The organism is Alcaligenes sp. 13f, assembly GCF_020496585.1.
GTDB lineage: Bacteria > Pseudomonadota > Gammaproteobacteria > Burkholderiales > Burkholderiaceae_B > Alcaligenes > Alcaligenes phenolicus.
This window is the reverse complement of the sequence record NZ_JAHKKC010000005.1, coordinates 1-57,671: the sequence shown is the minus strand read 5'-3', so window position 1 is coordinate 57,671 and position 57,671 is coordinate 1. Positions and strand designations below refer to the sequence as shown.

47 protein-coding genes, 4 tRNA genes and 1 pseudogene (1 of these 52 running past the window's edge) are annotated in these 57,671 nt (G+C 57.0%); 26 read left to right on the top strand and 26 right to left on the bottom strand.

The features are described 5' to 3' along the window. A protein-coding gene (locus KOE80_RS05455; RefSeq protein WP_226348578.1) for an acyltransferase domain-containing protein crosses the window boundary here: on the top strand, nucleotides 1-109 show its 3' end. It extends 821 nt beyond the left edge of the window; the window shows 109 of its 930 coding nt (coding positions 822-930); the start codon falls outside the window, past its left edge; its stop codon occupies nucleotides 107-109. Nucleotides 110-139: 30 nt separating this feature from the next. Here the strand turns inward: KOE80_RS05455 and KOE80_RS05450 are convergent, their stop codons facing one another. The 3 genes from KOE80_RS05450 to KOE80_RS05440 all read right to left on the bottom strand — a co-directional run bounded on the left by KOE80_RS05450 (nucleotide 140) and on the right by KOE80_RS05440 (nucleotide 3,234). Then, on the bottom strand, nucleotides 140-1,075 hold the full coding sequence (locus KOE80_RS05450; RefSeq protein WP_026484233.1) for a LysR substrate-binding domain-containing protein: 936 nt from the start codon (nucleotides 1,073-1,075) through the stop codon (nucleotides 140-142). 208 nt (nucleotides 1,076-1,283) lie between these two features. Next, the gene (locus tag KOE80_RS05445; RefSeq protein WP_035271438.1) at nucleotides 1,284-2,096 is read right to left on the bottom strand and encodes a mechanosensitive ion channel family protein; all 813 of its coding nucleotides are present in this window, start codon (nucleotides 2,094-2,096) and stop codon (nucleotides 1,284-1,286) included. A 529-nt stretch (nucleotides 2,097-2,625) separates the two neighbouring features. Further along, on the bottom strand, nucleotides 2,626-3,234 hold the full coding sequence (locus KOE80_RS05440; protein WP_226348577.1) for a class I SAM-dependent DNA methyltransferase: 609 nt from the start codon (nucleotides 3,232-3,234) through the stop codon (nucleotides 2,626-2,628). Nucleotides 3,235-3,322: 88 nt separating this feature from the next. On the opposite strand from KOE80_RS05440, the gene KOE80_RS05435 reads away from it, so the two are divergent. The 6 genes from KOE80_RS05435 to KOE80_RS05410 all read left to right on the top strand — a co-directional run bounded on the left by KOE80_RS05435 (nucleotide 3,323) and on the right by KOE80_RS05410 (nucleotide 11,110). Beyond that, entirely contained in the window at nucleotides 3,323-4,321 is a 999-nt protein-coding gene (locus KOE80_RS05435; protein ID WP_026484230.1) for an LLM class flavin-dependent oxidoreductase, read from the top strand. Further along, nucleotides 4,318-5,244 carry a LysR substrate-binding domain-containing protein gene (locus KOE80_RS05430; protein WP_026484229.1) on the top strand — a complete coding sequence of 309 codons (927 nt, stop codon included), beginning with the start codon at nucleotides 4,318-4,320 and terminating at the stop codon, nucleotides 5,242-5,244. Before KOE80_RS05435 ends, KOE80_RS05430 begins: the two co-directional genes overlap by 4 nt. Nucleotides 5,245-5,319: 75 nt before the next feature. Then, a complete protein-coding gene (locus KOE80_RS05425) occupies nucleotides 5,320-6,348 on the top strand; it encodes a Bug family tripartite tricarboxylate transporter substrate binding protein (RefSeq protein WP_088450907.1) in 1,029 nt (342 codons plus the stop codon). Further along, complete coding sequence (locus tag KOE80_RS05420) at nucleotides 6,345-7,952, top strand: gamma-glutamyltransferase family protein (protein ID WP_088450909.1); 1,608 nt, start codon at nucleotides 6,345-6,347, stop codon at nucleotides 7,950-7,952. The genes KOE80_RS05425 and KOE80_RS05420 overlap by 4 nt, the downstream gene beginning before the upstream one ends. Before the next feature lie 416 nt (nucleotides 7,953-8,368). Further along, entirely contained in the window at nucleotides 8,369-10,213 is a 1,845-nt protein-coding gene (locus KOE80_RS05415) for an ABC transporter ATP-binding protein (RefSeq protein WP_009457855.1), read from the top strand. Nucleotides 10,214-10,345: 132 nt separating this feature from the next. Next, complete coding sequence (locus KOE80_RS05410; RefSeq protein ID WP_226348576.1) at nucleotides 10,346-11,110, top strand: glucosamine-6-phosphate deaminase; 765 nt, start codon at nucleotides 10,346-10,348, stop codon at nucleotides 11,108-11,110. On the opposite strand, the gene KOE80_RS05405 is transcribed toward KOE80_RS05410, so the two are convergent. From KOE80_RS05405 to KOE80_RS05385, 5 genes and pseudogenes are all read right to left on the bottom strand, one after another. Next, entirely contained in the window at nucleotides 11,063-12,463 is a 1,401-nt protein-coding gene (locus KOE80_RS05405; protein WP_226348575.1) for an efflux transporter outer membrane subunit, read from the bottom strand. The two genes, KOE80_RS05410 and KOE80_RS05405, sit on opposite strands and share 48 nt — an antisense overlap. A gap of 32 nt (nucleotides 12,464-12,495) precedes the next feature. Next, nucleotides 12,496-14,454 (bottom strand): ABC transporter permease, encoded by a 1,959-nt coding sequence (locus KOE80_RS05400; RefSeq protein ID WP_226348574.1) that lies wholly within the window; start codon nucleotides 14,452-14,454, stop codon nucleotides 12,496-12,498. Continuing rightward, on the bottom strand, nucleotides 14,448-15,626 hold the full coding sequence (locus KOE80_RS05395; RefSeq protein ID WP_035270918.1) for an efflux RND transporter periplasmic adaptor subunit: 1,179 nt from the start codon (nucleotides 15,624-15,626) through the stop codon (nucleotides 14,448-14,450). Before KOE80_RS05395 ends, KOE80_RS05400 begins: the two co-directional genes overlap by 7 nt. A 340-nt stretch (nucleotides 15,627-15,966) precedes the next feature. Next, nucleotides 15,967-18,164, bottom strand: a pseudogene (locus KOE80_RS05390) (TonB-dependent receptor). Between the two features lie 12 nt (nucleotides 18,165-18,176). Further along, nucleotides 18,177-19,289, bottom strand: coding sequence for a YncE family protein (locus KOE80_RS05385; RefSeq protein WP_226348573.1), 1,113 nt, complete (start codon nucleotides 19,287-19,289; stop codon nucleotides 18,177-18,179). Nucleotides 19,290-19,506: 217 nt separating this feature from the next. Here KOE80_RS05385 and mutS point away from each other — a divergent pair, with 217 nt between their 5' ends. From mutS to bioD, 7 genes are all read left to right on the top strand, one after another. Next, nucleotides 19,507-22,143, top strand: a complete 2,637-nt coding sequence (mutS, locus tag KOE80_RS05380) for a DNA mismatch repair protein MutS (RefSeq protein ID WP_060185671.1) — start codon at nucleotides 19,507-19,509, stop codon at nucleotides 22,141-22,143. A gap of 237 nt (nucleotides 22,144-22,380) precedes the next feature. Then, complete coding sequence (locus KOE80_RS05375) at nucleotides 22,381-23,571, top strand: JmjC domain-containing protein (RefSeq protein ID WP_226348572.1); 1,191 nt, start codon at nucleotides 22,381-22,383, stop codon at nucleotides 23,569-23,571. A 455-nt stretch (nucleotides 23,572-24,026) separates the two neighbouring features. Then, nucleotides 24,027-25,271 (top strand): benzoate/H(+) symporter BenE family transporter, encoded by a 1,245-nt coding sequence (locus KOE80_RS05370; RefSeq protein WP_115634127.1) that lies wholly within the window; start codon nucleotides 24,027-24,029, stop codon nucleotides 25,269-25,271. 269 nt (nucleotides 25,272-25,540) lie between these two features. Continuing rightward, nucleotides 25,541-26,737, top strand: coding sequence for a cytochrome P450 (locus KOE80_RS05365; protein WP_226348571.1), 1,197 nt, complete (start codon nucleotides 25,541-25,543; stop codon nucleotides 26,735-26,737). Beyond that, nucleotides 26,734-27,900 (top strand): aminotransferase class I/II-fold pyridoxal phosphate-dependent enzyme, encoded by a 1,167-nt coding sequence (locus tag KOE80_RS05360; protein WP_226348570.1) that lies wholly within the window; start codon nucleotides 26,734-26,736, stop codon nucleotides 27,898-27,900. The genes KOE80_RS05365 and KOE80_RS05360 overlap by 4 nt, the downstream gene beginning before the upstream one ends. A 6-nt stretch (nucleotides 27,901-27,906) precedes the next feature. Next, complete coding sequence (gene bioA / locus KOE80_RS05355) at nucleotides 27,907-29,247, top strand: adenosylmethionine--8-amino-7-oxononanoate transaminase (RefSeq protein ID WP_226348569.1); 1,341 nt, start codon at nucleotides 27,907-27,909, stop codon at nucleotides 29,245-29,247. Then, nucleotides 29,244-29,936 (top strand): dethiobiotin synthase, encoded by a 693-nt coding sequence (gene bioD, locus KOE80_RS05350; RefSeq protein ID WP_226348568.1) that lies wholly within the window; start codon nucleotides 29,244-29,246, stop codon nucleotides 29,934-29,936. The genes bioA and bioD overlap by 4 nt, the downstream gene beginning before the upstream one ends. 15 nt (nucleotides 29,937-29,951) lie before the next feature. Here the strand turns inward: bioD and KOE80_RS05345 are convergent, their stop codons facing one another. The 6 genes from KOE80_RS05345 to KOE80_RS05320 form a co-directional block, all read right to left on the bottom strand. Beyond that, nucleotides 29,952-30,326 carry a FecR/PupR family sigma factor regulator gene (locus tag KOE80_RS05345; protein WP_226348567.1) on the bottom strand — a complete coding sequence of 125 codons (375 nt, stop codon included), beginning with the start codon at nucleotides 30,324-30,326 and terminating at the stop codon, nucleotides 29,952-29,954. 10 nt (nucleotides 30,327-30,336) lie between these two features. Further along, nucleotides 30,337-30,657: a sigma factor-like helix-turn-helix DNA-binding protein gene (locus tag KOE80_RS05340; RefSeq protein ID WP_083054060.1), complete on the bottom strand. Its 321-nt coding sequence runs from the start codon at nucleotides 30,655-30,657 to the stop codon at nucleotides 30,337-30,339. Nucleotides 30,658-31,086: 429 nt separating this feature from the next. Beyond that, complete coding sequence (gene bamC / locus KOE80_RS05335; RefSeq protein ID WP_009457893.1) at nucleotides 31,087-32,220, bottom strand: outer membrane protein assembly factor BamC; 1,134 nt, start codon at nucleotides 32,218-32,220, stop codon at nucleotides 31,087-31,089. Then, nucleotides 32,217-33,122 (bottom strand): 4-hydroxy-tetrahydrodipicolinate synthase, encoded by a 906-nt coding sequence (gene dapA, locus KOE80_RS05330; protein WP_009457899.1) that lies wholly within the window; start codon nucleotides 33,120-33,122, stop codon nucleotides 32,217-32,219. Before dapA ends, bamC begins: the two co-directional genes overlap by 4 nt. 79 nt (nucleotides 33,123-33,201) lie before the next feature. Next, complete coding sequence (locus tag KOE80_RS05325; RefSeq protein ID WP_022983510.1) at nucleotides 33,202-33,852, bottom strand: site-2 protease family protein; 651 nt, start codon at nucleotides 33,850-33,852, stop codon at nucleotides 33,202-33,204. Nucleotides 33,853-34,011: 159 nt separating this feature from the next. Continuing rightward, nucleotides 34,012-34,638 carry an L-threonylcarbamoyladenylate synthase gene (locus KOE80_RS05320; RefSeq protein WP_009457902.1) on the bottom strand — a complete coding sequence of 209 codons (627 nt, stop codon included), beginning with the start codon at nucleotides 34,636-34,638 and terminating at the stop codon, nucleotides 34,012-34,014. 195 nt (nucleotides 34,639-34,833) lie between these two features. On the opposite strand from KOE80_RS05320, the gene KOE80_RS05315 reads away from it, so the two are divergent. From KOE80_RS05315 to paaX, 4 genes are all read left to right on the top strand, one after another. After that, nucleotides 34,834-34,909: transfer RNA gene (locus tag KOE80_RS05315), tRNA-His, on the top strand. Nucleotides 34,910-35,274: 365 nt separating this feature from the next. Then, a complete protein-coding gene (locus KOE80_RS05310) occupies nucleotides 35,275-35,511 on the top strand; it encodes a hypothetical protein (RefSeq protein WP_022983509.1) in 237 nt (78 codons plus the stop codon). Between the two features lie 4 nt (nucleotides 35,512-35,515). Beyond that, nucleotides 35,516-36,985, top strand: coding sequence for a phospholipase D-like domain-containing protein (locus tag KOE80_RS05305; protein WP_026485269.1), 1,470 nt, complete (start codon nucleotides 35,516-35,518; stop codon nucleotides 36,983-36,985). A 159-nt stretch (nucleotides 36,986-37,144) separates the two neighbouring features. Then, on the top strand, nucleotides 37,145-38,104 hold the full coding sequence (gene paaX, locus KOE80_RS05300; protein WP_022983507.1) for a phenylacetic acid degradation operon negative regulatory protein PaaX: 960 nt from the start codon (nucleotides 37,145-37,147) through the stop codon (nucleotides 38,102-38,104). A 190-nt stretch (nucleotides 38,105-38,294) separates the two neighbouring features. Here the strand turns inward: paaX and KOE80_RS05295 are convergent, their stop codons facing one another. The 3 genes from KOE80_RS05295 to KOE80_RS05285 form a co-directional block, all read right to left on the bottom strand. Continuing rightward, nucleotides 38,295-40,013: a cation acetate symporter gene (locus KOE80_RS05295; protein WP_035270945.1), complete on the bottom strand. Its 1,719-nt coding sequence runs from the start codon at nucleotides 40,011-40,013 to the stop codon at nucleotides 38,295-38,297. Next, nucleotides 40,010-40,318 carry a DUF485 domain-containing protein gene (locus KOE80_RS05290; protein WP_009457917.1) on the bottom strand — a complete coding sequence of 103 codons (309 nt, stop codon included), beginning with the start codon at nucleotides 40,316-40,318 and terminating at the stop codon, nucleotides 40,010-40,012. Before KOE80_RS05290 ends, KOE80_RS05295 begins: the two co-directional genes overlap by 4 nt. Before the next feature lie 214 nt (nucleotides 40,319-40,532). Next, nucleotides 40,533-40,609: transfer RNA gene (locus tag KOE80_RS05285), tRNA-Arg, on the bottom strand. A gap of 269 nt (nucleotides 40,610-40,878) precedes the next feature. On the opposite strand from KOE80_RS05285, the gene KOE80_RS05280 reads away from it, so the two are divergent. Next, entirely contained in the window at nucleotides 40,879-42,180 is a 1,302-nt protein-coding gene (locus KOE80_RS05280) for a phospholipase A (RefSeq protein WP_083054064.1), read from the top strand. 6 nt (nucleotides 42,181-42,186) lie between these two features. Here the strand turns inward: KOE80_RS05280 and KOE80_RS05275 are convergent, their stop codons facing one another. Then, nucleotides 42,187-43,140, bottom strand: a complete 954-nt coding sequence (locus tag KOE80_RS05275; protein ID WP_022983505.1) for a LysR family transcriptional regulator — start codon at nucleotides 43,138-43,140, stop codon at nucleotides 42,187-42,189. Between the two features lie 127 nt (nucleotides 43,141-43,267). Between KOE80_RS05275 and KOE80_RS05270 the strand changes: the two genes are divergently transcribed. From KOE80_RS05270 to KOE80_RS05255, 4 genes are all read left to right on the top strand, one after another. Beyond that, nucleotides 43,268-46,825, top strand: a complete 3,558-nt coding sequence (locus KOE80_RS05270) for an indolepyruvate ferredoxin oxidoreductase family protein (RefSeq protein WP_226348565.1) — start codon at nucleotides 43,268-43,270, stop codon at nucleotides 46,823-46,825. Between the two features lie 241 nt (nucleotides 46,826-47,066). Then, on the top strand, nucleotides 47,067-48,956 hold the full coding sequence (locus KOE80_RS05265; RefSeq protein ID WP_226348564.1) for an LTA synthase family protein: 1,890 nt from the start codon (nucleotides 47,067-47,069) through the stop codon (nucleotides 48,954-48,956). 59 nt (nucleotides 48,957-49,015) lie between these two features. Next, nucleotides 49,016-49,092, top strand: a tRNA-Pro gene (locus KOE80_RS05260). 119 nt (nucleotides 49,093-49,211) lie between these two features. Continuing rightward, nucleotides 49,212-49,472, top strand: a complete 261-nt coding sequence (locus KOE80_RS05255) for a hypothetical protein (protein WP_226348563.1) — start codon at nucleotides 49,212-49,214, stop codon at nucleotides 49,470-49,472. 34 nt (nucleotides 49,473-49,506) lie between these two features. Here the strand turns inward: KOE80_RS05255 and KOE80_RS05250 are convergent, their stop codons facing one another. From KOE80_RS05250 to KOE80_RS05240, 3 genes are read right to left on the bottom strand one after another with little or no spacing between them, the layout of a single operon-like run. Further along, complete coding sequence (locus KOE80_RS05250) at nucleotides 49,507-50,001, bottom strand: DUF421 domain-containing protein (RefSeq protein WP_009457931.1); 495 nt, start codon at nucleotides 49,999-50,001, stop codon at nucleotides 49,507-49,509. A 19-nt stretch (nucleotides 50,002-50,020) separates the two neighbouring features. Beyond that, the gene (locus KOE80_RS05245) at nucleotides 50,021-50,437 is read right to left on the bottom strand and encodes a c-type cytochrome (RefSeq protein WP_009457933.1); all 417 of its coding nucleotides are present in this window, start codon (nucleotides 50,435-50,437) and stop codon (nucleotides 50,021-50,023) included. Between the two features lie 2 nt (nucleotides 50,438-50,439). Then, a complete protein-coding gene (locus KOE80_RS05240) occupies nucleotides 50,440-52,062 on the bottom strand; it encodes a flavin monoamine oxidase family protein (protein WP_009457935.1) in 1,623 nt (540 codons plus the stop codon). 286 nt (nucleotides 52,063-52,348) lie between these two features. Between KOE80_RS05240 and KOE80_RS05235 the strand changes: the two genes are divergently transcribed. Further along, nucleotides 52,349-52,425: transfer RNA gene (locus tag KOE80_RS05235), tRNA-Pro, on the top strand. A 70-nt stretch (nucleotides 52,426-52,495) separates the two neighbouring features. Here the strand turns inward: KOE80_RS05235 and KOE80_RS05230 are convergent. Continuing rightward, nucleotides 52,496-52,933: a PACE efflux transporter gene (locus KOE80_RS05230; protein WP_009457937.1), complete on the bottom strand. Its 438-nt coding sequence runs from the start codon at nucleotides 52,931-52,933 to the stop codon at nucleotides 52,496-52,498. A gap of 97 nt (nucleotides 52,934-53,030) precedes the next feature. On the opposite strand from KOE80_RS05230, the gene KOE80_RS05225 reads away from it, so the two are divergent. Further along, nucleotides 53,031-53,936, top strand: coding sequence for a LysR family transcriptional regulator (locus KOE80_RS05225; protein WP_226348562.1), 906 nt, complete (start codon nucleotides 53,031-53,033; stop codon nucleotides 53,934-53,936). Here KOE80_RS05225 and KOE80_RS05220 read toward each other — a convergent pair. Continuing rightward, entirely contained in the window at nucleotides 53,920-54,645 is a 726-nt protein-coding gene (locus KOE80_RS05220) for a transporter substrate-binding domain-containing protein (RefSeq protein ID WP_060185658.1), read from the bottom strand. The two genes, KOE80_RS05225 and KOE80_RS05220, sit on opposite strands and share 17 nt — an antisense overlap. 82 nt (nucleotides 54,646-54,727) lie before the next feature. Here KOE80_RS05220 and KOE80_RS05215 point away from each other — a divergent pair, with 82 nt between their 5' ends. After that, a complete protein-coding gene (locus KOE80_RS05215) occupies nucleotides 54,728-55,129 on the top strand; it encodes a DoxX family protein (protein WP_009457944.1) in 402 nt (133 codons plus the stop codon). 194 nt (nucleotides 55,130-55,323) lie between these two features. Here KOE80_RS05215 and KOE80_RS05210 read toward each other — a convergent pair whose 3' ends face one another. The 3 genes from KOE80_RS05210 to KOE80_RS05200 form a co-directional block, all read right to left on the bottom strand. Further along, the gene (locus KOE80_RS05210; RefSeq protein ID WP_226348561.1) at nucleotides 55,324-56,685 is read right to left on the bottom strand and encodes a sensor histidine kinase; all 1,362 of its coding nucleotides are present in this window, start codon (nucleotides 56,683-56,685) and stop codon (nucleotides 55,324-55,326) included. Next, nucleotides 56,682-57,347 carry a response regulator transcription factor gene (locus KOE80_RS05205; RefSeq protein WP_035270961.1) on the bottom strand — a complete coding sequence of 222 codons (666 nt, stop codon included), beginning with the start codon at nucleotides 57,345-57,347 and terminating at the stop codon, nucleotides 56,682-56,684. The genes KOE80_RS05210 and KOE80_RS05205 overlap by 4 nt, the downstream gene beginning before the upstream one ends. A gap of 1 nt (nucleotide 57,348) precedes the next feature. After that, the coding region (locus KOE80_RS05200; RefSeq protein ID WP_413228921.1) for a PepSY domain-containing protein at nucleotides 57,349-57,671 on the bottom strand (323 nt) is incomplete at its 5' end.

The window sequence follows — 57,671 nt, the reverse complement described above, 5'->3', positions numbered from 1 at the left end:
TCTGGCGACCATGTGGAATCAACGCTATCCGGAGATTCCTGCGCGCAGTGTGGACGAGTTCCAAACCCTGGATGGCTTGCAGCGCTGGCTGTCTCGCTGGGCTGGATAAACGCAAGACAGCGGCTTGCACAGACCCGCATCAGCCCGACGTCGGCCCTTCTTTTTCCAACTGAGTACGCACGATCCGGCAAGCCCGTAACAAGCTCAACACATTCGGGCTGCGCTCGCGCGACTTCATGCACACCAGGCCGATACGCTGTGAATGTCGATACTTCGGCTCCAGGCTCAGCCACTGAATCTTGTCAGAAAAAACCGCTTTGGCTCGCGCAGGTAAAAGGGAGCATCCCACACCACCACTGACCAGGCTCATCAAGGAAAAGATGTCTCCGGTGCGCATCACAATATCGGCATCAAACCCGGCTTTGGCCAACATGCGCTGCATGTCCCGCCCCGTTGCAAAATCATCGGTCAGCGACACAAAACGTTCCTTGGAACAACGCTCCAGATCCACCACGGACGAGTCCGATCCTTGCCAATCCATGGGAGCAGCAAACATCAGTTCATCATCAAAAATGGGCAGCACTTCCAGATCATCCGGTTGCTCCTGTGGCAACTCGATCAGGGCTGCATCAATATGACCACCCCGCAACTTTTGCAGCAGCTTCTCGTTGGAGTCCAGCACCAGATCAATCTGCAATAAAGGCTTGTGAACCTTCAGCTCTACCAAAAGGCGCGGCACCAAACGTATCGTCAGCGAGTACATGGAGCCTATGCGCAACTGATCCGACGAATACCCCCCGGCTTCGCGGGCAGCATCAATGCCATGCTGCAAGGTACGTATGGTTTCCTTGGCCGCTTCGGCCAGCTCGCGCGCCGACTCCTGTGGCACCAGATTGCGGCCTTCCTGCAAGAACAGCGGGCAGCGCAACCCTTCCTCCAGGCTTTTCAAGGCCCGATGCACGCTCACCGCACTGGTGCCCAATTGTTCAGCGGCACGGGCAATCGTGCCGGCTTCCAGAAAAGCCAGCAAAACTTCCAGGCGTCGTACCGTGATTTTTTCGTCGATCAGAAACATCGTGAGGGCAGGTGGAAAAACAGCGCCAGAGCAAAGAGTACAGTATGGGAGAAGCCCGCAGTAAGTCCAATGCAGGCTAACCCGAAAAAAATGCCCCAAGCCGCTAAAAGCAAGGCTTGGGGCATTCATACTTTCTATCGGAACCGCATGGGCTTGAAGCCTGCAGGACACGGTTCAAAGCCGGAGTCAGGCCTTGAACCCATCATGTTCATGCAGCCTTTTTCTCGCCAACCGACTGCACGATTTCACGTACTGGAACGGGCGTCTGCAAACCAGCCTGATTCAGCACTTGGACCGCACGGCGGAACAGATCAAAACGGGCATCCCAGAAGTCAGCAGCATTGATCCACGCACGCAGATTGACGGTGATTACGCTGTCCTTGTACTCCATGACCATGACCAAAGGAGCCGGGTCTTTCAGCACCTGAGGATGTTCATTGAGCAGGTCTTGCAGCAGCTTGATGGCCAGGTCCAGATCATCGCCATAACGTACGCCCACCCCGAAGTCCAAACGACGAGTGGTGTTACGGCTGTAATTGATGATAGGGTTGCCCCAGATCAGGCTGTTGGGCAGCGTAAATTGAATGCCATCCACTTGCTCAAAGCGGGTCAGGAACAAACCCACTTCCTGCACGGTGCCGTCACCTTTACCAACAACCGACACAAACTCGCCCGCACGCAAGGGACGCAGCATCAGCAACATGATGCCGGCGGCGATATTTTGCAGTGTGTTCTGCAAGGCCAAGCCCACCGCCAAACCGGCGGCACCCAGTACCGCGATAATGCTGGCGGTCTGCACACCAAAACGGGCCAACACGGCAATCAGCACAAAGATGCGGATTGTCCAGACCGTTACGGACTGGGCCATAGGCACAATCGTCGGATCCACTCGAGGCGAGCGGGCTGCCATGCGCTTGATGGCACGACCGGCGACGGCAGACAGCCACCAGCCAATAATCAGAATCAACAAAGCAATCACGACGTTGAGCGCAATCGCGACAACGGCTGGAAACTCTGTCATCCAGGCTTGCAATTTTTCCACGTTTCAATCTCCTCAATTAAAAGGCAAAGCACCGAAGGGACTGGCCGCCAAGGGTAAACATTGCTAGTGCGCATCATAGCCTTGGGACGGGTCTGAACCCAAGTTGAGCAAGCCCACCATCTTATCCCCGAAAACTGTGGATAGCTCATAGGAAAAACTGGGCAAATCAGAAAAACCTTCCGTAGTATCAGCCACTTGAAAACCACGAACAGAAAACATCCAAATCCGGAAACAGACGCCAGCTTATCCCCATAAAATGTGGACAAGTCACAGGATAAACCGTGAATCACTGCACTTATCCCCGTGCAATCAAGCACTTAGAAATGGCGAGCAGAGAATCGACAATTCTTTACCATTTTTTTCCTCGGGCAAGCCTCTGCTTGTTGAAAACCGGCTTATCCACAAAAGATGTGCATAAAAATAGGGAAAACCCCTGTATTAGCAAAAAATAGGCTTATAAAACAATCACCTAAGTAGCCAGGTCAGGGATTCACCATTTTGCACCTGTTCAAACCGGTACGCGCCACAGGGAAGCCAGCCAATGCTGCTCCTGCGGCGGCCTGTCTGTGGGGCGATAAAAGTGATCGATATAGTCAAAGCCCGCTTGCTCCAGACGCTCTGACCACTGCTCCCAACTGTAGTAGCAACCATAGCGCTGACCATTCCAGCCTTCTTGCCCCTGACCACGCGGATTGGAGGAGAACAGCACGCCGCCCGGTCGCAGACTGTGTCGCAAAGCAGTCAAAACCGCAGGCAGCTCCGCGCTGGGTATATGGAATAGAACCGCATTGGCAAACACACCATCAAAAGCCGCAGCGGGCAAATTCAAATCCAGAAAGTCCTGATGCAGCACCGGCAAGCCAGTTTGCTGACGAGCCATCTCCACGAAAGCCGCACAGCCATCCAGGCCCACCGGGCGGTGACCCATGGCCTGAAACGCGACCAGATCCCGCCCCGGTCCACAGCCCAGATCCAGAATATCCACAGGCCCCGGCAAGCCGATGGCTGCCAACAAAGCATCGCGATTCTGGCTGACATCATGGTCCCACGTGCCGTCCCGATAAGCCTGCGCATGGTCCTGGTAATGATTGACGGTGCGACGACTGGTTTCTTTCATCTGAACATCCTTGCCTATGCTATGGGTTTACTTGACGCTGCCTAACGATGGATCGACTATATCCTGAGTCCAATTTGAATCTGATGCCATGAAGCCAAGCTATCCGCTCTCCGTCCTAGACCTGTCCCCTATTGTTCAGGGCTCCACACCGGCCCAGTCCTTTCGCTGTTCGGCGGACATTGCCCGTCATGCCGAGCAGTGGGGCTATCACCGTTACTGGCTGGCCGAACACCACGGCATGCCCGGTATTGCCAGTGCTGCCACTTCAGTTCTGATCGGGCACATTGCCGGTCAAACCAGCCGCATTCGTGTGGGCGCGGGCGGCATCATGTTGCCCAACCATTCCCCTTTGGTGATTGCCGAGCAGTTTGGAACGCTGGCCTCCCTGTACCCCGGCCGTATTGACCTGGGCCTGGGTCGTGCCCCTGGCTCCGACCCCGAAACCGCCCGCGCCTTGCGCCGCAATCTGAACAGCGACCCCGACCAGTTTCCGCGCGACGTGCTGGAGCTGATGGACTATATGTCCGACGAGCCGCGCAACCGCATCATGGCCGTGCCCGGTCGCGGACTGAATGTGCCGGTCTGGATTCTGGGCTCCAGCCTGTTTGGTGCTCAACTGGCCGCCGCCTTGGGCTTGCCCTACGCCTTTGCTTCGCATTTTGCACCTGCTCAATTGATGGATGCTATTGAGGTTTACCGCCGTCAGTTCCAGCCATCCGTGCATCTGGAAAAACCGTATGTCATGCTGGGCTACAACGTCTTTGCCGCCGACACGGAAGACGAAGCCAAGCTGCTGGCCTCCTCCTGGCAACAGTCTTTTGTGAACCTGCGCAGTGGTCGTCCAGGCCAGTTGCCACCCCCCGTGCGTGATTACTACGAGCAATGCAGCCCGCCGGCCCAGCATCTGCTGGACTCCTTGCTCAGCTGTACGGCCATTGGCAATCCGGAGCAAGTGCTTGAACAGATGAAAGGCTTCATTCAGCTGACAGGTGCCAACGAGCTGATGCTGAACGCCAATATCTTTGACCACAACAAGCGCTTGCGCTCCTACGAGATTGCCGCCGAGCTGCGCGGCAGTCTGGTATGAACCCACGCCACCTTCAAGAGACTGCACTGCGCTACTTCCAGGAAGTAGCGCGTTGTGGCTCTATCTCGCAAGCGGCCAGCAATCTGCATGTGGCCACATCGGCCATCAGCCGCCAGATCAGCGGACTGGAAGAAAACCTGGGTATGGCCTTGTTCGAGCGCCATGCCCGTGGCATGAACCTGACCGCTGCGGGAGAGCTGCTGCTGGCCCATGCTCGTCGCAGCGCCATGGATGCCGAGCGCACCTTGCACGATATTGCCGCCTTGCAAGGGCTACAAACCGGCCTGATACGCATCGCCTCCTCTGAAGGTTTGGCCGCCCAGCTACTGCCGCAGTGCATCGCACAATTTCGTGAAAAACATCAGGGCATACGTTTTCAACTGGACGTACTGCCACCACACCGCATCACCATGCTGCTGCTAAGCGGCCAGATTGATATAGGCATCAAATTCACTCAAACAGCCGAAAAAGACATCAAGACCTTGTTCCGCCGCGATGCGCCCGTCATGGCTCTGGCGGTTCCCGGCCACCCGGTCACCCGTACCGAACGCATCAGCCTGAAAAGCCTTCTGGCACACCCCCTGGCCTTGCCCGGCCCGGACACCACCGTGCGGCAAATGATGGATGTGGCCTGCAGTGCACAGAACCTGAGTCTGGACCCGGTATTCAGCAGCAATCACATGCAGTCACTGCATCAATTTGCCCTGTCGGGCGCAGGCGTGACGGTGTCCGCCCTGCTCTCGGCTCGTCACCTGATTGAGCAAGGTTTGCTGCAAGCCAGTTTCATCCATGAACGCGGCTTGCTGAATCGTCAAATTGAAGTGCAGGCCCTGGCTGGCCGCCGCTTGCCCTCTATTGTTCGCCGCTTTCTGGACGAGTTGCTGCCGCAGCTTGAAGTCGACCCGCAAGCCTTGCCAAAATAGCAACGCTGTCCTGCTTATTTGTTGCTGGTTCGGCATCATCGCCTTTCCTATCATCTCTTGATTGAGGAGATAGCCATGACAAGACCCAGCAACGCCGCAAGCAACGCGCAGCCCCCATCGACCCGTCGCCCCTGGCGGCGTCTTGCCCAAACCTTATTGGGTGCCGTTCTGGCCGTCAGCAGCGTGGCGGCCCATGCCAGCGATTGGCCTGATCGTCCCATTCGCCTGATCGTACCCTTCCCCACTGGCGGTGCCACCGACGTCATCAGCCGCCTGATTGCCGAAAGCGCGGCCAAAGCGATGAACGCCAACATCATTGTGGACAACCGCACGGGCGCGGGCGGCACGATTGGTTCAGGCGAAGTCGCTCGCAGCAAACCCGATGGCTACACCCTCCTGTTCACCACCAGCAGCACCCACGCGATTGCTCCGCACCTGTACAAGTCCCTGCCCTACGATGCAGACAAAGACTTCACCCCTATCGCCCATTTGGGCGATGCCGCCAGCGTCTTGCTGGTGAACCCGTCCGTACCCGCACAAACGCTGCCAGAGCTGATTGACTACGCTCGCGCCCATCCTGATGAGTTGAACTACGCCAGCAGTGGCAATGGCACCATCGTGCACCTGGGCACCGAAGCCTTTTTGAATCAGGCCAATATCGTCATGTCCCACGTTCCATACCGAGGAACTGGTCAGGCCATTAACGATATGCTGGGCGGCTCCATTCATGTTTTACTGGACGCCATCCCCACCGGGATGCCCTATGTGAACAGCGGCCAGTTGCGCGCCCTGGCGGTAACCGGCCAGCAGCGATCGCCGCTGGCACCCGATTTGCCCACCTTTCAGGAGTCCGGCCTGCCGGGCTATGAGTCGGTGACCTGGTTTGGCCTGTACGCCCCTGCAGGCTTGCCCGACGAAATTCGTGACAAGGCTTATGAGGCTTTTTCACATGCCGTTCAGGACCCCAAAGTACGCTCGCGCCTTCAAACATTGGGCGTGGACCAACCCCGCAGCACCAGCCGAGAAGAATTTATCTCTCTGGTCCGCGAGGACAGCGCACGCTGGCAAGGCCTGATCCAACTGACTGGAATACAGATTCAATGAACAAGACTGACACCTGTATGGACTGGAACAACCCCTACCCGTCCGCCCGCTCTGCGGTACTTGGCCAGAACATGGTCAGCACCTCCCACCCCTTGGCCGCGCAAGCGGGCCTGCGCATGTTGCAGGCCGGTGGCAATGCCGTCGATGCGGCTCTGGCGGCCGCCATCACTCTGACCGTGGTCGAACCCACCGGTTGCGGCATAGGCAGTGATGCCTTTGCCATCGTCTGGGACGGCAAAGAGCTGCATGGCTTGAACGCCTCCGGGCGCTCGCCCCGTGGCTGGTCGCCGGATCGTTTCAAAGGCCATGCCACCATCCCCGACAAGGGTTGGGAAAGTGTCTCCGTGCCCGGTGCGGTCTCTGCCTGGGCCGAGCTATCCAGCAAGCTGGGCCGTCTGAGTCTGGAGCAAGTGGCCGCCCCCGCGATTCATTACGCCCGAGAAGGCTTCCCGGTCTCGCCCGTAATCGCGCGCTTGTGGGAGCTAGGTCGTCAGCGTCTGGGCGATCAACCCGGTTTTGCCGAAGCCTTTTTACGTGATGGCAAAGCCCCTGTCGCTGGCCAGTGGTATCAGAACCAGGACCAGGCCAATACGCTGGAACGCATTGCGGCCACCCAAGGACAGGACTTTTATACCGGCGAGCTGGCCAAACGCATTGCCGACTTCTCCCGCCAGCATGGCGGCGCCATGGACGAGCAGGATCTGGCCGAGCACCGCGCGAATTGGTGCGGCACCATCAGCCATCCTTTTGCCCAGTCCGTGATTCACGAAATCCCGCCCAATGGACAAGGTCTGGCGGCCTTGATGGCCTTGGGCATCATGGAACAAGCTGGTGTGGGCCAGCAGCCGCTGGACCATATCGACACGGTGCATTTGAGCATTGAAGCCATGAAGCTGGCTTTTGCAGATCTATACGAGCACCACGCAGATCTGGAGCACATGATTCATCATCCCGAGCATTTGCTGGACCCGGCCTATCTGCGCGAGCGCGCCGCCCTGATTCAGATGGACAAGGCAGGCGACCCCAAGCACGGCCTGCCTGGCCCCTCCGGCACGGTCTATGTCACCGCCGCCGACTCCAGCGGCATGATGGTGTCCCTGATCCAGTCCAACTACATGGGTTTTGGTTCCGGCGTGGTCGTTCCCGGCACCGGCATCAGCATGCAGAACCGTGGTCATGGCTTTACCCTGCGCCCCGGTCATGTGAATGAAGTGGCCGGTGGCAAGCGCCCTTCGCACACCATCATTCCGGCCTTTGCCATGAATGCCGATGGCACCCCTCAAATGTCTTTTGGTGTGATGGGTGGCCCATTCCAGTCACAAGGCCACATGCAAATGGCACTGCGTGTTCTGCTGTACGGTCAGAACCCGCAGGCCGCTGCCGATGCCCCACGCTGGCGCGTGACGGGTGGCCGTGGGGTGGCAGTAGAACCCACTTTCGATCCGGCGCTGGTTCAGGCCTTGCGCGAGCGCGGTCATGAAGTCGTCGTTGAACCCGGTAGCGGTGTGTTCGCCTTTGGCGGTGCACAACTGATTCTGCGTCAGGGCAATCATTACGTGGGCGGCTCCGACCCACGTAAAGATGGTCAGGTGGTGGCTTACTAAGCCTATTTGCCTTCCAGAGATCACTGCCACTTTCTGATTGGGGTCTGGATAAGAACATCCAGACCCCAAATACCTTTGGGCCTCCCTATCTCTATTCAGACAAACCACTCGACGAAACAAAGACACGCTCACCAAGGCCCCATCCCTTCAGCCCCCTTCAAGGCTCAGCCCGGTCCACCAAAGAGCCAGGCACAGCCCCCAAAGCAGACTCCAGCATCGACTTGGCTCACTAAACGTACACCGTGGTCAATATCTGACACTTTCCCTACACAAAGACTGTGTTTTTATCAGGTTTTCTTCAGCCAGACAGAATGACTGCTGTACCATCAAAAATTGCCGCTTCATACCCCGGAAGCGGTTTTCTATTTGTCTAAACGGCCCTGTCATCCAGAGGGCCGTACGCTGGAGCCCATTCGGTGCTGTCATTCTTTGAACGTCGATTAGATCCCTATCCCGAACAACACGTCGCCCCTCCTCCCAAAGGATTTTTCCCCTTCATCTGGGCCTGTACGAAAAATTCACGCGGCTGGATTGGCTTGATGACCGTAACCTCGATTGGCCTGTCGGCCTACGAGGCCATGCTGTTTGCCCTGCTCAGCTATATCGTGGACTGGCTGCCCTCGATTGAACCTGCCCAGTTCTGGAGCCAGCAGGGTGGCACGCTGTTGACCATTGCCGCTGTTCTGCTGGGCAGCGTCGTGCTGATCAGCCTGCATACGCTGGTCATGCACCAGGTACTGGCCATCAACTTCCCCATGCGCCTGCGTTGGCTGTTTCACAAGCTGATGCTGAATCAGAGCATGTCCTTTTACGCGGACGAGTTTGCCGGTCGCATCACCACCAAGATCATGCAAACCGCTCTGGCGGTGCGTGAAACTCTATTCATGGCCGTGGAAGTGGTCGTGGGCATGAGCGCCTACCTGATCGGTATTCTGATTCTGGCAGGCAGCTTTGACCGCCTGCTGATCCTGCCCTTCCTGCTCTGGCTGGTAGGCTACGCTTTGGCCTGCGTGTACTTTGTGCCCCGTCTGGGCAAAGTCGGGGCTGAACAGGCCGACGCCCGTGCGCTGATGACGGGCCGTATTACCGACGCCTACACCAATATCAACACGGTCAAGCTGTTTGCCCACACACGCCGTGAAGCTGACCATGCCAAGAACGCGATGCGCCGCTTCCAGGAAACCGGCCATGCCCAGATGCGTCTGATCAGCATGTTTGAAGTGACCAACCATGTGCTGGCTACTGTCTTGCTGATCAGTTCGGCAGGCCTGGCCTTGTACTTGTGGTCGATTGATCAATCCACAGCCGGTGTAGTGGCGGCCGTCATTGCCATGGCACTGCGTCTGTCCGGCCATTCCCATTGGCTGATGTGGGAGCTGACCAATCTGTTCGAGAACGTAGGCACGATTCAGGACGGCATCAATACCTTGACGCAAAAACCCACGGTGGTAGATGCTCCCGATGCCAAGCCCCTGCAAATCGAACAAGGTCGCATCGAATTCCAGGACGTGAGCTTTGCCTACCGCGATAAAAGCCGTCAGGTGATCGACAAGCTCAATCTGGTGATCAAGCCGGGCGAGCGCGTTGGTCTGATTGGCCGTTCTGGCGCGGGCAAGTCCACGTTGGTCAACCTGCTGCTGCGTTTCCATGATGTGGATAGCGGCACCATCCGCATTGATGGCCAGGACATTGCCCATGTCACGCAGGACAGTTTGCGTGCCGCCATTGGCATGGTGACGCAGGATACCTCCTTGCTGCACCGTTCCATGCGCGACAACATTCTGTATGGCCGCCCGGATGCCAACGACGAGCTGCTGCATATGGCCGTTGAGCGTGCCGCCGCTGCCGACTTCATCCCGCAGCTGCATGACCGCCAGGGCCGTGAGGGCCTGGAGGCGCATGTGGGCGAGCGCGGTGTGAAACTGTCTGGCGGCCAGCGTCAGCGTGTGGCAATTGCCCGCGTCATGCTGAAAGACGCCCCCATCCTGTTACTGGATGAAGCCACCAGCGCCCTGGACTCTGAAGTGGAAGCCGCCATCCAGGAAAGCCTCAACACCCTGATGCACGGCAAGACGGTAATAGCCATTGCCCACCGCCTGTCCACCATTGCGGCACTGGACCGCTTGATTGTGCTGGATCAGGGCCGCATCATCGAGCAAGGCAGCCACCAGGAATTGCTGGAAAAAGGTGGTTTGTATGCTCGTTTGTGGGCACGTCAAAGTGGTGGCTTCCTGGGAGAGACTGGCAAACAAGATAGTTAAAACGTGTCACTTGCTTGCAAAAAAAAACTGACGTTACATCTTTGTCCCATTAGAATTTCGAAAGATCAAACTTCGCCGTGCTTGCGGCGAAGTTTTTTTTCAACTTATTCAGCCCATACATAGAACAAGATTATGTTTTTAGTCTTCCCCGATTCCGCCGCCATTGCGGCACACCTGAGCGCCCGTCTTCAGGAAATTATTCGTCAGGATCCACAAGCGACTCTGGGTCTGGCAACCGGGGGGACCATGGAACCCGTCTACGCCCGTTTCGTACAGGACGTACGTGCCAATGGGCTGGATGTCTCCAAGATCAACAGCTTCAATCTGGATGAGTATGTGGGTCTGGCGGCAGCGCACGAGCAAAGTTACGCCTACTACATGCGCCAGCACCTGTTCGGCCAACTGCCTTTTGATGCCGCTCGTTTGCATCTGCCCAATGGCCTGACCCAAGAGCTGGAGCAGCACTGCCAGGACTACTCCGCCGCGATTGCGGCCAGTGGTGGTGTCGCCTTGCAATTGCTGGGCGTAGGCACCAACGGCCACATCGGCTTTAACGAACCGGGCACCCCTTTTGACAGCCGCACCCATGTGGTGGCCCTGTCCGAGCGCACCCGTATCGACAACAGCCGCTTTTTTGATTCCATGGACGAAGTGCCTGCATCGGCCATCACCATGGGGATTGCCGATATTCTGAGCGCCCGTGAAATTGCCCTGGTGGTCACCGGCGAGCACAAGGCTCGCACCATGCTCAATTACCAGGAAGGCGGTGTCACGCCCGAGCTGCCTTTCACAGCCTTGAAGCAGCACGCCAACACCCACATCCTGCTGGATGAGGCGGCTGCCAACCTGCTAGACCCCAGCCTCTGCCACCGTCCCCTGATCAGCCAGGCTGCCTGAGCCAGCTTGCCAGCCCCCGCCCAGTGCTCGGAAGAGCGCCGCGCGGGATTGCAGACGCGCCTGCATCAAACTGACGCGCACATCCTGAGCAGCGTACAAGGTACGCTGCGCATCCAGTAAAGACAGCAAGGTTTCCGAGCCAGAGCGATAACGTGCTTCGGCCAGTTGAAACGCCAGCCTGGCTTGCTCCCACTCCAGCTCCATAGTCTGCGCCTGGGCATCAAGGCTATGCAGTTGTGCCAGCACGCCTTCCACATCCATATAAGCTTGCACAATGGTCTGCCGATACTGCGCCAGCCATTCCTGCAAACGGGCGTCGCTCAAATCCTTGCCCGCCTCCAGACGACCGGCATTGAAGATAGGCGCCACCAGCCCGCTGATCAGGCTGTAGACCGGATGGCGCAAGCTTTCTTCCCAATGATTGCCCGATGCCCCTGCCCGCGCCCCCAAGGTCAGGCTGGGATACATGGCAGCGCGCGCCACATGCACATCGGCATGAGCCGCTGACAACTGGGCCTCGATGCGCGCAATATCAGGGCGCTGCGACAAGAGCTGTGAAGGCAGACCTGCTTCCAGCTCTGGTACCTGCAAGCTGGCAATATCCTCCTGCGGCTCGGGCATGATTTCAGTACGGCCCAACAGGGTCGCCAGCTCCACCCGCGTGCGAATGGCCTGTTCTTCAATCACAAACAATTTGCGCTGTTGCGAAGCCAGCAATTGGCGTTGCTGTGCCAGCTCCAAAGGCGAAGCCGCCCCCGCCTGCAAGCGTGCTTCCAGCAGGCTCAACAAGCGTTGCGCAACGGCCAGGTTTTGACGGGCAATGGCCACGCGCTGTTTGTCGCCCAAGGCTTGCAGGCTTAAATGCACCACCTGCGCCTGCACGCTGACACGCAGCACATCCAGCTCGTAATTCGCCGCCTGAGCCAGGAACACGGCACTGTTGGCCTGGGCACGATTGCGTCCCCACACATCCAGCTCGTAGCTCATGAACACACCGGCCACATATTGCGAGCGAGAGTCTCCATGCGAGGAAGAAAACGGCGCATCTCTTTGCGCAGACAGATTGCCCTGCAATTCCGGCAGCAAACTGGCTCCGGCCATGCGTGCCTGAGCCTGCGCCTGCAAGATCCGGGCCTGGGCCTGACGCAGCACCGCCACGTCCTTCAAGGCTTCCTGCATCAGGCTGTTCAAGCCGGGGCTGTTAAAGGCACGCCACCACTCCGGCTCTACCTGGGCCAGTACAGGACTGGGTGTCGCCTTGACTTGCTGTTGATACGCCTGGGGCAGCGTCGGCGGGGTCTTGTCCAGATCAGAGGACAAGGAGCCGCACGCTTGCAGCAGGAGCGTGCTCATGGCTCCTGCTATCCATCGGTAATGAGCCATGCTTACTCCCCTGCCAAAGCCTGAACGGGGTCCAGCGCGGCCGCCGTTCGTGCTGGCATATAGCCAAAAACCATGCCCGTCACCACGGCGCAGCCAAAGGCGCCCAAGGCCGCCCGCAAGGAAAACACCACATCTACTCCACCAAAAATCAAGCCAATACCCACTACAGCACCGGCCAGCACGCCCAGGCAACCGCCTGTAATCGTCAACAGAACCGCCTCAGTCAGAAACTGGCGCATGATGTCACTTTGCCGTGCACCGGTTGCCATGCGTATGCCAATTTCCCGCGTGCGTTCACGCACCGTCATCAACATTACGTTCATGACCCCGATGCCGCCCACCACCAAAGACACGGCGGCAATCAGGCCCAGCATCATGCTCATGGCCTGACGCGTGGAAGCCTCTGCCTGCAAGCGAGCCGCTGCATTCCCGATTGAAAAGTCTTCTCGCCCACCATGACGCTGTGTCAGCAACTGACGCATGTCTTGTTCCGCTTCCAGAACGGTGGAACTGTCCTGCGCATCAATCACCACATAGTCGGGCTGCGTCTGGGCCTGATACACACGGGCACGCGCCGCATGATAAGGCACAAACACCATATCGTCGTAAGCCTGCGCGCCCGAATCGGCACCGCGCTCCTGCATTACCCCGACCACCTCAAAAGGTGAATTGCCGATCAGGAGCTGCTGCCCCAACGGCACGTCCATATCGGGGAAGAATTGCTTGGCGGCACGATGTCCCAACACAACCAGGGGAGCCAGATCCCGGTCCTCGGCATCGGTGTAGTAGCGACCTTGTGCCAGCTGCCAGCGATGAATATCCGGCATGGTTTCATTGGCGGCAAACACATACACCTGGCGGTCCACGCTGCCACGCCGCACGGTAATCGGATCTCCAATCACCGGCATGACACGCCGTATCAACGGCAGCTCGCCAATCGCCTCCAGATCCTCTTCTGTCAGCTGTCCCTTGGCGACCCCATTGGGCGGTGATGAACTGCTCAAGTAAATGATCGTGGTCCCCATCGTGCCCATCTGATCCATGACACGTTGGCGAGCACCTTCGCCCACCGCCAGCATCACGATGACCGAGGCCACCCCGATGATCACGCCTAACAAGGTCAAGGCCGTGCGATGACGATTAATGAACATGCTGCGCAAGGCGCTGCGGGTAGCATCCTTGATCTCCGAAACCCAGGGCGAGCGGCGGTGCTCGGGCGGTGGTAAAGGCTGTTCAAGCTTGGGCTCGGTAGCCGTTTCTGGGCGGCTATCCGAGAGAATGCAGCCGTCACGAATTTCAATAATCCGGTCTGCCATCGCCGCGACTTCATGATCGTGCGTAATCAGGATAATGGTGTGGCCAGAGTTCGAGAGCTTGCGCAGCAAGGCCATCACTTCTGCACCACTGCGCGAGTCCAGCGCACCCGTGGGTTCGTCGGCCAGAATGACACGGCCACCATTCATCAAGGCGCGAGCAATCGACACCCGCTGCTGCTGGCCGCCAGACAACTGATTGGGCCGGTTATCCAGCTTGTCCGCCAGACCCAAGCTACTGAGCAACTCTGCGGCGCGTGCCACGCGCGCGCCCTCATCCATTCCCGCGTAAATGGCAGGCATCTGGACATTTTCACTGGCGCTTTCAGTCGGAATCAGGTGATAGCCCTGAAAGACAAAACCAAAGGTCTCACGGCGCAACTGAGCCAGTTCATCAGGACTGAGCTGTGCGACATCCCGACCTTGAAAAAGATAGGTGCCGCTGCTGGGTTTATCCAGACAACCCAGCAGATTCATCAGTGTCGATTTACCGGACCCCGAGGCCCCCACAATCGCCACAAACTCGCCCGGCTCAATACTCAAGCTGACATCGAACAGAACTTGCACAGCAGGCTTAGTGCTGGGCGGGCCGCCATAGATACGGTTAATGTCCCGCAGCTCAATCAAAGGAGGTGCAGCCCCTACCATTGCAGCCACCGCCAGCCACGCTCAGGAGTGAGCACCGCCAGAACAACGTGCTCTCCTTTAGCCAGCCCGTTCACGACTTGTACCTGGTGACGATTGCGCACTCCCAGGTCGACCGGCTTTTCCTGCACCTTGCCCCGCTCCAGCACCGGCACCGTAAAAGCATCAGGACCACGATCAGGGTCTGGGCGTAAAGCCACCAGGGGTATCAGTAAGGCCTGGTCGGCACGATCAATCTCAAACAGCACCTGCGCCGTCATCTGCGGCATCAATTCGCCGTCTTCATTGGCCACATCAAACAGCACCGTATACATGATGGCCTGTGTGGCAGTCGGTGCCGCCGCCGTGCTTTCATCCTGAGTGCTGCCCTCTGGCGCAGGCATGATTTGGCGAACCTTGGCCTGCCATTGACGCGCCCGCGTTTCGCCCTGCTCCCCCAAGGTTGTAAAGGTAACGCTCATACCGGGCTTGATACGACGAATGTCAGCCTCAGACACGCTGGTCCACACCGTCATGGTGCTCAGGTCTGCAATGCGCAGAATATTGGGAGTTTGATACGTGGCATTCAGCGTCTGACCTTCACGAGCCTGCACGCCAATGACCGTGCCACTCATGGGCGCGTAAATGCGCGTATAGCCCAAGCGTGCCTCATCGGCTTTCAGCGTGGCCTGAGTCTGCTCCATCTGCGCTTGTACATGCGCTACCCGAGCCTGCGCAGTCGCCAGATTGGCTTGGGCAATCTGAATATCTTCCTGACGGCTGGCCTGCTGGCGCTCCAGTTGACGCTGGCGAGCCAATTGCTGACGCGCCAACAAAAGCTGAGCCTGCTGCTCGGCCAACTGGGCCCGGAACGCAGCCAAGGAAGCGCGGCCTGCATCGACGGTGGCTTGCTGCACACTGGGATCGATTTCCACCAGCAACTGGCCCTGCTCAACCTGATCGCCCGGCGCAACCGGCAAAGCCGTAATCTGCCCGGACACCTGCGCACCCACGTCCACATAGCGACTGGGCTTCAAAGTTCCCACCGCAGCAACGGTAGCGCGTATATCACTTTGCTCCACGGCCACCGTTTCAAACTGCTCTGAAGAACGCCCGGCCTGTGCGGCAAGCGCCCCCAGCACCAGCACCGCCACCAGGGCCAACGCCCAGCGGCGCTTTACTGCTTTGGACTTCATAACTAATCCCAAAAAACCGTAGATCTGCACCCGCCGTATCATGCGCGGCAGGTGATCAAAAAAACAAAAGTGGTCAAGAAGGCAGGTACTTGCTTAGACCAAAACCGGCTCCACGCTACTTAGCAGACAAGGAGGTTCCCACCTAAACGGTGCAGTCAAGCGGACAGGGCAAGAGGTCCTTTTTCAGGCCTTCCTTATAAAGACGTTTGAGAGCCCACTTTCCGGACATTTATTTTGTAAAAGTTATAGCGATGGGCTTGAGATAAGGGCGTCAAACACTTGCTGGACGCCCTATGTGGTGGAGAACAGGCAGAAGTGTGCCCCCTGCCCGGTCCTTTCCTTAAAACTCCGCCGAGACACTCAGCATGAACGTGCGTGGCTGCGACAAGACCAGATAGCCATTATTGGGATAGCCACCGACCGAAGCCCAATACGCCGTATCGGCCACATTCTCGACACTGGCCCTGAACGTCATGGGCACACCGGAAATCTTGCGCTGATAGCTGGCCCCCAGATCCCAACGCACCCAACCTGGCACACGGATCGCATTGGCCGAATCCGCGTAACGGGCACCGGTTGCCAGCAACTGCGTATCCAGCGACAAGCCTGTCACCTGCGGCACATCCCAGGTTAGGCCCAGAGACTGCCTTGCCAACGCGGCACGCCAATCACGCGCTGACCTTCACTCAGCGGGTCACCCGTGTTTTTCTGCTTGGTGTCCAAGGCGGTCACCCCACCCAGAATGCGCAGGGAGTCCGTCAACTGGCCGTAGAAGCTCAGCTCCAACCCGTCATGGCGATCCTTGCCCGCTTCCACAAAGCGCAGATCGTCGTTCACCACACCACGCGGTTTGGTCGTGGTGAAGAAGGTCAGCCCACCGCCCATGGAACCGTTGTCGTACTTGATTCCCAGCTCTTTTTGCTTGGCCACAAAGGCCGACAAGCGCTGCCCGGCGTTTTGAACCGGCTGATTGTTAAAGCGAGTCGGTGCCAGATCGCCTTGCGCCAGGCTTTCCGTGTAGTTGCCGTACAAAGCCCATTCATCAGTCAGCTTGAACACCACACCCGCAGCAGGGCTGGTGTGCTGCTGACGATCTTTACGCTGTAAGGCCTGGGTGCCATAGTCATAGCTGCGCGTTTCCATGATTTGATGGCGCAGCCCCAACATGACTTCCAGCCTGTCATCCCAGAGATACATCAGATCGCCCAGGGTATAACTGGTCAGTTTGGTGCGTCCCACCAAAGCGGGTGAACCCAAATCTCCCCCGGTATAAGCGAAGGGTGACAAGGCGTGATTCACAGGATCATAAAGATTACTTTCCTGCACGCTACCCATAGCCCAGGCATTTTTCTCTTTGTGGTCATACAAAGAAGCAGCAGCGACCAGCTCATGCAACACAGGCCCGGTCTCAAAACTGGCTCGCAAACCCAACTCGCCTGTTTTCACGTCATCACGTCGGGAATTGTTGAAACGCGAGAAGGTGGTTTTTCCAGAAACGGCATCCGTTACCGTCTGAGTCGCAAGCTGATTTTTTTCCTTGCCATCTTTCATACCGAAAGCAGCCCACAGGGTCATGGAATCATTCAGATCATATTCCCCGCGTACCGTCCCAAAAATGGTTTTCTCATTAGAGTAGGTCCAGGGCTGGGCGAAGTTGCGCGTGTGCGAAGGCAAGCCCGGCAAAGCGGACAAGCCCGCCTTTAAAGCCACATTAGGCCGGACTTCACGCAGCTTATGTTCTTGATAGCCCAAGTCCGCCGACAAACGTACACGCTCACCACGCCAATCCACCCCTACTGTGTACAGGTCCAGACTGGTGTGCTCATTGTCGACCGCCGTATCACCACTGCGTTTGATGGCATTGATACGAATGCCTGCCGCATCATCGGCAAAACGACGCGCAATATCCGCCTTGATCTGGCTTTGCCCGCCACTGCCATAACCTGCACCGACCTTGGTCAGCGGGCTCTCGCCAGCCCGTTTGGGCAGCACATTGATCGTGCCCCCAATACCACCGCCGGAAGGCGCGGCACCGTACAGAAAGCCACCTGCGCCATGCAGCACTTCAATACGCTCGGCCAGTTCGGCAGCCGTCGCTTGCCGGGGCAGCAAACCAAACAAACCGTTGTAGGCAATATCATCGGACGCCGTCAAAAAGCCCCGAATGAAAAAACTTTCCTGAAAATTGCCAAAACCACGGGCCACGCGCACGGAAGGATCATGGCGCACCACATCGGCTACGGTCGACGCCTGCAATTGCTCGATATAGCGGCTGGTGTAGCTATTGACGCTGAAAGGCGAGTCCATGTTTTCAAGAGAACCCAATATCCCCACTCGCCCGCCGCTGGCGACCTGACCGCCCGCATACTCCGGCAACAAGCCCTGACGCGACGCATCCGCACTGGCATTAACGGTAATGGTGGACAACTCCTGCGGCTGGGCAACATCCCTCTGGTCTTGCGCCTGAGCCTGACAATGAAGAGCAAACAGAGACAGGACAAGAGAGCGTCCCAGGCAAGGCTTGAATAAGCTGGTCATCACGATTACCTATCAAGCCTTGATGTTCTTCAGGTCAATACGCACCACACTTTCGCGCTTGCTGGCTTTGTACTGCGGAGTGGAAGGAGCTTTAACGGTGACGTACAACTGGCTATCCGGGCCCAGCTCCAGGCTGTTGGGGTTATCAGGCAAGTTGTATTGCGCCTTGATCGCATAGCTGCCGCCATCCAGCACAGACACTTTGCCTTGCTCGCGGTGAGTCAAATACAGCTCGTCGCGATCAGCGTTATACAAGACATCCATGGCATCCCCCACCGGCAGTTCCTGCAGCAATTTGCCGTTGCGGGCATCCAGCACATACACGGTTTTCTGGTCTTTGGTCTCGGTCACGTACAGACGATTGCGGCTGGAATCCAGCGCAAAATTCAAGAGCAAGGCGGGTTTGGCGCCAGCCGGTTTCCAGCGCTGTTCGATCTTGTTGGTTTGGGTATTGATCACCATCACTTCGCCGTCGCCATTGGCGGCATACAGACGATGCGATCCCGAATCTATCAGCAGACCGGTCACCCATTTGCCTGCGTTTTCAATGGTGTCGATCAGTTCCAGATTACGATCATCCAGCACCCAGATCACGGCCGGCGCACCTACGGCCCCCACATACACACGGCCTTGCTGGGGGTCGTGACGAATCGTGCGCGGCCCCATTTTGGTGTCATCAAAACTGGTATTGCTAAAGCGGACTCGCTCCAGGCTCCCGTCCTCTTTCAGCTCAACTTTGGAGACGGCAGCAGCCAGACTATTGGTGACGTACAGGGTGTCGCCCGACGCGTTCGTCGCCAGGCCGAAGTTACTTTCATCGGTATAAATCGTCCCCTTTACATCCAGAGTGATGGGGTCCAGTTTATAGATCACACCACCCCGAACCGAAGGCGCACGCTCTGCCGAGGCCACATACAAGGACTTATCAAACGGGCTGTAAACCGTTTGATAAACCCCGTAAGCCAGATCCTTGCGCAAAGCCCCTTCTGCCGTAATTGACGTCTTTTGCGCCAGCTCCGGCGTCAAGGGCAGCGAGACCGACTCGGACGGCTGGGCATGGGCAAAAGATCCGGCACTTAGCAAAGCGGCAGACAAGACAGACAAAGCAAGGCGACGTGTGAACATTTCAATATCCCGTGTTAGAAATAGAAGTGATTATCATTTGTATTATTGCATTAAGCACTTCCATGCTCAAAATCGGGATATCCCTGCACCTTAAGGAGAAACACGCGGGACTAAATCAGCCGCTTCCCTATCCCCCACTTGACTGCCCTCGCTACAATATCGACTCAGCCGCCTTCTGGGCGGCCTTGTTGTTGAATTCCCTGACCTGTACTGCGCTATGACTTCTGCTGCCGATCTGTCCGCCCACACGCCCATGATGCGTCAATACCTTCAGCTCAAAGCGGAGGCTGGCTCGCATCTGCTGTTCTATCGGATGGGGGACTTCTATGAGATGTTCTACGCCGATGCCGAACGCGGCGCACGCCTGCTGAACCTGACGCTGACCAAGCGCGGTTCCTCCAACGGCGAGCCTATCCCCATGGCTGGTGTGCCTTTTCACGCCATGGAAGGTTATCTGGCGCGTTTGGTGGCCTTGGGCGAATCCGTCGCCATCTGTGAGCAGGTCGGTGACCCGGCTGCCAGCAAAGGTCCGGTCGAGCGCAAGATCATGCGTGTGGTCACCCCCGGCACACTGACGGATGACGCCTTGTTGCCTCCCAAGGCAGACCGCCTGATTGCCGCCTGCACACTGATCAAGGTGCAACGTCAGGAAATGGTGGGGCTGGCCTGGATGAACCTGGCCAGTGGCGAGTTTCTGGTCAGCCAGTGCGAACCGGACATGCTGGATACGGAACTGAATCGTATCGGCCCGGTAGAACTGGTCTATCCCGAATCGCTGCGCCCTGCCCCGGAACTGCCGCAAGCCAGTTGCCACACCCTGCCGGATTGGCACTTTGCACAGGACGGTTCACGCGAAACCTTGCTGGACCATTTTGACCTGGATTCTTTAGCCAGCTTTGGTCTGGACGATCTGCCTGCGGCGACGGCGGCAGCCGGAGCCTTGCTGCGTTATGTCGGCAGCACACAATCTCAGTCCCTGGTCCACATCACCGCTATCCGCGTTCAGCACAGCTCGGACTTTCTGGTGCTGGATGCCGTCACGCGCAAGAATCTGGAAATTACCGAAACCATTAGCGGTGAAACCAGCCCAACCCTGTTCTCCACGCTGGATCATTGCCAGACCCCTATGGGCAGCCGTTTGCTGCGCCGCTGGCTGCATCACCCCTTGCGCTTGAACCACGCCGTTCAGCAGCGTCAGGATGTGGTGTCCCTGTTCTTCCAAACCCAGCAAAGCGCCAGCTTGAATGCAGGCGATCCTTTGGGTGTGCTGCGCCATGCCCTGCGCCGCTTCCCGGACCTGGAGCGTATTGCCACGCGTATTTCGCTACGCAGCGTGCGTCCTCGGGAGCTGGCCAGCTTGCGCGATGCGCTGGTGACACTGCCTGAACTACGTCGGGAGCTGGAACAGAACTTTGCTCAGTCTGAACACTTGCATGGGCATTTGTTAAGTCTGGCTCTGGACCCGGAGCTGGCTTCCTTGCTGCAGTCTGCCATCGCCTCCGAGCCCGCCTTGCTGATACGCGATGGTGGTGTCATTGCCGATGGCTACGATGCGGATCTGGACGAGCTACGCAGCCTGGCCAGCGATAGCGGCGATGTGCTGGTGAAGATCGAAGCCCGCGAACGCGAGCGCACCGGCATTGCTACCTTGCGCGTCGAATACAACCGTGTGCATGGTTTCTTTATTGAAGTCAGTCGCGGTCAGGCCGACAAGGTACCCGACGACTACCGCCGCCGCCAGACACTGAAAAATGCCGAGCGCTTCATCACGCCTGAATTGAAAGAGTGGGAGGACAAGGTCCTGTCCGCCAAGGACCGCAGTCTGAGCCGCGAGAAGTTCCTGTTCGATGAATTGCTGGACAAGCTGCAAAGCTATGCAGGCCCCTTGGCCTTGTGCTCCAGCGCCCTGGCCGAACTGGATACCCTGTCCTCCCTGGCCTTGCACGCACTGGACAATAATTGGGTCGCCCCCGAGCTGACCGAGCAGGCTGGTATCTGGATTGAAGCAGGCCGTCACCCTGTGGTGGAGCACAGCATCGAGCGCTTCACGCCCAACCATTGTGAAATGCACGCGCAGCGTCGCATGTTGCTGATTACCGGCCCGAATATGGGCGGTAAATCCACCTATATGCGTCAGGTTGCCCTGATTGCCTTGCTGGCCCGCATTGGTAGTTTCGTACCGGCAAGCACAGCCCGTATCGGCCAGATCGACCGCATCTTTACCCGTATCGGTGCGGCTGATGACCTGGCCGGTGGCCGCTCCACCTTCATGATGGAAATGACTGAAGCAGCAGCTATTCTGGCCGGCGCCACCCCTTACAGCCTGGTACTGATGGATGAAATTGGCCGCGGTACTTCCACCTATGATGGTCTGGCCCTGGCCTGGTCTATCGCGCATCGCTTGCTCAGCCACAATCAGGCACTGACCCTGTTTGCCACGCACTATTTCGAGATCACACGCCTGCCCAACGAATTGCCTGCCGCAGCCAACGTGCACTTGGCCGCCGCAGAATCGGCTTCAGGCATTGTGTTCCTGCACGAAGTTCAGGAAGGCCCCGCCAGCCGCAGCTACGGGATTCAAGTTGCACAACGTGCCGGCATTCCCTCTGCGGTCATCCGTCAGGCCAGTCGCGAGCTAAGCCGTCTGGAAGCACAAAACGATCCTAGCGCACAGTTGGATTTGTTCAATGCAGGCAGCGCTCCGGAAGCCACGGTCGCCGAGCCTGATCCGACCACAGAAAAAGCACTGGACCTGCTGGATCAGTTCAAGCAACTGGATGTGGATGACCTGAGCGCACGCGACGCCCTGGATTTGCTGTACCGCTGGAAAAAAGAGATGAAGGCGACGGGTTAAACAGTCCAGAAGGGAGCCCAAGAGGCTCCTTTTTTTATGTGGTTTTCCGAGGACCGTTGGCGAGCAGATCGACAATCAATCATTCTTAGCCCCCCCACCGTGAGTCAATCACTCTATATCGCAAGTATTTCTCTGGATTCTTTGCGCTGGATACGCCTGATACGCAGGCTAGCCATACACCGGGACAGGCCGGATCAGTTAAGCTACGGGCTAATTTAATTCTTGTTCGGGCAGTCCATGACTATCGACCAGCCATTGACCCTTTTGGGCGGCATCAGCGCGCATGAGTTCATGCAAACCTACTGGCAACGCAAACCTTTATTGATACGCGGCGCCATCCCTAATTTCAAGCACTCGCTGAGCATAGACAATATCCGCGAGCTGGTAATGCGTGAAGAAGTCGAGTCGCGCCTGATCATCCATGACGGCGAAGACTGGGAAATGGAAACCGGGCCTTTTGACGAGCTGCCGCCCGCCTCGCAGCCCAACTGGACCGCCCTGGCACAAAGCGTGGATCTGCACGACGACAACACCGCCGCCCTGATGCGTCAGTTCCGCTTCATTGGCGATGCCCGTCTGGACGACGCCATGATCAGCATTGCTTCAGACGGCGGTGGCGTAGGCCCACACTTCGACAGCTACGATGTGTTCCTGCTGCAAGCCCACGGCAAGCGTCACTGGCGTATCAGCCAGCAAAAAGACCTGAGCCTGGTGCCCGACCTGCCCTTGAAGATTCTGCGCAATTTCCAGGTAGAAGAAGAGTTCACGCTGGAACCCGGCGACATGCTGTATCTGCCCCCGCACGTGGCACATGACGGGATTGCAATGGGCGACTGCATGACGATTTCCATCGGCTTTCGCTCGCCTACCCAGGCAACGCTGGCCCGTGGTTTGATGGATGCCGCCTCGGATCAGTTGGCCGCCGCCAGTGGCGAAGGCTTTGGCTTGTATGCCGACCCACCGATGCCCATGCCCGAGAGCCTGCAGCAGCGCTACACCGACCCGGATGCCCAGGCCAGCACCACACCTGCCGCCTTGCCGGAGAAGCTTGTTCAGAAGTCGCTGGATGCCTTGAACGCCATTCGTTTTGACGAAGCATTGGCCTCACGGTTCCTGGGCGTCTGGCTGACCGAATTGCCCAGTAATAGCTGGTTCGACATTGCCGAAGACCCGGTTGATCTGCATGACCCCGAGCTGCCTGCAGGCCGCTTGGCTTTAGATCGCTGCTCGCGCATGATGTATCGCGGCGATGAGCTGTATATCAACGGTGAGGTCGCCCCCTGCCCCGCCAGCCCGGCCCTGAAACAATTGGCTGACCAACGTGAACTCTTGATCCCCAGCGACAGTTTCGAAGCCCTGGATGAAGATGAACGCGAAATGCTGAATGCCTGGCTGGATGACGGCTGGCTGCAGTTCAAGGAAAACTGAGCACTGAGCCACTAACTCTGGCGAGTTCAGAAAAGAAGCGGGGCAGCTTGCAGGCTGCTTCGCTTTTTTATTGCTAACACCTCAGGAATCGAAAAACCGATACATTTGCCGGTTGCAGTTGCAGTTGCAGTTGCAGTTGCAGTTGCAGTTGCAGTTGCAGTTGCCACAGTATTTTATTCACGCCATCCAGCAAGAAAAAGCACTATCATGAACAACGCGATTCACAAGACGAGCAATTCGTCATAAAGCCACCATTAGTGGCTTTGCAGCCGAGCTTCAATCCAGCTCGGGCCACATTCAAAATCACGTAGCCACCCCACTCAATCTAGTCAGGCACCTACCCAACCCAAAAGTGGTCTGCCCTACACCCAAAAAGCGTCCTATCTGGCCAGTCCATTTAATCGCTATAAATAGTGCTCGTTTGTCATCTCTCCTTTTGGAAAGCGCAGAGCACTATGTCTACCTCCCGATCGACCTCATCCTCTCTAGTCAGCGACCTGATCCCGCCTATCGTGGCCGGCCTGATCTCGGTCATCGTCAACTACGGCGGCACCTTTATTCTGGTTTTCCAGGCCGCCAAAGTAGCCGGCCTCAGCCCTGAGCTGACCGCCTCCTGGGTCTGGTCAATTTCCATTGGCGTGGGTGTTACCGGTTTGCTCTTGAGCTGGGTTTCGCGCGAACCCATCATCACCGCCTGGTCCACGCCCGCCGCTGCATTTCTGGTTACGGCTCTGGCCACCACGCCATATGAAGAAGCCGTCGGCGCCTACCTGATCTCGGCAGCGGCCTTTGTGGTCCTGGGCCTGTCCTCCTACTTCGAGCGCCTGATCCGTCTGATCCCCAACGGCATCGCTGCCGGTCTGCTGGCCGGCATTCTGCTGCAATTTGGCATTGGCGCATTTGGCAGCATGACACTGGACCCGAAACTGGCAGGTCTGCTGATTCTGGCCTACCTGATCATCAAACGCTTTTCCGCACGCTACGCAGTGGTCGGCATTCTGATCCTGGGCCTGAGCTTTCTGCTGCTGGAGCATCGCGTAGACCTGAGTGGCCTGAAACTGGAACTGGCCGCGCCGGTATTCACCATGCCAGTATTCACCCTGAATGCCTTGCTAAGCGTCGCCTTGCCCTTATTCCTGATCACGCTGACCGGCCAATACATGCCCGGCATGCTGGTCCTGCGTAACGACGGTTTTCGTACCAGTGCCAACCCAATTGTCTGGGTGACAGGACTGGGTTCGTTGATCATGGCTCCCTTTGGCTCCCATGCCATGAACGTAGCCGCCATTACCGCCGCTATCTGCACCGGGCCAGAGGCGCACCAGGATCCTTCCAAACGCTGGGTTGCCGGGATTGCCGCCGGTGTGTTCTACATTCTGGTTGGCGTTTTCGGAGTAACCCTGGCCGCTGTGTTCATGGCCTTCCCTGCGAGCTTTATTACCACGCTGGCGGGCTTGGCTTTGCTGGGCACCATTGGCGGCAGCCTGGCGGGAGCCATGGCAGACGTCAAATCGCGTGAAGCAGCCTTGATTACCTTTTTGGCATCAGCCGCCAATATCACCCTGTTCGGGATTGGCGGGGCTTTCTGGGGCCTGGTGATCGGTCTGCTGGCGTACTTTATTTTGAATGGAAAGTTGCCGCAGCGTAAAACGGAAAAGCTGGGTACTGAGGGGCTTCCGGCGGCGTCTGATGCTCGGTAACTCATAAAAACCCATTCAGGCCAGAACAGAGTTTCTGGCCTGAATGGCAAGAACATTCCCCTTGCCCATGCAGGATTACTGCCTTGAATACCACTGATTTTATTGTAAAAACTAGTCACAAAAAACCCATCAATAAGCACTATAAACCTGCAACTTAGCCCTACTGCAGGCAAAAAACCCTGTAAGAATTAATAGACACAATCTATTGACTGCCTCTTCCACGCTCAAGTGCTAGCCTGCGCTGGCTTTGATCTTCAGGAAACGGTGTCATGTTTGGCGATTTCGATCTTGCGTCACCCTATGCGGCTTATGCCCGTCTTCGTCAGGGGCCGCCTTTGGTTTGGGATGCGGATTTCTGCGGTGGGGCGTGGTTAGTTCATAGGCACAGCGATGTACAAGCTGCCCTGCGCAATCCCGATTTAAGCGTGCGGCGTGTTGGCGGGTGGGTGGCCCAGGCTGGCGCTGATCCATCCCCTCGTTTGCAAGCCTTCAAGGCCTTGATGGCCAGGACACTGGTCTTTCTGGACCGCCCCCGTCACACACGCGTCAGACGAGTAGTGAATGCGGCTTTTAGTGCGAAGGCTTTGGAAACCCTGCACAGCACGATTGAAAAGCGCGTTGCGCACATCCACCTGGAGTTAAAAGCCAAGCTGCGGCACGGATCTGCGGATCTGGTTGATGAGGTCTGTCGCCCGCTCCCCGCCTTGGTCATGATGGACGTGCTCGGTTTGCAGCACCTGCCTTTGTCTGTTTTTCAGGCCTGGTCAGAGCAACTGGCAGGTTTTATCGGACAAGCCACGCCGGATATGCCTTTGCTAAGAAGCACTCAGGACGCCTTGCTGGATATGGCTGACTTTCTAGGCAACGGTGCCAATCTGCAAGAAGGCGGGTTGGCCTGGCGGCTTTTGCATGATGAGCAGCCTTCCCTTCAAGGCAGGCGCGAGCGCTTGGCACAGTCCTGTATGTTGCTCTTTGCAGGTTATGAAACCTCCCGGCATCTGCTTAGCTCCCTGTTTCAAACACTGCTGGCCGACTCCACAACGCTGCAGGACTTGCTATCGAATCCGCAGAAAATTCCTGCCGCGATCAAAGAAGTGCTGCGTCACGACAGCCCGATTCAGTACACAGCCAGACGTTTGATGCATGACCAGCACTGGCATGGTCAGCATTTGCGCAAGGGACAGTTGCTGCTTTTGCTCTTGGGCGCTGCCAACCGCGATCCGGCGGTGTTTGCCAATCCCGACGATCTGGACTTCAGCCGCAACAATCAGGCCGAGCTATCCATGGGACACGGAATTCATCATTGCCTGGGAGCCGGTTTGGTGCAGCTGGAAGCCAAGCTCGTACTTGAGCAATTCCTGCCTTTGCTCCCTCGCCTGCAATGGACGCAAGGTGAGCGTATTCGGCTCCCCGCCTATCGGGGCTGGAACCGCTTGCCGGTTCAATACCGGGCGGCACAGTCATGAGTGCTTTTCTCGTTCATCTGGATCAACAACTGGAAACTTTGAAGACCAGGAAACTGTGGCGCCACAGAGCAATCAGCCGCCCCTTGCCAAACGCCCATATCGAACGCAATGGCCAGGTCTTGCTGAATTTCGCCAGCAATGACTATCTGGGCCTTAGTCAGCATCCACAACTCAAACGGCTAGAAGCACAAGACGTCGCCGGAGCGACGGCATCCCCGCTGATTTGTGGGCATCATGCGCTGGCTCAAGCACTGGAGCAGGAGCTGGCTGAATGGAGCGGCTTCGAGGCCAGCCGTCTTTTTGTCAGCGGTTATCAAGCCAGCTTGGGCGTGATTCCCGCGCTGATCGGAACGGGCGACACGATCTTTTGTGACAGGCTGAACCACGCCAGCCTGATTGATGCCAGCCGCCTATCCGGCGCTCGTTTACGTGTCTATCCCCATAGGGATATGGCACGGCTGGATGATTTGCTCGGCAGGCCAACACCAGGCTTCAAACTGGTGATCTCGGACAGCCTGTTCAGCATGGACGGGACAATAGCCCCGGTCGATGAGCTGATCGCCTTATGCGAACGCCACGATGCCTTGCTGTATCTGGACGATGCACATGGTCTGGGAATTTTGGGTGAGAACGGACGCGGAGCGCCTGAGCATTTCCAGCTCACGACCACGCAGCGGCGACGTCTTATTTATCTGGGGACGTTTGGCAAGGCGGCCGGTCAGGGTGGTGCATTTATTGCCTGCTCCCGCAAGCTGGCCGACTGGTTCACGCAATCCGCCCGCAGCTATGTGTACAGCACCGGCTTGGCCCCGGCGCATTGTGCGTCCTTGCTGGCCTGTCTGCAACTGATCAAACAAGCCCAGCCCCAGCGGACCTTGTTGAAAGAGCATATCCAGACGCTGCAAACCTTGAGCCAGGATCTGCCCTGGCGTCTAGCTCCCTCCGATACGCCCGTGCAAAGCCTGTTGATTGGCGAGGTAGAACCTGCTTTGCAACTGGCCGAAACCCTCCTGCAAAAAGGTATTTGGGCACCGGCCATACGCCCGCCTACCGTTCCCCGCCATCAAGCCCGATTACGCATATCCCTGTCTGCCGCCCACCGGCAACAGGACATTGAAAAACTAGTCCAGGCACTACATGAAGCCGCCCACTCTTTACGGTGATTTGCCATGAACTCAAACTCCTTTCCCCCTTTGGCCCAACGCAGCCTGCAAGCGGTCTGGCATCCTTGCACTCAAATGCAGCATCACGATCAAGGCGTGCCGCTACTGGCAATCAAACGCGCCCAAGGCGCCTGGCTTCATGATGCCGACGGCAACGCCTATCTGGACGCTATCAGCTCCTGGTGGGTGAATCTGTTTGGCCATAGCCACCCGCATCTGGTGCAAGCCATTAGCGATCAGGTTCAGCAACTGGATCACATCATGCTCTGCGGCCTGACCCATGAGCCGGTTGTGCAGCTTTCCGAACGATTGGCCGCCTTGAGCAGCCATCGTTTAGGGCATGCTTTTTATGCCAGCGACGGTGCTTCCGCGGTTGAGATTGCCCTGAAGCTGAGCGTGCACTACTGGCGCAACCAAGGCCAGGAACACAAGCACCGCTTTGTAGGCATCGCGCAGGGATACCACGGCGAAACACTGGGTGCTCTGGCCGTGACCGACGTGCCCTTGTTTCGGGAAAACTACGGCACACAACTGGGCCAGCAATACACCGCAGCCAGCCCCGATCTGCGTCAAGCCACTAGCCCGGACGAACACACGCAGGTCACCGAAAACGCACTGCACTCGCTGGAGCAGATTCTGGATGGTCATCAGGACATTGCCGCCGTCATTCTGGAGCCGCTAGTGCAATGTGCGGCTGGCATGCACATGCACTCCCCCGACTATCTACGCGGCGTGCGCGAGCTGTGTGACCGCTATCAGGTGCATTTGATTCTGGACGAGATTGCCGTGGGTTGCGGCCGTACCGGCACGTTCTTTGCCTGCGAGCAGGCCGGTATCTGGCCTGACCTGCTGTGCTTGTCCAAGGGAATTACCGGCGGCACGCTGCCCTTGTCCGTAGTGCTATCCAGCCCCTCGATTTATCAAGGGTTTTATGACCAGGACTTGCGCAGGGGCTTTCTGCATTCCCATTCTTATACCGGCAATCCCCTGGCCTGCCGAGCCGCGCTGGCCACGCTGGACTTGTTCCAGCAATACCCCGTCTACGAGCTGCAAAAAACGCTGGGACAAGCTCTTGATGAAGGTTTGCATAGACTGAACCGGCACTATCCCAAGATGCAGCATCTGCGCCGCTGCGGGGTAATCTGGGCCTTTGATCTGGACACAGGCCCAGCTCGCTACGATCACCAGGGCTTTGCCCGGCGCTTTTACCGCTCTGCTTTGCAGCAGGGATTGATGCTACGCCCTATCGGCAATACGGTGTACCTGATGCCCGGCTATCTCTGGGGCACAAAAGAGGTGGAGCATTGCCTGCATGGGCTGGGTCGTCTGCTGAAGGAATACGCATGAGGGCCTGCTTTGTGACGGGCACCGATACGGAAATTGGCAAAACGCTGATCAGCTCGGCTTTACTTCATTTACTAAGCCAAAGCGGCGCGCGCACGCTCGGCATCAAACCCATTGCTTCGGGGGCCGTAGAGGTAGAAGGACGTTTACAGAACGAAGATGTGGATGCACTGGCGCGGCATTCCAGCCTGAAGCTCGCTCCCGAAACCCTGACACCGTACTTGTTTAAGCCCGCTGCGGCACCCCATATTCTGGCTGAACAAGCAGGAATCGAAATAGACCCGGCTCTGATCAAAACAACGGTTCAAACAGTGGCGAAGCAGGCCGATTATGCAATCGTTGAAGGAGTAGGAGGCTTCATGCTGCCCTTGGGGCAAGGGCGGACAGGCGTAGATTTAGCGCAAGTCTTGCAACTACCTGTGGTGCTGGTTATCGGTCTACGTTTGGGTGCCTTGAATCACGCTTTGCTGACGGTTCAAGCCATACGCGCCAGCGGCTTGAACTTGCTGGGCTGGGTCGTCAACCACATAGCGCCGGAGATGAGTTATGCCCAGGAGAACCTGCAAACGCTGCATGACTATCTGCCGAGCCCTTGCCTGGGTGTCATTCCCAGATTGGAAGCCACAACACTGGATGAGCGTATCCAGCAAGCTGCGCAATATTTACGCTCGCCTTGGGAAGATAGAGAATAGGCCTTTGGACAGGGCTTATAGAAAGTAGCTACCTACACTCCCCAGAAACGCCACGCCTAGCAGTAGACACACGGCGCCACCCAAGGCAAAGCGCAAGGCCGGGTTGGTGGACCAGGCGTCCAAACAGCTATTTAGCAAACGTTGACGCCATGTCCCCAACCCTGCCGCGCCTGCGGCTTGCCGGGAGTTTGCACGCAAACGACTCAGATGCTCCTCGCTGATTCCATCCATGGCTTCCCACTCCAGCTTCCAGCGCAAGAAGGCGGCCTGATGCTCGGGATCAATGGACAACCAGGCCCGGAAAGCAGACTGGCTGCGGGCATCGTTCTGATGTTTGTGGTCGTGCTGTTTGAGCAGCCAGCTCAAGGCCTGCTCATCAATGTGCTGCATGTGTTCGTCCTTAGACATACGAACCAGCCGGACGCGGCACTGCCCCGTCCGCCCGATTGAGCGGTGCCGGATTATGGCGGCACGCCAACATGGCCATGCGGATATAGTGCTCAACCACTTGAGGGCTGGTGCCCATGCGTGTCGCAATTTCTTTGTAGTTCAGGCCCTCGAAGCGATGCAGCACAAAGGCTTCACGACGACGACGAGGCAAGGCCTCGATCATGGCCAGCATACGAGCACCCGGTTCTGAAGGAGCGTGAGCAGAGGCTTGTGTGCCACGCAGCATACGCAGGCAAAAACTTAAACCGTTACGGCAAAACGATTTCAGCATGGGCCACTCCCTAAAACACATTAAATGATAATGGTTCCTATTATCTTTACAGTTTTAGAGAAAGTCCAGCCCTGCTCAAGAAAGATTAACTCTGCTCACAAAATAAAAGATGGCCCCTCTCAAGTCTCTGCCAAAGAAAGGCTTTGCACCATTTCAGGGAGCACCGCAATCCAGGCGCTACAAACAGAGCGCAGCGTAGCCTGAAAAAGAGACTGTGTCCTTTCAGGAAATGCTCTCAACGACCTCTTCTTCTGTAAAGGGAAAGCCAACGCTAATCGCGCTGACCTCGCCAGACTCCTGGCCCCTGTTGGCTCCTCTTCGACAAGAGAAAGAGAGCCAAAGTAACTCAGAACGGAGCTAGTGCATAAAAAAAGCCCTGGCATGAAACCAGGGCTTTTTCCAGACGGCCCGCAGGCCGACTCAAAATAATCAGTTGCCGGGGCGCAGATTGGTAGACAGCACATTGATGATGCGCTTGGCTGTCGGCGTGGTCTGCTCCTGACCTTGCTGATCCAGCACCGTTACGCGAGTGCCAGCACCTTGGGCGCTCAGCTTGATGCGGAAGGGCGTGGCTTCGGCGGTGTTGCGGCTGCCGAAGATGCGGCCAATGATGTTTTGCTGCTCGATCTTCTCGCCGGTATCCGAATCCAGATAGCGGATGAAGAACTCGCCAGCGGAACGGTCACGATCCTCAACCGAGAAACCGGCGGAGTCGATGGCTACGCCAACACGACGCCATGCACGATCAAAGGACTCGTTCAGCATCAACTCAGCCTGATCGCCCTTGTCCGACGCCTGGACCTGAACGCTGGAAGGATCCTTGGAAGCGTTGGCTACTTGTTCACGTGCTGTTTCAATATCCGAGCCCAGGAAGACCATCATGCGAGCCAGCATGGCCGCATTCAGACCTGGATCTTCTTTGGCGAACACCCATTTAAAGGCGGAACCGTCTGCCGTGGGTGTTTCTTCCATGTGCTGGTGGGACACATAGATTTCGGTTTTGTTGCCGACACGCTCAAAGCGGGTACGGAAGCGGTCACGTTCGCCGCTATCAAAGACCTGGTCAATGATGGAACCCAAGGCACTGCGTATCCAGCTTTCTGGAATCTTGGCACGGTTTTCAGCCCAGTCGGTCTGAATCAAGCCGGCACGGGGGTCCTGGGACTGAATGGTAAAACCATGCTCACCCCAGAAATCGACGATGCGGGGAAACAGGTCTTCCACGGGGCGGTCTACGACCAGCCAGCGCAGATCGCCATCGCGCATCACCTTGATGGCATCAGACTGAGGCAGGATCGTATCGGCACCGCCCTTGGCCTGCTGCGCGGTTTGACCTTGCGAGTAGACCGAGTAAGACGTGGCACCTTCTGGCGCACGGTAATGTGCGTCGCGGTTGGCCTGGGTCAGATCCGGCGGAATGCTCAAGGGATCGCCTGCTACCGTACTCTTGTAATTAACCGACTCGCCCTGGCCCATAATCTGGTCCATCGTCGAGCAGCCCGACAGCACCAACAGGCTCAAAGACAGCCCGATCAGGCTTTTATTAACTGGCTTTGCAATCATGGAAGAAGATCCGCAAGTTTCAAAGATTGACGCAGCAACTCGTGATGCTGTGCATTTAACGGCGTCAATGGTAAACGATATCCCAGCTGAGTAAGGCCCATTTCTGCAACTGCCCATTTCACGGGGATGGGGTTAGCCTCAACAAACAGGTTCTTGTTCAGACCTGCCAGATAGGCATTCAAACGGCGTACCGTCGGTACGTCCATATCCAAAGCGGCCTGGCACAACTGGCTCATCAGGCGTGGGGCCACGTTGGCCGTCACGGAGATATTGCCTTTGGCGCCCAGCAAGATATACGAAGCAGCGGTAGGATCATCGCCGCTGACCACTATGAAATCTTCGGGGGCATCACGCAGCAGCAAGCCGCCACGAGCCAGATCGCCCGTTGCGTCCTTGATACCGATGATGTTGGGGATTTGAGCCAGACGCAGCACGGTGTCGTTCTGCAGATCAGCCACGGTACGACCCGGCACGTTGTACAGGAACTGCGGCAGATCCACCGCTTCTGCAATGGCGCGGAAGTGCTGGTACATGCCTTCCTGAGTAGGACGGTTGTAGTAAGGCACCACCGACAAACCGGCGTCTGCACCCACTTCCTGGGCGTGACGCGACAGTTCGATGGCCTCGCGAGTGGAGTTGCCACCCACACCGGCAATCACGGGCACACGGCCAGCCGCGTGTTCAACGGCTACCTTGATCAGTTCAGCGTGCTCATCAACCGACACCGTGGGCGATTCGCCCGAGGTTCCAACGACCACCAGCACACGCGTTCCTTCCTGAATGTGCCAGTCGATCAGCTTTCGGTAAGCGGCAAAATCCAGACCCCCATTGGGATCCATGGGTGTAACAAGGGCAACCATGCTGCCCTGAAAATTGGAAATAGCAGAGTCCGAACTTGCCATGATGAGATGAATCTCCGGGTTTAAGGCCCTATAGCCGAAAAAAAATATGACTCACAAGTTTAACGGATAAGCCGTTAAATCATAAGAACCATTTCAATATGCCTTCGCCCAGCGCAATCAAGGGACTCATCAGGGTCCACAGTACGCCGGTAAACATCAGCAGGATCAAAATGACCATGCCATAAGGCTCGATACGAGAATAATGATAGGCCAAACGATTAGGCAATAGACTAAATACAATGCGCCCGCCATCCAAAGGCGGCAAAGGCAGCAGATTCAGTGCCATCAGAACCAGGTTGACCTGCACACCGGCCACCGCCATGCCCATCCAGAAGCGGCTGTCACCCTGCCCGATCTTGACCATCAAATGGGCATATAGAACCCACAAGATAGCCATCAGCATATTGGAGGCCGGTCCGGCCAGAGCAACCCAGAGCATGTCGCGCTTGGGATTGCGCAGGCGGCCCCAATCCACAGGGACGGGTTTAGCCCAGCCAAACAGAATGCCGCCCATGCCCATCATGGCGCTGGACAGCAACAGCACCGCCGGCACCACAATCGTGCCGATAGGGTCGATATGACGCAGTGGGTTCAGGCTGATGCGACCGGCCAGCATGGCCGTCGGGTCGCCAAACATGCGGGCGACGTAGCCGTGGGCAGCTTCATGCAGCGTAATACCGAAAATGACTGGTAAAGCATAGACCGTCAAGGTCTGTATAAAAGAGTCCATGGTGATCCTTGGTCCAGGCCGGGGACTTATCCCCTACTTTTTCAAGACGATAAGTCGCCTGTCATCAGCCTGTCTGATTGGGACAGCGAGTGCTGCCCCAAGGTTCAGAATTGAAACACGGATAGGCACCTGGACGCGAGTTTTGTGCAAGCCCGCAGATCAGGACAGGCCCAAAGTGGCAGGATCACCCGAGCCACGACGCAACACCTCCGGCGTAGGGCCGGTCAGATCGATCACGGTAGTGGCCTGCAAGGGGCAAGGTCCACCATCGACAACCGCCGCCAACTGATGGGCATAACGGTCCAGAATTTCCTGGGCGTCGTTCAAGGGTTCGTCTTCGCCCTCAGGAATCAGCGTGGTGGAAATCAAGGGGCTGCCGACTTCTTCCATCAGGGCCAGGGCCACTTTCTGGTCGGGCACCCGAATACCAATGGTTTTGCGCGAAGGGTGCGACACGCGGCGCGGCACTTCCTTGGTAGCTTCCAAAATGAACGTCCACGGGCCAGGGGTGGCCATCTTCAACAAGCGATACTGCGGGTTATCCACTTTGGCAAAGTGGCTGATCTCGGCCAGATCACGACACAGCAAGGTCAGATGATGACGATCATCCAAGCCACGCAAACGACGCAGGTTGTCAGCGGCGGACTTGTCATCCAGGCGGGCGACAACGGCATAACTGGAATCGGTAGGAATGGCGAGCAGCCCTCCTTTAGCCAATAGTTCGGCTGCTTGAGCCAATGCGCGGGGTTGAGGATTTTCGGGATGAACGACGAATAATTGAGACATTTCGCGCTTCCTTGCTATTACGAGGGGAAATCATTAAACCTGAGTCACGCTCTAACCGGCAAGACCGGAGCAAGACTCAGGGTCGAAGTATTCTTGCACGAGTGTTGCATTCTTTAAAAAAAGCATGCTAGAATACATTTTTTACTTCACAGCCCACCTTGATGTAGGCCAGAAGCAAAAAAGCAGTCAACAGTGGTGACCGTAGCTCAGTTGGTAGAGTCCCGGATTGTGATTCCGGTTGTCGTGGGTTCGAGCCCCATCGGTCACCCCAGAAATTTACCGCTTCCAAGGTTTTGCAACTCTCCTTAAATGGTGACAAGACCAGGAACTGGAAAAAACATACTTGAAAGCCCGCCACGCAGCGGGCTTTTTTGCGTTTGTTCATCGTAACAAGTTTGCCGCCTTCGCACACCCCACGCAAGTTCAGGCTGGACAATAAACTGTGTTTGATTGTGAACCCCAGGCCAGTCCTGGCTTTCGCCTGCGACCCAGCCCTTCGAGTTGGCAGGCCCGCACAGCAAAAGCCCCTCCCCCATCAAACACCCGGCATTTCAGCCCGCCTCCTCTGTAATAGAAACTGGCACAAAACCACGCTTTCTTATACTCTAATCTGTCCCATTTTCTGGAAGTTTGCTGATGACACTCGGTTTCCCCTGCTGGGATCAGGCACCCGTCAATTGGGACTGGCTTGCACAGGATGAAGATGGCCAATGGTTCTGGTATGGCGTCCAGCCCTCGCCAGGCATAGGCGGTGGCGTATGGCGCTCTCCCTCCCGCCTGCAGCAGTTTGCCGCCCGCGGCGAACCAAACCCGTCCTGGATGCACAGCCTCTACCAACGCCCGGACCTGCCTGACAAGAACCGTAGCACCTGAACCCATGCAAGAGCATCTGATACACCTGCGCTCCCTGCTGCACGATTACTGGCCGCATCTAGCCTTGGCGCTCAGCGTGATACTAGGCGCTTCAGCGGCCATTCATGCCGCCATGACCAAAAATGATGTCCGCGCCGCCATCAGCTGGGTGGGCGTCATCATCATGTCGCCCCTGCTCGGGCCATTCCTGTATTTGATTGCCGGGATCAACCGCGTACGCAGACAAAGCCTTCTGGAACAAAGTGCAGACGTGTTCTATGAACAGGTCACCTATCTGCACCCTCCCGTCTCGGACATTGGTGCCCTGGTCGGCGCCCCATTTCGCTCTTTGCAAATTCTGGGGGACCGCGTCAGCCGCAGCCAACTACGCAATGGCAATAATGTGCGCGTTCTGGTCGGCGGCGATCAGGCTTATCCCGCCATGCTGGAAGCCATTGATCAGGCCCACAGCACCATTGCCTTGCAAAGCTATATCTTCGATAGCGATCGCCTGGGGCGTGAATTTGTCAGCGCCCTGTCGCGCGCCCATCAACGTGGCGTGCAGATTCGTGTGCTGGTCGATGCCATCGGGGCGAAATATTCGCGTACGCCCATTGTTCGATTGCTGCGCCGCGAAGGCATACGCTGCGCTTTGTTCATGACCAACCCCCTGGGCTTTCTGCGCATGCCCTACGCCAATCTGCGCAGTCACCGCAAATTGCTGATTGTGGATGGCACGGTAGGTTTTACCGGCGGCATGAATCTGCGTGAGTCCTTTATGGCGCAGTACAGCGACGGCAAGCCCTCTCAAGACACCCATTTCCGCCTGGAAGGCCCGGCAGTCATGCAATTGCTGGCTTCTTTCCGCCACGACTGGCAGTTCACGACTCGCGAAGATCTATCGCCCGCTTACTGGCATGCCAGTTCCTCGCCCGCCCCCAGACCTCACGTTCCGGCTCGCTGCATTGCTTCGGGCCCGGACCGTTTCATGGCCAGTACCCACCATATGCTGCAAGGGGCGTTTGCCATTGCCCAGCGCCATATCCGTATTCAGTCTCCCTACTTTCTGCCCGATCAGATCCTGTTGGGTGCCTTGAACACCGCCGCCCGACGCGGCATTCAAGTGGATATCGTCATCCCCGGGCAAAACAATCTGCGCCTGGTCAATTACGCCATGACAGCCCAACTGGATCAGGTGCTGCGCGCAGGCTGCCGGGTCTGGCGCGCCAGCGGCCCCTTCAACCACTCCAAGCTCATGACGATTGACGGAGTCTGGTCTTATATTGGTTCGTCCAATCTGGACCCGCGCAGCTTGCGATTGAACTTCGAGCTGGACGTAGAAATCTACAGCCGCGACACGGCCCGCCAAATCCAGAACCTGATTGATCTGGAAATTGAGGACGCCGAAGCCGTCAGCCTGGAGTCCTTAAGTTCAATCGGCTTTGGCAAGCGCTTGCGCAACCGCCTGATCTGGCTGGCCAGCCCCTATCTGTAATGTGTGCGCACCTGAAACTGCTGCAAGCTTCAAGAAAGCCCCTGGCTTGCACAATCTTTCAATCCGCTTGCGCACCCACCCTTTATAATCAAGCGCTTAAACGGTCTACACAGACAGGCGTGCCGTTCCAAAACAGACTTGAGCGCCATTAAAAAAACAATGTCCGAGCTTCCTTATTCCGACCTGGCCCAATGGGCCGCCCACCATCTGGAAAACCGCCCTCCCCGAGCCAAGTCCCTGGTCATGACCTTGTTTGGCGACGTAATTCGCCCACATGGCGGCAAACTCTGGCTAGGCAGTTTGATTCAGTTGCTGGCCCCCTTCGGGATCAGCGACCGACTGGTGCGCACCAGCGTGTACAGGCTGGCCGAGGAGGGCTGGCTGAGCGCGCAGCGCGAAGGGCGACGCAGCCAGTACACCTTGCGTCCCGAAGCCAGCCAGCGCTTCGAACACGCGTATCAACGCATCTACACCCCGACCTATCTGGCCTGGGACGGGCAATGGACGCTGATCTTCAGCATGCCCAGCTTGATGATGAACTCCAAGCAACGGGCAGACCTGCGCAAGGAACTGCTGTGGGAAGGTTTTTGCGCCTTGTCACCCACGGCTTTCCTGCACCCCAACCCGGATCACACGATTCTGGACTACATCCTGCAGGCGACACAGGCGCAGTCGCAGGTGTATGTGGGCAAGCTGGAACCTTCCCAACTGCCGCAAACCCGCCCTCTGTCCCAATTGATTCAGGACAGCTGGGATCTGGCCCAGGTGGCCAGCGGCTACGGTCAGTTCATCCAGCGCTTTGCGCCCGCTCTGGCCATGCTGGATGCAGGCCACGACTATAACGACGAGCTGGCCTTTGTGATTCGCACCCTGCTGATTCACGAGTTCCGCCGTATTCAGCTGCACGACCCTCAACTGCCTATTGAGCTGCTGCCAGCAGGCTGGGCAGGGAAACAGGCTTATGAGCTGTGCCGGGATGTATACCGTCAGGTCTGCGGCAAGGCCGAGCGCTATATTCTGTCCACCTTGCGGGCCGAGGATGAACAGGCACCGGAGGCCGCCGCCTACTTCTACGAGCGTTTTGACGGCCTGCCCGTCCCGTCCGAGACTCAGGCCTGAAGCTGAATCCCTGAATAGAGAGACTGACTGCTGTGTGCTTGATATCCGCAACACACGACCAGCAGTACTGACAGCAATAGCGGCATGGGCAAATAAAAAACCCGGTGTGATCTGAATCACACCGGGTTTTTTTGCACCCTTAACAATCAGGCTCAGGCACGGGCAAACAAGCCCGGCCTGTCAGAGCAGATTAGTGCGCAGACGCTGCCTCTGCACCCACACCTGTCTCGGAGCGTACCGACTGAGCCTCGAAACCAGCACGGTCGATCTCGGCACGTGGGCTACGGTCAGTGATCGAGAAGAACCAGATCGCCACGAAAGCCAAAGGCATGGAGAACAGCGCTGCCGACGCATAAGGGAATGGCGAAGAACCGGCTGGATTGCCCAGCGTAGCTTCCCACACCGAAGGCGAGAGCAAAGTCAGCAGCAAGGCAACGATCAAGCCCAGGAAACCACCAATCGTGGCACCACGTGTCGTGCAGCCTTTCCACAGAATGGACAGGAACAGGACCGGGAAGTTAGCCGAGGCAGCAATCGCGAAGGCCAGAGACACCATGAAGGCGATGTTCTGCTTCTCGAAAATAATACCCAGCAACACGGCAACCACACCCAGGATCAAGGTGGTAGTGCGCGATACACGCATGACTTCCTCGTTCGTGGCTTCGCCCTTCTTGATCAGCGTGGAGTACAGGTCGTGCGACACGGCGGATGTACCGGAGAGCGTCAAACCAGCCACCACAGCCAGAATCGTGGCAAACGCCACTGCCGACATAAAGCCCAGGAACACGTCGCCACCAACAGCATCAGCCAAGTGCACAGCGGCCATATTAGAACCGCCAATCAGATCGCCGCCAACTTCCAGGAAGCGGGGATTGGTGGACACCAGCACGATAGCGCCGAAACCAATAATGAAGGTCAGGATGTAGAAGTAACCAATCCAGGTGGTTGCCCAGAACACGGATTTACGTGCTTCTTTTGCATCAGGCACGGTAAAGAAACGCATCAGAATGTGTGGCAGACCAGCAGTACCAAACATCAGAGCCATACCGAATGAAATCGCGCTGATAGGGTCCTTGATGAAGTTGCCGGGGCCCATGATGGCTTGACCAATTGTGGAGGCCTGGACAGCATCTTTACCGGCTGCAATAGCGGCATCTGTCTTGACCTGCACAGCCGCAGCGAACAGTTTTTCTGGCGAAAAACCATATTGTGCCAACACCATGATGGCCATGAAGGAAGCACCGAACAGCAGCAGGCCAGCTTTGATGATCTGCACCCAGGTGGTGGCTGTCATGCCGCCAAACAGCACGTAGACCATCATCAACACGCCCACCAGCACCACAGCCACCCAGTACTCCAGGCCAAACAGCAGCTTGATCAACTGACCGGCGCCTACCATCTGTGCGATCAGATAGAACAGAACCACAACCAGCGTGCCCGAGGCGGCAAAGGCGCGGATAGGACCTTGACGGAAGCGGTAAGCGGCTACGTCAGCAAAGGTGAATTTACCCAGGTTACGCAGCTTTTCTGCCAGCAGGAATGTAATGATGGGCCAGCCGACCAGAAAGCCGATGGAGTAGATCAGGCCATCGTAGCCGTTGATCATCACCGCCGCCGAAATACCCAAAAAGGAAGCCGCAGACATATAGTCACCGGCAATGGCCAGGCCGTTTTGAAAGCCTGTAATACCGCCACCTGCCGTGTAAAAGTCAGAGACCGACTTGGTGCGGGCAGCTGCCCATTTGGTAATCCACAAGGTCGCCAGCACAAAGACCGCAAACATGCCGATGGCGGTCCAGTTGGTCGGCTGCTTTTGCAGCTCGCCCAGATCGCCGCCAGCTGCCAGCAAGGCAGGACTGGCCAGCATCAGGCCCAGAGCCAGGCCGGAACGAAGGTAGGAATGCTTCATTTACGCACCTCCTCAAGGACGTCCTTGGCCATTTGGTCAAATTTGGTATTGGCGCGCCAGACATAAATGCCCGTAATGACAACAGCCAACACAATGACTCCAAAACCAATAGGAATACCCAGGGTCATGACGCCATCACCCAAGCGCTCTGCAAACAATTCCTTGTCGAAAGCAATAATGCCGATGTAACTGTAGTAAGCCACCAGCATGACGATGGTGAGTATCCAACCCAGCCGCAACCGGGTCTTGACCAGATTCTGATAGCGAGGATTGGCCGTAATCCGACCTACAAGGGGGTCTTGCATAGTTTGTCTCCGCATTGTTCTGAACGCCTTATTTTGCTGGCGTATCTTATTGAACCGGCCCAGCCTGAAAAGGCTGAAAACGGCGCTATGAAGACGCCTGCCGACGTCTATGCGGTGAACATTAGAGCCCGACACTTACACCATACTTACTAAATGCATCGGCTCAGGGTAATGCCTAGGAGCAGAAAAGCACGCAAGAAAAAGGGAGTAAGGTTGGCGCGGGTGGAGGGGTTCGAACCCCCGGCCCCAGGCTTAGAAGGCCTGTGCTCTATCCAACTGAGCTACACCCGCCAGGTGATGGTGGCATCGTCAAAACCGTCAGGCGATGCAAGGTCCGAGATAACGGTCCGTAAGGAATAAGGACCGAATTCAAGGCCCATTTTTTGTAAAAAAACAGACCTGAAAAGGACAATCGAATATTCTAGCCTGAAAATCTGTTTTAGATAAGCAGCACTCTGGTCAGAGTGTCAATACTGTAAGAAAAATAATTATAGGTAGTATTTTTAGTCGCAAATGGTACAGTCGTGTACGGATTAACCCGTTTTCCTGGACTTTTCTCCATGCCGACCAAAAAGAAACTAAGTAAGCACTCTTTAATACTATCGGCCCCCCTTCTTATCTTGAGCGCTATCCTGAATACCGCACAGGCAGGTATCAGCTATCAGTTGCGCCAAGTACAGGCCAGTTCTGGTGAAACCGTCGATATTGACGCCATCGTCTACAACGACACAGGCAGCTTGATGAGCTGGACCGCCCCGCAAAACCTGGTTTTGCAGTGGCGCGACAATAACGGCAACGTCATCCGCAGCCTGGCCGAACTGGTCAACCCGCGGCCCCGAGCATCCATCCCTACCAACAACTTCACCGCCTACAGTTGGCGAGCCGTGGTCCCCAATGGTTTGACCGGCTTGCAAGCCGTCAATATTGAAGGCGAGCGTGTAATGTTGGCGCTGGACACCAATCCGGAAGGCCAAAGCCCGATTACCTCGCAACCGGCAAACGCCGCTGTGGTGAACGCAGGTGCTGGCCATGACCCACGTGTCATTGACCCGGCCCTGCCCTATGCACAGGCCGTCGCGGCCGGAGCACAACGCGAAGGGCCAGCCATCAATAACGGACAAGGCCTGAAACCCGCAAACTCCAGTTTCGAGAACTTCAGCAACGCGATTTCGGCTCACGACCCGACCTACTTTATTGTCGGCAATAAAGGCGGCACCAATGCCCGCTTCCAGCTGAGCTTCAAGTACCGTCTGCATTCGCCGGATGATCCTAGCAATCCGAAGTTCTACGATCACTTCTACATTGGCTATACGCAAACAGCCCTGTGGGATCTGCATGCCGACTCCAAGCCTTTTGTAGACACCACCTACCGCCCCAGCTTCTTCTGGCGTAAGGACTCCATCTGGGAATCCGAGCAGAAACGTCTGTTCATGGGTCTGGCCACCGGCTACGAACACGCTTCTAACGGCAAGGCCGGTGATGACTCGCGCTCCATGAACGAGGTCTTCATCCAGCCCGAATTCAATTACCGCTTTGATCACGGTGCCACACTGACGTTTGCCCCACGCATCAAGCACTATGTGTTCATGGGCGAGAACGCAGACTGGGCACACTACCGTGGCCGTTACGACTGGAAAGTCCGCTACGCCCAGGACAACGGACTGGTACTGTCTGGCATGTACAACAAGGGCGCGGGCAGCCGCAATACGCATGAGTTCACGATTGCCTGGCCACTGAACCGCACGCCTTTGAACATGAATGGCTATCTCTACGGCCAGTACTTCTCGGGCTATGCGGAAACCATGCTGGGTTACCGCGATCGCTCTTCGCAGTTCCGTATCGGTCTGGCGCTGGTGCCGTAAGCGCTTCTACAACAGTCCCCCACCGCGTCGGCTTCCCATGCCGGCGCGGGCCATATCATGATCACAGGCCTGAATCAGAAAACGCTGAAACAAGGCCACCAATCCTTCCGGCTCACGTCCTTTGGGCCACAACAAGCCCACCTCTACCGACTCCACCGGGTCATGAATCCCGATGGCATGGATACGCTTGCCTTCCAGAGACCAGGGCCGGTAAACCATATCTGACAAGATCGTCACCCCAAAGCCATAAGCCACCAAACCGCGCACCGCCTCCAGGGAGCGGGTCCGCATAGCGACACGCTCCGGAAAGCCGGGGCTGCCCCAATGTCGCATGGCCGCCGTATCGGCATCGTCCACCGTCAGAAAGATGTAGGGATAGTTGTTGACCTGCTCCAGGGACACACTGGACTCATTGGCCAGGGCATGTTGATCCGACACCCATAAGCGCCGGCGGGAACTGCTCAGGCGATGGTGCCCGAACATGGCCAAATCGGTGATATTCGACAAAATAGCAACACCCAGATCGATACGCTCGCCCTCCAGTGCGGCCTCCATTTCGGGGCGCTCCATATCCACCAGCTCGATGTCGATATTCGGATAGCTGTGCTTGAAACGACTGATCAGATCAGGCAAGAAGTAGCCTAGAACCGTATAGCCCGCGGCTACCCGAATCTGCCCTTCAATATTTTGTCGCCGCAAATCTGCATGGTTCAGCGCATCGCTGACGGCATCAATCACGTGATGGGCGTGGTGAAAGAACGCCTGTCCCTGTGGCGTTAACTCCACACCATGGGGCAAACGCTCAAACAAGGCCACATTCAGCTGGCGCTCCAGACTTTGCACCGCATTACTGATGGCCGACTGCGAGACATTCTCCGCCTGGGCCGCCGCCGAGAACTGCCCGCTGACCGCCGCAGCAATGAAATATCGAAACTGCCTCAGAGTCACTTCGTGCTTCATAGCCATCCGTTTTTCAGATATCAGGTACACGTAAATTTGATTTTACGATAACAAAAAGCTGCCCTAGACTAAAGAACAAACGACAACAACTTGCACGAAAACCATCCTTCTTGCAGGAGACAAACTCATGAACGCCCCACTCAACAAACCTTACAAGGCCATGTTGGAATCCGTGTCCCTGGATGACAAATACACTGTCACCAAGGGCCGCGCCTATATGAGCGGCACCCAAGCCCTGGTGCGCTTGCCCATGCTGCAGAAAGAACGGGACCGGCGCGCCGGTCTGAATACAGCAGGCTTCATCTCTGGCTACCGGGGCTCCCCATTAGGGAGCGTAGACCAGGCTCTGTGGCAAGCCAGCAAACATCTGAAAGAACACGACATCGTGTTCAAACCCGGTCTGAACGAAGATCTGGCCGCTACCGCCGTCTGGGGTAGCCAGCAAACCAATCTGTACCCCAGTGCCCGTTTCGACGGCACCTTTGCCATGTGGTACGGCAAGGGCCCTGGCGTGGACCGCTCCATGGACGTGTTCAAGCATGCCAACTCGGCCGGTAGCGCCCGCCACGGAGGTGTGCTGGTACTGGCAGGCGATGACCACGGTGCCAAATCCTCCACCGTTGCCCACCAGTCCGATCACGTTTTCGCCGCCGCCGGTATTCCCGTGCTCTACCCGGCCAACGTGCAGGAATACCTGGATTTTGGCCAGCACGGCTGGGCCATGAGCCGTTTCTCCGGCCTGTGGGTAGCCTTGAAATGCGTCACCGAAGTGGTGGAGTCAAACGCCTCGGTCGATCTGGACCCGGACAGCCTGAACATTGTCCTGCCCGAGATCGAGGACATGCCCGCCGATGGTCTGAACATCCGCTGGCCAGACCCGCCACTGGCGCAAGAAGCCCGCATGATGAACCACAAGTGGTACGCCGCTCTGGCTTATGTGCGCGCCAACAAATTGAACCGCGTCGAGATTGATTCGCCCGAAGCCCGCTTTGGCATCATGACGGCGGGTAAAGCCTATCTGGATACCCGTCAGGCACTGGCCGATCTGGGCCTGTCCGACGAGCTATGCGCCGAGCTAGGTATCCGACTATTTAAAGTGGGCTGTATTTGGCCCCTGGACGGGCAAGACGCCCGCCAGTTCGCAACCGGCCTGTCCGAAATTCTGGTGGTGGAAGAAAAACGCCAGATTCTGGAATATGCACTTAAAGAAGAGCTGTACAACTGGCGCGATGACGTACGTCCCAAGGTCTACGGCAAGTTTGACGAGACCGAACACGGTGGCGGCGAATGGTCCAGCTTGCGCTCGCCCTGGCTACTCCCTCCTCAAGGTGAACTGTCTCCTGCGATTATTGCGCGCGCCATTGCCCGCCGCTTGTGCACCATGGACATTTCCGAGGAGCTGCAAGCCCGCATCCAGGCCCGTCTGGCCATTCTGGATGCCAAGGACCGCGAAGCCCGTATGCCGCGCGTCAGCGTAGAGCGCAAGCCCTGGTTCTGTTCGGGCTGTCCGCACAATACCTCCACTCGCGTGCCCGAAGGCTCGCGCGCCATGGCCGGGATTGGCTGCCACTACATGACGGTCTGGATGGATCGCAGCACCTCCACCTTCAGTCATATGGGCGGCGAAGGCGTCGCCTGGATTGGCCAACAACCCTTTACCGATGAAAAACACGTCTTCGCCAACCTGGGCGATGGCACGTATTTCCATTCGGGAATTTTGGCGATCCGAGCCTCGATCGCAGCCAACTCCAATATCACCTACAAGATTCTGTATAACGATGCCGTTGCCATGACAGGCGGCCAGCCCGTAGACGGGATCTTGAAAGTCACCGACGTCATTGCCCAGGTCCATGCCGAGGGCGCTCGCAAGATTGTGGTGGTCACCGACGAGCCCGAGAAATTCAAGGGCGTGACCCTGGCTGGCAACCCGCCTGTGTATCACCGTGATGAGCTGGACCGCGTACAGCGCGAGCTGCGCGAAGTGCCCGGCACCACCATCCTGGTCTACGACCAGACCTGCGCCACGGAAAAACGCCGTCGCCGCAAGAAAGGGACTTACCCGGACCCTGCCCTGCGCGCCTTCATCAACGACACGGTCTGTGAAGGCTGCGGGGACTGCTCGGTCAAATCCAACTGCTTGTCCGTTGAGCCTCTGGACACCCCTATGGGCTCCAAGCGCCGCATCAACCAGTCCTCCTGTAATAAGGACTTCTCCTGCGTTAACGGTTTCTGCCCCAGCTTTGTCACGCTGAAAGGGGCGCAGGTACGCAAGCCGGAAGCTCAGGGCCGTTCGCTGGAGTCCTTCAATCTGGCCGACCTGCCTTTGCCCAAACTGCCGGATCTGGACAAGACCTACGGTATTTTGATCGCCGGTATTGGCGGCACAGGTGTCGTGACGGTAGGCGGCCTGCTGGGTATGGCTGCTCATATCGAGCAAAAAGGGGTCAGCGTTCTGGATATGGCCGGTTTGGCCCAGAAAGGTGGTGCGGTGCTAAGCCACGTGCAAATCGCACGCCAGCCCGATCTGCTCCATGCCACCCGCGTCCCAACGGGCGAGGCCTCCTTGCTGATTGGCAGTGATGCTCTGGTTAGCGCCTCCACGGATGTACTGAGCCGTGTCAGCCGCGATCGCACCCACACCATTATCAACACCGCAGCTAGCCCGACTTCGGACCTGATCGGCAATGCGCACTGGAAATTCCCGCTGCAAACCGCCTGCACGGATATCGAAAATGCCGTAGGCAAGGAAATCCGCTATCTGGACGCCAATGCCCTGGCCGTACACGTTATGGGCGATGCGCTCTATGCCAACCCCATCTTGCTGGGCTATGCCTTCCAGCGCGGCTGGATTCCGCTGCATATGGACAGCTTGCTGCGCGCTATCGAACTGAACGGCGTCGCTGTCAAAGCCAACCGTGAAGCCTTCCAGTGGGGGCGTCTGGCGGCTGAAAAGGGTATCGAAGCCTTGATGGAAGGTGCGACACCCAAAGCCCGCGAAGTCACTTTTCCTGAAAGCGTGCAGTCCCTGATCAAGCGCATGGAAGAACACCTGACTGCCTATCAGAACCCAGCCTGGGCCAAGCGTTACCGCGACGCCATCAACAAGGTCATGGAACGCGAAGCGCGCCTGAATCAGGACAAGGCTCTACCCCTGACTCGTATCGCCGCCACGCAGCTGGCCAAGCTGATGAGCTACAAGGACGAGTACGAAGTGGCCCGCCTTTACACCGACCCGGCCTTCCTGGACAAGCTGCGTGCCCAGTTTGCGGGTGAGCCTGGCAAGGACTACCAGATTGAATACCATCTGGCCCCGCCCTTGCTCGGTCGCAAGAACAGCCAGGGTCAGCCAGTCAAGAGCAAGTTTGGCCCTTCGACCCGCAGCTTGTTCAAGATTTTGGCCCGTCTGCGTGGTTTGCGCGGTGGTGCGCTGGATATCTTTGGCTACACCCAGGAACGCCGTCAGGAACGTCAGAACATTGAAGACTATCTGGCCGACCTGAATGAAGTCAGCGCCCACCTGGATGCGGACAATATGGAAGTGGCCCAGCGCTGGTTGAACTACCCGGATCTGATCCGTGGCTACGGCCATGTCAAAGATGCGGGCCACGTCAAAGCCTACGCCCAGCGTGAACAACAACGCAGCCAGTTCCGTTCTCGTACCGAACCCAGCCAACGCGTTGCCTAAACCTATCGCCAGCCCTGGGAACACAGGGCTGGCTCCCCTTAACTCCTCCTTAGCGGCAGGCTGTCTTTCAAAGCGGCCTGCTTTTTTTTCGTCTTTAAACCTTGAACCGGCATGCGGCCACACTTCCCCGAGAAGCCCAAGCGTTTAGCAAGATAGTTTGCTCAGTAAACTGACATACAATCGTGCAATTCGATGCCAGTGCCACCGTCCGTGGCAATTAGGTCGACCAGGACCACATTTTATGCGCCATCTTGTTTACGTTTTTGTTCCTTCAGCCCTGATTTTGCTGACCGCTTTCAGGCTGGCTTTTGCCTTGTGGCAATGGCCGCGTGTGCGTCAGGCCGGAGGTCTGCTGCCCATCCTGATTGGCGGCTTGCGTATCGACGCCCTGATGATCGCCGCGCTCAGCGCCCCCGTGGTCTTGCTGGCCCCCTGGCTAGGACACTATCCCGTCATGACGACCATAGCCGCCATCTGGTTTACCTTCGCCTGGTTCCTGCTGACCTTGCTGGAAGTTTCCACGCCCCAATTCATTATTGAATACGACACTCGCCCCAATCGGCTGTATGTGGACTATCTGAAGCACCCTCAAGAAGTAGTGGGCATGCTCTGGAAAGGTTACAAGCTGATGATAGGCATCGCCCTGATTGGTCTGGGGCTGATTGTGTATTCGGGCTGGTCTATTTTTGGTCATGTGTCTGCCGACCCCGTGATGAGCTGGTGGCTGCGTCCTATCTGGATGCTGATTGCTGCGGCCCTGTGCATCCTGGCAATTCGGGGCACCTTGGCCCACCGCCCCATCAATCCTTCTTCGGTCGCCTGGAGCAGCGACAGCATGCTCAACACGCTGCCCTTGAACTCGCTGTATAACGTGGCCTACGCCATCTACAGCATGAAAAACGAGCGCTCGGCCGAGGATATTTACGGTGGCCTGGACGTCGCAGAAATGAACCAGATCGTGCGCGATGCGGCTGCCTTGCCGGCTGGCCCTGACACACTCCCCACCCTGCATCGTCAGACGCCAGTGCAAAAACGTGAGCGCAAACCCAATCTGGTCCTGATCGTGGAGGAGAGCCTGGGGGCGCAATATGTCAGCAATCTGGGCGGCGCCAATCTAACCCCCGAACTGGACAAACTGGCCCAAACGGGCTGGAACTTTCGCCGCGCCTACGCTACCGGCACGCGTTCGGTACGGGGTCTGGAAGCGGTTTCTGCCGGTTTCCCCCCAACCGTGGCAGACGCTGTACTGCGCCTGCCCGGCTCGCAAACCCGCTTTTTTACCCTGGCCCAATTGCTCAAGGAACAAGGTTACCGCTCACGCTTTATCTATGGCGGCGAAGCCCACTTTGACAATATGAAGAGCTTTTTCCTGGGCAATGGCTTTGATGAGCTGCATGAGCAATCCAGCTTTGAGTCCCCCGAGTTCGTCGGCACCTGGGGCGCCAGCGACGAGGATATGTTCAACAAGTTGCACCAGTTGCTAAGCCAGGACAAGGAGCAACCCACCCTGACGCTGGCGTTCTCCGTCAGCAACCACTCGCCTTGGGAATACCCGGCTGGCCGTATTCAGGTGGAAGGCGATCCCGCCACGGTAGAGAACACGGTACGTTACGCCGACTGGGCCATTGGGGACTTCTTCAAGAAAGCGCGTGAATCCGACTATTGGGACAACACAGTATTCTTGATCGTGGCCGACCATGACTCGCGCGTGGGCGGTGCCAATCTGGTACCTGTGCGTCACTTCCATATTCCTGCCCTGATTCTGGGCGCAGGCGTTCCCAGCCGTCAGGACGAACGCATCATGAGCCAGATTGACCTGGCTCCCACCCTGCTATCCCTGATGGGCATTGAAAGCGAGCACCCCATGATCGGGCGCGACCTGACCCAGCAGGACAGCGACCGGGCCATGATGCAGTACTTCGAGAACTATGGCTATTTGAAAGGCGACATCCTGACCGTGCTGATGCCACACCTGCCGCCTTGTCAGTATCGCTATACCGCGCCGGACAAGTACGAGCTGCTGGAACAGATAGACGAAGGGCTGGCCAAGGAAGCCCTTGCCCACGTGCTCTGGCCTAGCTGGGCGTATCACGAACAGGCTTACACCCTGCCCCACCTGCAAAAACGCTAAAACCGAAGGCTCAGGGCTTGACGAAGTCCTGAATTCGTTCTATTATGCTTTTCTTTAGTCGGGGCGTAGCGCAGCCTGGTAGCGCATCTGGTTTGGGACCAGAGGGTCGCGAGTTCGAATCCCGCCGCCCCGACCATTAAAGAATTAAAGGCTTAGTTCATTGCACAGTGAACTAAGCCTTTTTCTTTGTCTGCTCCCAGGGCATCGCCTTATTTGCGTTATGCTCTGACGACCTACCCTGATCAGGAATCGGAAATGAGCAATTCAAAAATTCTAGGTCTGAGCAGCCTGGCCTTACTGCTGTGCCTCCTGACCGTCCCTACCCTGTTTCTGCTCCTGCCAGTCTTTCTGTTCCCCCTGATCGCCTGCCTGATCGGCCTCTATGTTTACAAGCGTGGCCTGCGCGGACAAACTCGCAGTCCGGCTATTCGGCTTTTTGCCTTGCTGCCCTTCCCCGTAGCGGTGTTCACCTTTATTTTCTGCATGCAATGGATTTCGCAGGGCTATCGGGCCTGAGCCTTCAGCCCTGCCTGTTCCCGACCCGTTCACACTACACGGATGTGTCCTTCAAAAAGCTGAGTTTGCCATTAGGCTCAATATAAGCCGCCGCTACCTCTTCCAGCGACTGGATTCCGGCCAAACGCATTTCACTCAGGATTTCATCGCGGGTCACAAACTCCCGACGCATATTGCGCCACTGCAATTGCCCGTCCCTGACCACACACACTTTGCGCGGAGTGGCCAGTGCATTGAGCGCCGGGAATCGGTACATCAGCCAATCGACTATGTACCCCCAGGCCACAATGGTTGCGGCCACCAGCAGACCATCCGTCAAGGAATTGCTGCCGCCTGACATCGCATTACCACTGGCATCGGCAATCAGCAAAAGAATCAACAGGTCCGCAACGCCCAGCGATCCCAGTTCACGTCGTCCTGCCAGCCGCAGCAGGACGAACAGAACAAAGTACACCACTGTGCCTCGCAGCACGGACTCCAACACAGGTATTTCCAGTGCGAAGACCGTGCTCCAATCAGGTGTCAGCATGACGACAAGCAGCCTTTGATCAGTTCAGATCAAAGTACTGGTGGTCCTTGGGACGCTGGCCTGCCACATCCTTGGCCGTGATCTTGTCAGTGAACTCATTGCCCAGGTGAGAGCGCACATAGTTGACGACTTCGGCTATTTGCTCGTCATTGAGTACGCCACCAAAACCAGGCATGCCCTTATTGCCCTGGTTCACCATGAACACCACATAAGCAGGCGCCCCCAGTTTCGGATTCTTGGACAGGGACGGATACATGCCCGCCCCTTGAGCGCCCTTGCCATCGATCATGTGGCAAGACGCACAGACCTGCTCATAAATTTCCTGGCCGGTTTTCTGGGTAAAGACCACCGTATCACCCCCTACCACCGCCGTATCCGCATGGCTGATGGTCAACAGTCCCGAGGCCAGAAAAACCGCTAGAGATCGCATCATCATGACTAGGCTCCTTTGGAATCGGCTTGTTGATTACCCACAATATGGCTATGCAGGCGGGAAATCGCGTTCAGGGACGACAGGATCGCGCCTTCCTGCCAGGCGTTGACGTAAGAAGCGTGCTCACCCGCCAAAACCAGTCGACCATCAATCTGGCACAGGTTCTCGTAGTGCGCGGCCCGTGTCTGGTCCGTCCACATGCCATAGCAGCCCAATGTCCAGGGAACGCGGTGCCAGGCGACCGCCACCCCACTCTCGAACTCATCCTTATATTGAGGGTGGATTTGCGCACCATATTCCAGGGCCTTCTTGACCCGGTCCTCAGGACTGAGCGACGACCATTCCACGGCGCTGGGACCGAACATATACCCCCCCAGCAATACGCCTTTGCCACCGGCCATCATGCCGCCACTGGGGTAAGAGATTTGTGTGATGGGCAGGTCGGTATAACTGATGCCGCCATAGATCGCGTCATCATCTTCCCAGAAGCGCCGTTTGAACTGCAGCCCGATCTTGACCGAGGGAGCGTAGGGCACAGCGTCAATGGCAGCGTGCATTTCCTTGCTGGCATCCAGATCTATCTGGCTCAGAATCGACAAGGGAATGGTACATACGCACCAGTCTGCTGTTTCAGTGTGCTCGCTGCCCTTGCTTTGATCCTTGTAGCTAACCGTCACCTTGCCATCACTCTGCTTGATTGCAGTGACCTTGGCATTAAAGGTAAACAGGCCCTCCAGCTCCTTGCCAAAAGCAGCGCCGATCTGGTCCATCCCGCCAACCGGCTGAAACATGGTTTGCTGGAACTCGTACAGATCATGAATGCCCATATTGTGCCAAACACTGGAGCGCACAATATCGGCCAGTTTCAAAGGCTCGGAAAACTCGGGTTGTGCATTCAGACCACCTCCCGGATCACGCTCAAAACCGCGTACCTCGGAACTGGCATGGCCTTTCACATAAGCCATGTTCTTGTCCAAGGCCCCCCAGCTGCGCAAGGCTTCCAGCAGCTTTTCCTGATCCTCCTTGGACAAGGGTGCATCCAGCGACTGAGTATTAATGGCTTTGGACAAGAGCTCGGAGACCTGCCCCTGAAAATCCGCGTGGATATGGCGAAACCGCTGAGGCTTGCCACCAAAATGCTCTTTGCTATGCAGATAGGCGTTGTAGTTGTACTGGATAAACGGTTCCAGCCTGACTTTCAGCCGCTTGCAATAATCCAGCAAGGCCCGGTGATGGAAAGGAATCCGCCACGGGCCGGGGTTGATGTATTGATCCTTGTCGAACTTGACATCCTGCTTGGCGCCCCCAAGCTCGGTATAGCTGTCCCCGCCATGCAAGGACCAGTTGCGCCCCCCCACTTTTTCCCGAAACTCCAGGATTTTGACTTTGTACCCTGCGTTGCGCAGCTCCAAAGCGGCCACCATGCCAGCCAGACCCGCCCCCAGGATCACCACAGAGGTCCCTGGCTTGGGCTTGCCTTCCAGGCGAATCGGGCCATCGTAACTGCCCTCCGCCGCATGGCCCAGACGCATCATGGCCTGATACATGGCCGCGCCACCTGCGGCATACCCGACCATCGTCAGGAAATGTCGCCGTGTCAGTATTCCACCCTGTGAAACTTGGCTCATCGTCCTTTCTCCTTTTGGAAAAATGATGAGCAGCATTCGCCCCCAACTTCTTTGCCTGCCCCCGGTGCATGAATGCTACTCGTGTGGAAAAAAACAAAGAACACAATGCCTTATGATCAGCTTGTCACTTAACTATAAGCACCTAAAATGTTTAAGCCCAACATAAGAAACACATCTTTACAGGGCTGAAAATTAGCTGACTCCCGATAAATGCGTGCAAGCCCCTTTTTGATATGGGCCTATGCTTGCCAAGTTCACCACGACAGGATATAATTTTTTTCTTAGTCGGGGCGTAGCGCAGCCTGGTAGCGCATCTGGTTTGGGACCAGAGGGTCGCGAGTTCGAATCCCGCCGCCCCGACCAAAAAATTCAAAGGCCTTGCAGAGCAATCTGCAAGGCCTTTTAGTTTTGCCAGTTCGGTTCACTGCGTCATTTAACTTTGGCTGGCGCTCACACCCACCGAGTCGGGCAAACCAAAAATAGAATCAAATGCCCAGTTGTAGATAAAGGCGAAGATGGGAAAGAAAGCCAGCAACACCGCTTCCATCAAAAAAGCTTTCCACAAGCTGACATTTAGCCACCACGCAATCAGCGGGATCAGCAAAGACACCAGCACAATCTGAAAACCGGCCACGTGCAGCACCCGGTGCCAGAACGTACGCGCCTGAATCTGACGACGGCGCTCCCAGGCTTCAAACAGCATGTTGTAGAACAGGTTCACCGATACTGCGCAGGTGCTGATCATGAAAGACAGCATCCCACTTTCCATGGCCCCTGCCCCACTCAAGTGCCCCAATACGGTTGCCGCTACCATCATGCCCAGCAACTCGAACATCCCTATGTAGACGACTCTTCTTTTCCATCCCTGCACGATAAATATCCTTGATCAAAAGCTCAGAAAGCATGATTATCCGCAGTACAGCTTCTAGAAAAAGTCAGATTCCATCAGTTTTACTTATGGTTTAGCCATGCTTACCAGTGATCATCTTGAGCTCTTGCTTGCCGTGGTTGAACACGGCTCCTTCTCCGCCGCCGCGCGAGCGTTGCGCCGCACACAATCGGCCGTCAGCATGGCCGTGGCCAATCTGGAGGCCGAGCTGGATCTGTCGCTTTTTGACCGCAGCCGACGTGAACCTGTACCCACGGCCGAACTACTGGCCATGCTGCCCGACGCCAAGCTGATCGCCAGCCGCTTGCAGAGTTTGCGACTGCATTTGCAGGAATTATCGGGGGGATTGGAAAGCCATTTACGGCTGGGTATCGTGTGCGATGTCGATCCCGAACCGGCGTTGATTGCCTTGCAGGCTCTGGAGCAACGCTATCCCGGTCTGGACATAGAACTGCGAACCGCGCCCCAAGACGCGCTGCTCGAAGCACTGCAAAAGCGCGAGCTGGATCTGTGCATTGCCTATGGCGGGCGGGAACTGGAAAGCGTGGGGATTGTGCAATCGCTGTGGACCGAAACCATTAGCGCTGTCGCTGCACCCGGCCATCCCTTGCTACAGGACAGCCCCAGGCCCCTGGAAGATTTGAAAGCCTACCGGCAGATTGTGATTACCAGCCCCGACAAGGATATACGCAAGGACCGTTCCATGCTCAGCCTGCGTCAATGGAAAACGGACAGTCTGCCCATGACACTGGAACTAGTGGAACGGGGATTGGGTTGGGCAAATCTGCCCTTGTCTTGCCTGCGGCCCTCACTGGAGTCTGGCCGTTTGCACCGTATCCAGTTCTCTACCGGCAGCAATGGTCTGGACTTGCCCATTTATCTTCTGCAATCCAAGGGACAGGATGTGGGCAAGGCGCAGGCCCTGTTCAGACAGGCCCTGCAAGACGAATTGAATACGCGTCTTGCGCCTATTCCGGTACGGTGACATTCGCCTGACCGCTATCAGCCAGGAACTGCGCCACCATCCCTTCCTTTTTCTGCCGGGCAATAAAGGCCTCAACCCAGGCATGGGCCAGCGTACGCTCTGACGGCACCGCCATGGCCTGACGAATCACAGTGAAACTGTCGGGCAGCACACGCAAGCCGCTGCGGGAGCGGGCATAGCGCTCCAAAGGCTGTCGTACGCCCGCAGCGGCATCCAGCTCTTCTTCCACAAACAGATCAATCGCATCGGCAGAGGTCGTTGCCCGTACCAGATCGGCATGTTTTAAATGACGGCTCAGGAACAAATCGTAGGCCGCCCCTTTGCCAACGGCAATGCACACGCCTTGCTGATCCAGCTGATCCACGTTCTGAAAGGCGGACTCGTCACGCACCAGATAGGTTCCTTCGATATGCACATAGGCTTCACTGAAGCGAATCTTTTCCGCACGCTTGGGATCAATCGCCAAAAAAGCCAGATCCCACTCGTCCCTGTAGACCGCCTCTACGACAGCCTGGGCCGCATCGTAGCCATGAAATTGCACGCTCAGGCCCAGCTCTTGCGCCACACTGCGCGCCAGGTCCGCCGAGACCCCTTTGGGCGACTGCTCATTGGCACCGCGTTGGGCCAGGACGGGATTGCCATAATTCATGGCAACACGCAAAACCCCGCTGGGGGCCAGTTCTGCTGCGACAGCCTGCTTTTGTGTCATGTAAATGCTCCGTCATACTTTTAAGAACCCGGTCTTCTACAATAACGCACCTTCCTGTCCCACTACATAATGGAGCGCCTGTATGTCTCGTGATGATCTTGGAAAACTCTTGCTGCGTGTCACGGTCGGTGTGTTGATCCTGCTGCACGGCATCGCCAAGATACGTTATGGCATCGGAGGAATCGAAAGAATGCTGATCGCCAACAATATGCCCGGCTTTCTGGCCTGGGGCGTGTACATAGGCGAAGTGATTGCTCCCGTCCTGATGATTCTGGGTTTTTACGCCCGTGCCGGCGGTTTGATTGTAGCCATGAACATGGTCATTGCCTTGTTGCTGGCCCATAGCAACCAGATCGGCAGTTTCAATGCCCAAGGTATTTGGGCCCTGGAGTTGCAAGGCATGTTCCTGATTGGTGCGCTCACAGTCGGCTTGATCGGCGCCGGACGCTACAGCCTGGGTGGCGATGGCGGCCCCTGGAACTAAGGCTGGCCCGATTCATGTGCTGGAAAACGCCCGCTTCGCCGGGCGTTTTTCATGGATGATCAAGCATAACCCCCACCTGCCTCCCCTTGTTCACCCTAGCCACTCAGTCCGCTGGCCTCAGGTACCTCGACGCTACTGCACTTGCACGGGAGTTAAAGTTAGTTGGCGATGGCGTTGGCACCTGGCTTCCGGCCTTAACTTGCCAAGGTCAAATCCAGCCGCAACCCCCCTTTCTCCGACGCACTGGCTTGCACCTTCCCCTGATAGCTGCGCGCCAGCTCACGCACAATATCCAGTCCCAATCCAAAGCCTGGATGTCGCTCATCCGCACGCTGGCCACGACCAAACACACGCTCCAACTGCTCCGGCTCAAGGCCAGGACCATCATCTTCCACCACCAGATGCAGCACATTGTCCTGCTGCCACATCTGACACCACACATTCTGCGTCGCCCATTTGCAGGCGTTATCCAACAGGTTTCCAGCCATCTCCTGCAAGTCCTGCTCTTCGCCTTTAAAGATCAACTCCTGATCGGGTAAATCCAGATGAATCTGCTTGTCGCTATGCAAACGCCCCATCACCCGACACAAGGACTGCAGACAACTAGACACATCCGTACGCACACCTATGGCGCGTACCGCCATGGCTCGTGCACGAGACAAGTGGTGGTCAACCTGACGCTGGGCCAAGGCCACCTGCTCGCTAACCAAAGCCGCCAAATGCGGATCTTCGGCTTGCGCGGCGTTGCCCATAATTGTTAGCGGGGTTTTGACCGCATGGGCAAGATTTCCCGCCTGCGCCCGTGCGCGATCCACCATACCCGCATTAGCACTGAGTACAGCATTGAAATCATCCACCAAGGGTTGAATTTCACTGGGGAAATTGCCACTGACTTGTGGCTCCCGCCCCTCCTGCACATCCAGCAAACGACGTCGCAAAAGATGCAGAGGGTACAAGGCCAGCACCACTTGCAAGATTGCCGCCAGGATCAAACCCACGGCCAAACCACCTAGCGACAGGAACAGAATCCGCTCAAAACGGGCTAATGGTTCGGCCAGCAGCTCCCGGTTGCCGGCCACCATGATCTGCAAGCTTTGTCCCTTGTCATTCACCTCGTCCAGCTCCTGACGCAACACAACCAGGCGTTGCTTTTCCGGCCCCGTCAGCGACAAGACGCCATTGGGCGAATCGGGAGCATTCACATCCAGAGCCTCGTCCCACAAGGACGTCGAGCGCAAAACCACCGTCCACTGCTCACCGCCCGCTTCCTGGCGGGCAATCTGCCAGTACATGCCCGAATAAGGCTGCTCAAATAAAGGATCGCTCAGGCGCGATTGCAGAGTCACCCCATCCGCATTGTCCAGATTCACGTCCGCCATGATCTGGTCCAGGTGGGTTTGCAAACGCTGCTCGAACTGACGGTAAACGTGGTCTTGAAACAAGCGGTTCAGGCCCAAACCGGCCAGAACAATACTGATCAGAATCCAGGCCAAAGTCCCCAGCAGCAGGCGGCCACGCAGAGAGCCCAGAATGGTATGACCCCGCAAGGCGATCATGCTTCAGGGTCCACCAGACGGTAGCCCATACCTCGCACCGTTTCGATATAACCGGCGGGCAATTTCTTGCGCAGACGGCCGATAAAAACCTCGATGGTATTGGAGTCGCGCTCGAAGTCCTGAGAGTAAATATGCTCGGTCAGTTGAGTACGCGACAGCACTTGGCCAGGGTGATGCATCATGAACGCCAGCAAACGGTATTCATGGCTGGTCAGCGACAAGACCATGCCCGCACAACTGATCGAGGACGAGCGCGCGTCCAGCTCCAATTTGCCCAGCTGCAAACGTGGGTTCGCCTGACCGGCCGCACGGCGCAGCAAAGCGCGCATACGAGCCAGCAGCTCTTCCATGTGAAAGGGTTTGGCCACGTAATCGTCGGCACCCGCATCCATACCTTCGACCTTGTCGTGCCAATCATTGCGTGCGGTCAGAATCAGCACCGGCATATTGATATCCGAAGCACGCCAACGACGCAAGACTGATACCCCATCCATGCCCGGCAAACCCAGATCCAGCACTACAGCATCAAAGGCCTCTACCTCGCCCTGATAATGGCCTTGCTCACCATCATGGGCCACCTGAACGGCATAGCCAGCCCGTTCCAGCGCCTGCTGCAATTGCGATGCCAAGGTAGGTTCGTCTTCAACAACCAGTATCCGCATCTTAATGTCCTCGGGAATGCGAGCGTTTCACGCCGCGCACAAGCAACACTTTGGCGGTCAAGGCGTCCACTTTCAAACGCAACAGGCGGTTGTCGTCAACCAGCATGCGCAAGTCATACACCCAGAGCTCAAAGCGCTCGTCATATTCAAACTGCACACGCAGCACTCGTCCGGGATAGGTCTCGCGAACCCGCTTCAGGACTTCCCGCAGCGGCAAGGCTTCTCCACGGCGCACGGCTTCGCGGGCCTGATCGTGGCCCCGATAGGCCGGGCCCGGAGGCCAGTACGGGCTGGGGCCGAAACGCTCATTAGGAGGGGGAGGCG

Bases quoted from the DNA above. Each gene is read 5' to 3' on its own strand.
- KOE80_RS05450 (WP_026484233.1), bottom strand. From the start codon at position 1,075: ATGTTTCTGATCGACGAAAAAATCACGGTACGACGCCTGGAAGTTTTG.
- KOE80_RS05445 (WP_035271438.1), bottom strand. From the start codon at position 2,096: ATGACAGAGTTTCCAGCCGTTGTCGCGATTGCGCTCAACGTCGTGATT.
- KOE80_RS05440 (WP_226348577.1), bottom strand. From the start codon at position 3,234: ATGAAAGAAACCAGTCGTCGCACCGTCAATCATTACCAGGACCATGCG.
- KOE80_RS05435 (WP_026484230.1), top strand. From the start codon at position 3,323: ATGAAGCCAAGCTATCCGCTCTCCGTCCTAGACCTGTCCCCTATTGTT.
- KOE80_RS05430 (WP_026484229.1), top strand. From the start codon at position 4,318: ATGAACCCACGCCACCTTCAAGAGACTGCACTGCGCTACTTCCAGGAA.
- KOE80_RS05425 (WP_088450907.1), top strand. From the start codon at position 5,320: ATGACAAGACCCAGCAACGCCGCAAGCAACGCGCAGCCCCCATCGACC.
- KOE80_RS05420 (WP_088450909.1), top strand. From the start codon at position 6,345: ATGAACAAGACTGACACCTGTATGGACTGGAACAACCCCTACCCGTCC.
- KOE80_RS05410 (WP_226348576.1), top strand. From the start codon at position 10,346: ATGTTTTTAGTCTTCCCCGATTCCGCCGCCATTGCGGCACACCTGAGC.
- KOE80_RS05405 (WP_226348575.1), bottom strand. From the start codon at position 12,463: ATGAGCACGCTCCTGCTGCAAGCGTGCGGCTCCTTGTCCTCTGATCTG.
- KOE80_RS05400 (WP_226348574.1), bottom strand. From the start codon at position 14,454: ATGGTAGGGGCTGCACCTCCTTTGATTGAGCTGCGGGACATTAACCGT.
- KOE80_RS05395 (WP_035270918.1), bottom strand. From the start codon at position 15,626: ATGAAGTCCAAAGCAGTAAAGCGCCGCTGGGCGTTGGCCCTGGTGGCG.
- KOE80_RS05385 (WP_226348573.1), bottom strand. From the start codon at position 19,289: ATGTTCACACGTCGCCTTGCTTTGTCTGTCTTGTCTGCCGCTTTGCTA.
- mutS (WP_060185671.1), top strand. From the start codon at position 19,507: ATGACTTCTGCTGCCGATCTGTCCGCCCACACGCCCATGATGCGTCAA.
- KOE80_RS05375 (WP_226348572.1), top strand. From the start codon at position 22,381: ATGACTATCGACCAGCCATTGACCCTTTTGGGCGGCATCAGCGCGCAT.
- KOE80_RS05370 (WP_115634127.1), top strand. From the start codon at position 24,027: ATGTCTACCTCCCGATCGACCTCATCCTCTCTAGTCAGCGACCTGATC.
- KOE80_RS05365 (WP_226348571.1), top strand. From the start codon at position 25,541: ATGTTTGGCGATTTCGATCTTGCGTCACCCTATGCGGCTTATGCCCGT.
- KOE80_RS05360 (WP_226348570.1), top strand. From the start codon at position 26,734: ATGAGTGCTTTTCTCGTTCATCTGGATCAACAACTGGAAACTTTGAAG.
- bioA (WP_226348569.1), top strand. From the start codon at position 27,907: ATGAACTCAAACTCCTTTCCCCCTTTGGCCCAACGCAGCCTGCAAGCG.
- bioD (WP_226348568.1), top strand. From the start codon at position 29,244: ATGAGGGCCTGCTTTGTGACGGGCACCGATACGGAAATTGGCAAAACG.
- KOE80_RS05345 (WP_226348567.1), bottom strand. From the start codon at position 30,326: ATGCAGCACATTGATGAGCAGGCCTTGAGCTGGCTGCTCAAACAGCAC.
- KOE80_RS05340 (WP_083054060.1), bottom strand. From the start codon at position 30,657: ATGCTGAAATCGTTTTGCCGTAACGGTTTAAGTTTTTGCCTGCGTATG.
- bamC (WP_009457893.1), bottom strand. From the start codon at position 32,220: ATGATTGCAAAGCCAGTTAATAAAAGCCTGATCGGGCTGTCTTTGAGC.
- dapA (WP_009457899.1), bottom strand. From the start codon at position 33,122: ATGGCAAGTTCGGACTCTGCTATTTCCAATTTTCAGGGCAGCATGGTT.
- KOE80_RS05325 (WP_022983510.1), bottom strand. From the start codon at position 33,852: ATGGACTCTTTTATACAGACCTTGACGGTCTATGCTTTACCAGTCATT.
- KOE80_RS05320 (WP_009457902.1), bottom strand. From the start codon at position 34,638: ATGTCTCAATTATTCGTCGTTCATCCCGAAAATCCTCAACCCCGCGCA.
- KOE80_RS05310 (WP_022983509.1), top strand. From the start codon at position 35,275: ATGACACTCGGTTTCCCCTGCTGGGATCAGGCACCCGTCAATTGGGAC.
- KOE80_RS05305 (WP_026485269.1), top strand. From the start codon at position 35,516: ATGCAAGAGCATCTGATACACCTGCGCTCCCTGCTGCACGATTACTGG.
- paaX (WP_022983507.1), top strand. From the start codon at position 37,145: ATGTCCGAGCTTCCTTATTCCGACCTGGCCCAATGGGCCGCCCACCAT.
- KOE80_RS05295 (WP_035270945.1), bottom strand. From the start codon at position 40,013: ATGAAGCATTCCTACCTTCGTTCCGGCCTGGCTCTGGGCCTGATGCTG.
- KOE80_RS05290 (WP_009457917.1), bottom strand. From the start codon at position 40,318: ATGCAAGACCCCCTTGTAGGTCGGATTACGGCCAATCCTCGCTATCAG.
- KOE80_RS05280 (WP_083054064.1), top strand. From the start codon at position 40,879: ATGCCGACCAAAAAGAAACTAAGTAAGCACTCTTTAATACTATCGGCC.
- KOE80_RS05275 (WP_022983505.1), bottom strand. From the start codon at position 43,140: ATGAAGCACGAAGTGACTCTGAGGCAGTTTCGATATTTCATTGCTGCG.
- KOE80_RS05270 (WP_226348565.1), top strand. From the start codon at position 43,268: ATGAACGCCCCACTCAACAAACCTTACAAGGCCATGTTGGAATCCGTG.
- KOE80_RS05265 (WP_226348564.1), top strand. From the start codon at position 47,067: ATGCGCCATCTTGTTTACGTTTTTGTTCCTTCAGCCCTGATTTTGCTG.
- KOE80_RS05255 (WP_226348563.1), top strand. From the start codon at position 49,212: ATGAGCAATTCAAAAATTCTAGGTCTGAGCAGCCTGGCCTTACTGCTG.
- KOE80_RS05250 (WP_009457931.1), bottom strand. From the start codon at position 50,001: ATGCTGACACCTGATTGGAGCACGGTCTTCGCACTGGAAATACCTGTG.
- KOE80_RS05245 (WP_009457933.1), bottom strand. From the start codon at position 50,437: ATGATGATGCGATCTCTAGCGGTTTTTCTGGCCTCGGGACTGTTGACC.
- KOE80_RS05240 (WP_009457935.1), bottom strand. From the start codon at position 52,062: ATGAGCCAAGTTTCACAGGGTGGAATACTGACACGGCGACATTTCCTG.
- KOE80_RS05225 (WP_226348562.1), top strand. From the start codon at position 53,031: ATGCTTACCAGTGATCATCTTGAGCTCTTGCTTGCCGTGGTTGAACAC.
- KOE80_RS05220 (WP_060185658.1), bottom strand. From the start codon at position 54,645: ATGACACAAAAGCAGGCTGTCGCAGCAGAACTGGCCCCCAGCGGGGTT.
- KOE80_RS05215 (WP_009457944.1), top strand. From the start codon at position 54,728: ATGTCTCGTGATGATCTTGGAAAACTCTTGCTGCGTGTCACGGTCGGT.
- KOE80_RS05210 (WP_226348561.1), bottom strand. From the start codon at position 56,685: ATGATCGCCTTGCGGGGTCATACCATTCTGGGCTCTCTGCGTGGCCGC.
- KOE80_RS05205 (WP_035270961.1), bottom strand. From the start codon at position 57,347: ATGCGGATACTGGTTGTTGAAGACGAACCTACCTTGGCATCGCAATTG.